At 69.9% G+C, this 56,656-nt stretch carries 50 protein-coding genes, 1 pseudogene and 1 riboswitch (2 of these 52 running past the window's edge); of the genes and pseudogenes, 26 read left to right on the forward strand and 25 right to left on the reverse strand.

The window, feature by feature from the left end; translation table 11 throughout:
- The 4 genes from ABEA87_RS15245 to ABEA87_RS15260 all read left to right on the forward strand — a co-directional run.
- Window positions 1–1,026 carry the 3' portion of a sulfatase-like hydrolase/transferase gene (locus tag ABEA87_RS15245; RefSeq protein ID WP_345630046.1) on the forward strand. 285 nt of this gene lie to the left of the window's left edge, so only the last 1,026 of its 1,311 coding nucleotides appear in the window; its start codon lies off the left edge, out of view; its stop codon occupies window positions 1,024–1,026.
- Between the two features lie 66 nt (window positions 1,027–1,092).
- Complete coding sequence (locus tag ABEA87_RS15250) at window positions 1,093–3,963, forward strand: glycoside hydrolase family 2 TIM barrel-domain containing protein (RefSeq protein WP_345630047.1); 2,871 nt, start codon at window positions 1,093–1,095, stop codon at window positions 3,961–3,963.
- A gap of 263 nt (window positions 3,964–4,226) precedes the next feature.
- Window positions 4,227–5,021 (forward strand): siderophore-interacting protein, encoded by a 795-nt coding sequence (locus tag ABEA87_RS15255; protein ID WP_345630049.1) that lies wholly within the window; start codon window positions 4,227–4,229, stop codon window positions 5,019–5,021.
- Between the two features lie 225 nt (window positions 5,022–5,246).
- Complete coding sequence (locus ABEA87_RS15260) at window positions 5,247–5,909, forward strand: DUF4097 family beta strand repeat-containing protein (RefSeq protein WP_345630051.1); 663 nt, start codon at window positions 5,247–5,249, stop codon at window positions 5,907–5,909.
- A gap of 485 nt (window positions 5,910–6,394) precedes the next feature.
- On the opposite strand, the gene ABEA87_RS15265 is transcribed toward ABEA87_RS15260, so the two are convergent.
- From ABEA87_RS15265 to ABEA87_RS15280, 4 genes are all read right to left on the reverse strand, one after another.
- Window positions 6,395–9,196: a DUF7948 domain-containing protein gene (locus ABEA87_RS15265; protein ID WP_345630053.1), complete on the reverse strand. Its 2,802-nt coding sequence runs from the start codon at window positions 9,194–9,196 to the stop codon at window positions 6,395–6,397.
- A 176-nt stretch (window positions 9,197–9,372) separates the two neighbouring features.
- Entirely contained in the window at window positions 9,373–9,849 is a 477-nt protein-coding gene (locus ABEA87_RS15270) for a thiol-disulfide oxidoreductase DCC family protein (protein ID WP_345630205.1), read from the reverse strand.
- A gap of 45 nt (window positions 9,850–9,894) precedes the next feature.
- Window positions 9,895–10,830, reverse strand: a complete 936-nt coding sequence (locus ABEA87_RS15275) for an MFS transporter permease (protein WP_345630055.1) — start codon at window positions 10,828–10,830, stop codon at window positions 9,895–9,897.
- A complete protein-coding gene (locus ABEA87_RS15280; RefSeq protein WP_345630057.1) occupies window positions 10,827–11,231 on the reverse strand; it encodes a hypothetical protein in 405 nt (134 codons plus the stop codon). The genes ABEA87_RS15275 and ABEA87_RS15280 overlap by 4 nt, the downstream gene beginning before the upstream one ends.
- 461 nt (window positions 11,232–11,692) lie before the next feature.
- On the opposite strand from ABEA87_RS15280, the gene ABEA87_RS15285 reads away from it, so the two are divergent.
- Window positions 11,693–12,049, forward strand: a complete 357-nt coding sequence (locus ABEA87_RS15285) for a hypothetical protein (RefSeq protein ID WP_345630059.1) — start codon at window positions 11,693–11,695, stop codon at window positions 12,047–12,049.
- 238 nt (window positions 12,050–12,287) lie between these two features.
- A complete protein-coding gene (locus ABEA87_RS15290) occupies window positions 12,288–14,252 on the forward strand; it encodes a S9 family peptidase (protein WP_345630061.1) in 1,965 nt (654 codons plus the stop codon).
- Window positions 14,253–14,266: 14 nt separating this feature from the next.
- Here ABEA87_RS15290 and ABEA87_RS15295 read toward each other — a convergent pair whose 3' ends face one another.
- The 6 genes from ABEA87_RS15295 to ABEA87_RS15320 all read right to left on the reverse strand — a co-directional run bounded on the left by ABEA87_RS15295 (window position 14,267) and on the right by ABEA87_RS15320 (window position 18,646).
- Entirely contained in the window at window positions 14,267–15,118 is an 852-nt protein-coding gene (locus ABEA87_RS15295; RefSeq protein WP_345630062.1) for an oxidoreductase, read from the reverse strand.
- 17 nt (window positions 15,119–15,135) lie between these two features.
- Window positions 15,136–15,738, reverse strand: coding sequence for a TetR/AcrR family transcriptional regulator (locus tag ABEA87_RS15300; RefSeq protein WP_345630063.1), 603 nt, complete (start codon window positions 15,736–15,738; stop codon window positions 15,136–15,138).
- 139 nt (window positions 15,739–15,877) lie between these two features.
- A complete protein-coding gene (locus ABEA87_RS15305; protein ID WP_345630065.1) occupies window positions 15,878–16,729 on the reverse strand; it encodes an alpha/beta fold hydrolase in 852 nt (283 codons plus the stop codon).
- Window positions 16,730–16,788: 59 nt separating this feature from the next.
- Window positions 16,789–17,580 carry a LuxR C-terminal-related transcriptional regulator gene (locus ABEA87_RS15310; RefSeq protein ID WP_345630067.1) on the reverse strand — a complete coding sequence of 264 codons (792 nt, stop codon included), beginning with the start codon at window positions 17,578–17,580 and terminating at the stop codon, window positions 16,789–16,791.
- A 28-nt stretch (window positions 17,581–17,608) separates the two neighbouring features.
- Window positions 17,609–18,103, reverse strand: a complete 495-nt coding sequence (locus tag ABEA87_RS15315) for a PaaI family thioesterase (RefSeq protein WP_345630069.1) — start codon at window positions 18,101–18,103, stop codon at window positions 17,609–17,611.
- 285 nt (window positions 18,104–18,388) lie between these two features.
- Complete coding sequence (locus ABEA87_RS15320) at window positions 18,389–18,646, reverse strand: hypothetical protein (protein ID WP_345630071.1); 258 nt, start codon at window positions 18,644–18,646, stop codon at window positions 18,389–18,391.
- Here ABEA87_RS15320 and ABEA87_RS42610 point away from each other — a divergent pair.
- The 5 genes from ABEA87_RS42610 (at window position 18,558) to ABEA87_RS15345 (ending at window position 25,419) form a co-directional block, all read left to right on the forward strand.
- Entirely contained in the window at window positions 18,558–19,367 is an 810-nt protein-coding gene (locus tag ABEA87_RS42610; RefSeq protein ID WP_425570893.1) for a DUF6086 family protein, read from the forward strand. The two genes, ABEA87_RS15320 and ABEA87_RS42610, sit on opposite strands and share 89 nt — an antisense overlap.
- 313 nt (window positions 19,368–19,680) lie before the next feature.
- The gene (locus ABEA87_RS15330; RefSeq protein ID WP_345630075.1) at window positions 19,681–22,299 is read left to right on the forward strand and encodes a beta strand repeat-containing protein; all 2,619 of its coding nucleotides are present in this window, start codon (window positions 19,681–19,683) and stop codon (window positions 22,297–22,299) included.
- A gap of 167 nt (window positions 22,300–22,466) precedes the next feature.
- Entirely contained in the window at window positions 22,467–22,922 is a 456-nt protein-coding gene (locus ABEA87_RS15335) for an ArsR/SmtB family transcription factor (RefSeq protein WP_345630077.1), read from the forward strand.
- 123 nt (window positions 22,923–23,045) lie between these two features.
- On the forward strand, window positions 23,046–24,104 hold the full coding sequence (locus ABEA87_RS15340; protein ID WP_345630079.1) for a cation diffusion facilitator family transporter: 1,059 nt from the start codon (window positions 23,046–23,048) through the stop codon (window positions 24,102–24,104).
- Between the two features lie 106 nt (window positions 24,105–24,210).
- Window positions 24,211–25,419, forward strand: coding sequence for a hypothetical protein (locus ABEA87_RS15345; protein WP_345630081.1), 1,209 nt, complete (start codon window positions 24,211–24,213; stop codon window positions 25,417–25,419).
- A 281-nt stretch (window positions 25,420–25,700) separates the two neighbouring features.
- Here the strand turns inward: ABEA87_RS15345 and ABEA87_RS15350 are convergent, their stop codons facing one another.
- Complete coding sequence (locus tag ABEA87_RS15350) at window positions 25,701–27,101, reverse strand: dihydrolipoyl dehydrogenase family protein (RefSeq protein ID WP_345630083.1); 1,401 nt, start codon at window positions 27,099–27,101, stop codon at window positions 25,701–25,703.
- Window positions 27,102–27,504: 403 nt separating this feature from the next.
- Between ABEA87_RS15350 and ABEA87_RS15355 the strand changes: the two genes are divergently transcribed.
- Genes ABEA87_RS15355 through ABEA87_RS15365 form a run of 3 tightly spaced genes read left to right on the forward strand, consistent with a single transcriptional unit; the run spans window position 27,505 to window position 29,145 of the window.
- Window positions 27,505–28,107 carry a sulfite oxidase-like oxidoreductase gene (locus tag ABEA87_RS15355; RefSeq protein WP_345630084.1) on the forward strand — a complete coding sequence of 201 codons (603 nt, stop codon included), beginning with the start codon at window positions 27,505–27,507 and terminating at the stop codon, window positions 28,105–28,107.
- A gap of 20 nt (window positions 28,108–28,127) precedes the next feature.
- Entirely contained in the window at window positions 28,128–28,853 is a 726-nt protein-coding gene (locus ABEA87_RS15360; protein WP_345630207.1) for a ferredoxin reductase, read from the forward strand.
- 1 nt (window position 28,854) lies between these two features.
- Window positions 28,855–29,145 (forward strand): DUF6510 family protein, encoded by a 291-nt coding sequence (locus tag ABEA87_RS15365; protein ID WP_345630086.1) that lies wholly within the window; start codon window positions 28,855–28,857, stop codon window positions 29,143–29,145.
- A gap of 15 nt (window positions 29,146–29,160) precedes the next feature.
- Here the strand turns inward: ABEA87_RS15365 and ABEA87_RS15370 are convergent, their stop codons facing one another.
- Window positions 29,161–29,385 (reverse strand): hypothetical protein, encoded by a 225-nt coding sequence (locus ABEA87_RS15370; RefSeq protein WP_345630088.1) that lies wholly within the window; start codon window positions 29,383–29,385, stop codon window positions 29,161–29,163.
- Entirely contained in the window at window positions 29,382–30,056 is a 675-nt protein-coding gene (locus ABEA87_RS15375; RefSeq protein WP_345630090.1) for a sigma-70 family RNA polymerase sigma factor, read from the reverse strand. Before ABEA87_RS15375 ends, ABEA87_RS15370 begins: the two co-directional genes overlap by 4 nt.
- Window positions 30,057–30,241: 185 nt before the next feature.
- On the opposite strand from ABEA87_RS15375, the gene ABEA87_RS15380 reads away from it, so the two are divergent.
- The gene (locus tag ABEA87_RS15380) at window positions 30,242–31,372 is read left to right on the forward strand and encodes a lactonase family protein (RefSeq protein WP_345630092.1); all 1,131 of its coding nucleotides are present in this window, start codon (window positions 30,242–30,244) and stop codon (window positions 31,370–31,372) included.
- A gap of 74 nt (window positions 31,373–31,446) precedes the next feature.
- Here the strand turns inward: ABEA87_RS15380 and ABEA87_RS15385 are convergent, their stop codons facing one another.
- The 6 genes and pseudogenes from ABEA87_RS15385 to ABEA87_RS15410 all read right to left on the reverse strand — a co-directional run bounded on the left by ABEA87_RS15385 (window position 31,447) and on the right by ABEA87_RS15410 (window position 35,327).
- Complete coding sequence (locus ABEA87_RS15385) at window positions 31,447–32,679, reverse strand: cation:proton antiporter (RefSeq protein ID WP_345630094.1); 1,233 nt, start codon at window positions 32,677–32,679, stop codon at window positions 31,447–31,449.
- The gene (locus ABEA87_RS15390; RefSeq protein WP_345630096.1) at window positions 32,676–33,173 is read right to left on the reverse strand and encodes a cation:proton antiporter regulatory subunit; all 498 of its coding nucleotides are present in this window, start codon (window positions 33,171–33,173) and stop codon (window positions 32,676–32,678) included. The genes ABEA87_RS15385 and ABEA87_RS15390 overlap by 4 nt, the downstream gene beginning before the upstream one ends.
- 114 nt (window positions 33,174–33,287) lie before the next feature.
- Entirely contained in the window at window positions 33,288–33,692 is a 405-nt protein-coding gene (locus ABEA87_RS15395) for an arsenate reductase ArsC (protein WP_345630097.1), read from the reverse strand.
- Window positions 33,693–33,703: 11 nt separating this feature from the next.
- Window positions 33,704–34,177, reverse strand: coding sequence for a GNAT family N-acetyltransferase (locus ABEA87_RS15400; RefSeq protein WP_345630209.1), 474 nt, complete (start codon window positions 34,175–34,177; stop codon window positions 33,704–33,706).
- A 77-nt stretch (window positions 34,178–34,254) separates the two neighbouring features.
- A pseudogene (locus ABEA87_RS15405) lies at window positions 34,255–34,962 on the reverse strand (aquaporin); the annotation flags it as partial.
- Window positions 34,959–35,327: an ArsR/SmtB family transcription factor gene (locus ABEA87_RS15410; protein ID WP_425570891.1), complete on the reverse strand. Its 369-nt coding sequence runs from the start codon at window positions 35,325–35,327 to the stop codon at window positions 34,959–34,961. The gene ABEA87_RS15410 and the pseudogene ABEA87_RS15405, both read right to left, overlap by 4 nt.
- Before the next feature lie 75 nt (window positions 35,328–35,402).
- Between ABEA87_RS15410 and ABEA87_RS15415 the strand changes: the two genes are divergently transcribed.
- Window positions 35,403–35,867 carry an ArsI/CadI family heavy metal resistance metalloenzyme gene (locus ABEA87_RS15415; RefSeq protein WP_345630099.1) on the forward strand — a complete coding sequence of 155 codons (465 nt, stop codon included), beginning with the start codon at window positions 35,403–35,405 and terminating at the stop codon, window positions 35,865–35,867.
- 27 nt (window positions 35,868–35,894) lie between these two features.
- On the opposite strand, the gene ABEA87_RS15420 is transcribed toward ABEA87_RS15415, so the two are convergent.
- The 3 genes from ABEA87_RS15420 to ABEA87_RS15430 form a co-directional block, all read right to left on the reverse strand.
- Window positions 35,895–36,023 (reverse strand): hypothetical protein, encoded by a 129-nt coding sequence (locus tag ABEA87_RS15420; protein WP_345630101.1) that lies wholly within the window; start codon window positions 36,021–36,023, stop codon window positions 35,895–35,897.
- Window positions 36,024–36,087: 64 nt separating this feature from the next.
- A complete protein-coding gene (locus ABEA87_RS15425; RefSeq protein ID WP_345630213.1) occupies window positions 36,088–37,020 on the reverse strand; it encodes a threonine ammonia-lyase in 933 nt (310 codons plus the stop codon).
- 79 nt (window positions 37,021–37,099) lie between these two features.
- The gene (locus ABEA87_RS15430) at window positions 37,100–40,441 is read right to left on the reverse strand and encodes a DUF4132 domain-containing protein (protein ID WP_345630103.1); all 3,342 of its coding nucleotides are present in this window, start codon (window positions 40,439–40,441) and stop codon (window positions 37,100–37,102) included.
- A 211-nt stretch (window positions 40,442–40,652) separates the two neighbouring features.
- Between ABEA87_RS15430 and ABEA87_RS15435 the strand changes: the two genes are divergently transcribed.
- The 4 genes from ABEA87_RS15435 to ABEA87_RS15450 all read left to right on the forward strand — a co-directional run bounded on the left by ABEA87_RS15435 (window position 40,653) and on the right by ABEA87_RS15450 (window position 44,502).
- Complete coding sequence (locus ABEA87_RS15435) at window positions 40,653–41,897, forward strand: sensor histidine kinase (protein ID WP_345630105.1); 1,245 nt, start codon at window positions 40,653–40,655, stop codon at window positions 41,895–41,897.
- Window positions 41,894–42,574: a response regulator transcription factor gene (locus ABEA87_RS15440; protein ID WP_345630107.1), complete on the forward strand. Its 681-nt coding sequence runs from the start codon at window positions 41,894–41,896 to the stop codon at window positions 42,572–42,574. Before ABEA87_RS15435 ends, ABEA87_RS15440 begins: the two co-directional genes overlap by 4 nt.
- 120 nt (window positions 42,575–42,694) lie before the next feature.
- Entirely contained in the window at window positions 42,695–43,627 is a 933-nt protein-coding gene (locus ABEA87_RS15445; RefSeq protein ID WP_345630109.1) for an ABC transporter ATP-binding protein, read from the forward strand.
- Window positions 43,627–44,502, forward strand: a complete 876-nt coding sequence (locus ABEA87_RS15450; RefSeq protein WP_345630111.1) for an ABC transporter permease — start codon at window positions 43,627–43,629, stop codon at window positions 44,500–44,502. The genes ABEA87_RS15445 and ABEA87_RS15450 overlap by 1 nt, the downstream gene beginning before the upstream one ends.
- A gap of 96 nt (window positions 44,503–44,598) precedes the next feature.
- Here ABEA87_RS15450 and ABEA87_RS15455 read toward each other — a convergent pair whose 3' ends face one another.
- Window positions 44,599–45,729 carry an LCP family protein gene (locus ABEA87_RS15455; RefSeq protein ID WP_345630112.1) on the reverse strand — a complete coding sequence of 377 codons (1,131 nt, stop codon included), beginning with the start codon at window positions 45,727–45,729 and terminating at the stop codon, window positions 44,599–44,601.
- A gap of 582 nt (window positions 45,730–46,311) precedes the next feature.
- Here ABEA87_RS15455 and ABEA87_RS15460 point away from each other — a divergent pair.
- The 5 genes from ABEA87_RS15460 (at window position 46,312) to ABEA87_RS15480 (ending at window position 52,092) form a co-directional block, all read left to right on the forward strand.
- A complete protein-coding gene (locus ABEA87_RS15460; RefSeq protein WP_345630215.1) occupies window positions 46,312–47,115 on the forward strand; it encodes a WecB/TagA/CpsF family glycosyltransferase in 804 nt (267 codons plus the stop codon).
- Between the two features lie 92 nt (window positions 47,116–47,207).
- Complete coding sequence (asnB, locus tag ABEA87_RS15465; protein WP_345630114.1) at window positions 47,208–49,091, forward strand: asparagine synthase (glutamine-hydrolyzing); 1,884 nt, start codon at window positions 47,208–47,210, stop codon at window positions 49,089–49,091.
- 16 nt (window positions 49,092–49,107) lie between these two features.
- Window positions 49,108–50,013, forward strand: a complete 906-nt coding sequence (locus tag ABEA87_RS15470) for a sugar transferase (protein ID WP_345630115.1) — start codon at window positions 49,108–49,110, stop codon at window positions 50,011–50,013.
- A gap of 27 nt (window positions 50,014–50,040) precedes the next feature.
- Complete coding sequence (locus ABEA87_RS15475; protein ID WP_345630117.1) at window positions 50,041–51,726, forward strand: hypothetical protein; 1,686 nt, start codon at window positions 50,041–50,043, stop codon at window positions 51,724–51,726.
- A gap of 222 nt (window positions 51,727–51,948) precedes the next feature.
- Window positions 51,949–52,092 (forward strand): hypothetical protein, encoded by a 144-nt coding sequence (locus ABEA87_RS15480; protein WP_345630118.1) that lies wholly within the window; start codon window positions 51,949–51,951, stop codon window positions 52,090–52,092.
- 72 nt (window positions 52,093–52,164) lie between these two features.
- On the opposite strand, the gene ABEA87_RS15485 is transcribed toward ABEA87_RS15480, so the two are convergent.
- On the reverse strand, window positions 52,165–53,217 hold the full coding sequence (locus ABEA87_RS15485; RefSeq protein WP_345630120.1) for a ribonucleotide-diphosphate reductase subunit beta: 1,053 nt from the start codon (window positions 53,215–53,217) through the stop codon (window positions 52,165–52,167).
- Window positions 53,214–55,577 (reverse strand): ribonucleoside-diphosphate reductase subunit alpha, encoded by a 2,364-nt coding sequence (locus ABEA87_RS15490; RefSeq protein ID WP_345630122.1) that lies wholly within the window; start codon window positions 55,575–55,577, stop codon window positions 53,214–53,216. The genes ABEA87_RS15485 and ABEA87_RS15490 overlap by 4 nt, the downstream gene beginning before the upstream one ends.
- 128 nt (window positions 55,578–55,705) lie before the next feature.
- A riboswitch (cobalamin riboswitch) is annotated at window positions 55,706–55,913 on the reverse strand.
- 729 nt (window positions 55,914–56,642) lie between these two features.
- Here ABEA87_RS15490 and ABEA87_RS15495 point away from each other — a divergent pair.
- A protein-coding gene (locus ABEA87_RS15495; protein ID WP_345630124.1) for a hypothetical protein crosses the window boundary here: on the forward strand, window positions 56,643–56,656 show its 5' end (the start). 328 nt of this gene lie beyond the right edge of the window; only the first 14 of its 342 coding nucleotides appear in the window; its start codon is at window positions 56,643–56,645; its stop codon lies off the right edge, out of view.

Below are 56,656 nucleotides of genomic sequence, written 5' to 3' on the forward strand. Positions count from 1 at the left end.
CTGGGCGAGGCGGGATTCGCGACGGGACTGTTCGGAAAGTGGCACCTCGGTACGGCGCCCGAGACCTCACCGAACGCGCACGGGTTCGACGAGTTCTTCGGGTTCCGGGCGGGCTGCGTCGACTACTTCTCGCACATCCACTACTGGGATCGCGGCACCGACCCGGTACACGACCTGTGGGCGGACGACACGGAGGTGTGGCGCAACGGTGAGTACGTCACCGAGGTGATCACGGAACGCGCCGTGGATTTCATCCGCCGCGCCGCCCGTGCCGATCGGCCGTTCCTCGCCTACGTGCCCTACAGCGCACCGCACTATCCGATGCACGCGCCGCAACGCTATCTCGACCGGTTCCCGCAGCTGCCTCCCGACCGTCGAATCATGGCGGCGATGGTGGCCGCCATGGACGACGGGATCGGTGAGATCCTCGCCGCGCTCGACGAGGGGGCGGTCCGGGAGGACACCGTCATCGTGTTCTCCTCGGACAACGGCCCGTCCAGCGAGTCACGTAACTGGCTGGACGGCACGCCGGACCCGTATTACGGCGGCTCCACCGGCGGCTTCCGCGGGCACAAGGGATCCCTGTTCGACGGCGGCATCCGCGAACCAACGATCATCGCGGCTCCCGGTGCCCTGCCGGCGGGCACGGCGTCGCACACGCCGGCGCAGATGATCGACGTCCTTCCCACGGTGCTCGACCTGCTCGGGATCGACCGGGGATCGGAGACCCTCGACGGGCGCAGCAGGCTGGCGCGACTGCGCGGCGCCGGCGGCGCCGACGAGACGCCGCTGTTCTGGCGCTACGGTGACCAGGCGGCGGTGCGTCGCGGCTCGTGGAAGCTCGTGACCCACGGCAGGGACGACCTGGACGGCTCCGTCGTGGAGGACCCGTTCCTCGCCGACCTGGCGAGCGACCCAGGCGAGCGGGTCAACCGGGCGGCGGAGCGCCCGGAGCTCGTCAAGGAACTCGTCCGGGAGCTTGAGGCGTGGCTGGCCGCGACGGCCGACGCCGCGCCGGGCGGCTGATCCGGCCGGTTCGACTATGATCCGGCCGTTCGACTACGACGAGAACGCTAGCTGGGAAAGGGAATCGTGCGTCCACACGACATCGAGGTCATCGCCGCGCCGCGGCTGCGTCCCGCACGTGCCCGCGTCGCCACCGACGCCGCGACCATCTCGCTCGACGGGGCCTGGCGATTCCGGTGGGCGCCCACGCCCGCGACCCCCGCCGCACCCGAGGACGAAGGGAGCGACTGGGCGACCATCGAGGTGCCCGGTCACTGGCAGCTGTACGGCTACGGCGCACCGGCGTACACCAACATCGTGTTTCCCTTCCCGGTCGATCCGCCGCGCGTGCCGGACGAGAACCCCACGGGTGAGTACCGCACGACCTTCGAACTGCCGGCCGACTGGCCGGACGGGCGGACCCTGCTGCGGTTCGACGGCGTCGACTCTTGGTTCCGCGTCTGGGTCAACGGCGTCGAAATCGGCACGTCGTCGGGTAGCCGGCTGACCAGCGAATTCGAGATCGGGCACGCGGTGGCGCCGGGCCAGAACCTGCTCGCGGTGCGGGTGCACCAGTGGAGCTTCGCCAGCTACATCGAGGACCAGGACCAGTGGTGGCTGTCGGGCATCTTCCGGTCCGTCGCCGTGCTGGCCCGGCCGGACGGCGGGATCGACGACGTGTTCGCCGCCACGGGCTACGACCATCGCACCGGCGAAGGCACCCTTCGGCTGGAGGTGCGGGCCGGGGCGGATGCCGTCGCACGGCTCGACGGCGTCGAGGTGACCATCGGCGGGGAGGTTCGCATCCCCGGCGCGCACCCGTGGTCGACGGAGTCCCCGGCGCTGTCCGAGCTCGTCATCACGACCGCCGCGGAGTCGGTGCGGATGCGGATCGGCTTCCGCACCATCGAGGTGGTGGACTCCGTGCTCACCATCAACGGTGCGCCACTGGTTCTGCGGGGCGTCAACCGGCATGACGTCGACACGCGACGAGGCCGCGCGGTGACCGCCGAGGGGATGCGTGCCGACCTCGAGACGATGAAGCGACACAACATCAACGCTGTGCGCACGAGCCACTACCCGCCGGACCCGTACCTGCTGGACCTGTGCGACGAGTACGGGCTGTACGTCATCGAGGAGTGCGACATCGAGACGCACGGCTTCGAGCGCGTGGGCTGGCGCGGCAACCCCTCCGACGACCCGCGATGGGGGCCGGTGTATCTCGACCGCGTCCGTCGCATGGTCGAGCGTGACAAGAACCACGCGAGCGTGGTGATGTGGTCGCTCGGCAACGAGGCGGGCTGGGGCCGCAACCTCGCCGCGAACGCGGACTGGGTGCACGCGCGCGACACCACGCGCCTCGTGCACTACGAGGGCGATGCCGAGTGCGAGCGCGTCGATGTCTACAGCCGCATGTACGCGACCCACGACGAACTGGAGGCCATCGGGGCGGGCCGGGAACCGCGGCTGGCCGACCCCGCACGCGACGCGCGGCGCCGGACGCTGCCGATGATGCAGTGCGAGTACGGGCACGCCATGGGCAACGGCCCGGGCGGCCTGGCCGACTACGAGCACATCATCGACCGGTACCCGCGGCTGGCCGGCGGCTTCATCTGGGAGTGGGTCGACCACGCCCTCGTCGGACCCGACGGCGGATACCGCTACGGCGGTGATTTCGGTGAGCGCGTGCACGACGGATCGTTCGTCGTCGACGGGCTGCTGTTCCCGGATCGCTCGCCCTCGCCGGGGCTCGCCGAGTTCGCGGCGGTCATCGCGCCCATCCGTTTCGAGCGGGTGCCCGACGGCGTGCGGATCGTCAACCGGACCGCGTTCACCGATTCGGACGCCTGGCGGTTGCGGTGGAGCCTCGAGCACGACGGCATCGAGACGGCCTCGGGCGAGTTCGCGGCGCCGGTGATCGGGCCCGGACGCGCGGCCACCGTCGCACTGCCCCCCGAGGCGCTTGCGGTGCCCGACGGCGATGGCGCGGGGGAGAGCTGGCTCACGCTGCGCGCGGAACTCGCCGCGGCCACGGGGTGGGCGCCGGCCGGCCACGTCGTCGCGACCTCGCAGCTGCCCTTGCGGGCCTCTCGCCCCAGGACGTTCGCCGCCCCGATCCGCGCACCCCGCACCTCGCGCGACGACGTCACGGTCGGCGGCGCCACGTTCACGGCCGATGGCGCGCTCCGCTCGCTCGGCGGCGTCTCGGTCGCACATGCCGGGCTCGTCGCCTGGCGCGCGCCGACCGAGAATGATCGCCGCCCGGGTCTCGACGAGAGCGCGGCGATGGAGCAGGTCTGGCGCGAGGAGGGGCTGGACCGGCTCGTCGAGCAGGTGGTGTCGGCGCAGGTCGACGGCGACGAATTCGTGGTGCGCACACGGGCGATGGCGATCGGCCTGGACTCCGGGTTCGACACCTGGGCACGGTGGGCCGACACGGCCGAGGGCGTGCGGCTGCGCTGGTACGTCGAGCGGCTCGGCGAGTGGCGCACGCCGCTCCCACGGCTCGGCCTCGTGATCGCACTGCGTGACGACGATGCGCCGGCGCGCGAGGTGCGCTGGTTCGGCCTCGGTCCGGGCGAGTCGTACCCCGACTCGCTCGCGGCGGTGCGGGTCGGGCGCTGGAGGACGACCGTCGCCGCGCTCCAGACGCCGTACGTCGTCCCTCAGGAGAACGGCAACCGCTCGGCGGTGCGCTCGGCGTCGATCGACACCCCCGCCGGGGCGCTCGCGATCGACCTGGCCAGCCCGGTGAACTTCGCCGTGCGTCCGTGGTCGACCGAGGCGCTGGAGCGTGCAACCCACTGCGACCAGCTCGTACCGGATGGTCTTCTGTGGGTGCACCTCGACCTCGGGCAGAACGGGCTCGGCTCCGCCGCCTGCGGCCCCGGCGTACGCCCGGACGACGCCTTCGTGACCGCCGGTGGCGAGATCGAGGTGTTGTTCCAACTCGGGTGAGCTACGGCTGGTCACGCCTCCACCTCAAGATCCGCGAATCCACCGCGGGCACGCGCACGGCGTCCGCCGCCATCCGCGGCCGGGCGAGCTGGCCGCTCGCCGGCTGGGCGGCGGCGTCCGGCGAGTAGTGTGGATGGGCGGGGATTGTCGTCCGGCCGGGTGCCGGCGATGGAGTGCGGGTCTCGATTGGGCTCTCGGCCGACAGCGACGGGCGGCATCCGCGTTCGAGCATTGACGGCGGGGACATCATCGGGAGATCGAGCATGGCGCATCGGGCACAGGTCGTTGGCACGCAGTGGCTCACGCCGCACATGATCCGGGTCGTGCTGGGCGGCGACGGGCTGAGCGAGTTCGATGCCGGCTCGTTTACCGACCACTACGTCAAGATCCACTTTCCGCCGCCCGGTGTGACGTACGAGGACCCGACCGACATCGCGGCGATCCGCGCCAGCGAACCGCGCGAGCGGTGGCCGCGGTCGCGGACCTATACGGTGCGCAGGTGGGACCCGGCGGCTCGGGAGCTGACGATCGACTTCGTGTACCACGGCGATGTCGGCCTGGCCGGCCCGTGGGCGGCGGGGGCCAAGCCCGGCGACGAGCTGATCTTCGCGGGGCCCGGTGGGGCGTACGCGCCCGACCCGGCGGCCGACTGGCACCTGCTCGCCGGTGACGAGAGCGCGCTACCGGCCATCGCCGCGGCGATCGAGGCGATGCCCTCGGGCGCGCGGGTCAAGGCGTTCGTCGAGGTGAGCGGCCCCGAGGAGGAGCTCGCGATCGATTCGGCAGCCGACGTGGAACTCGTCTGGCTGCACCGCGGCCCGCGCACGGTCGGTGACGCCCTGGTCGAAGCGGTGACGGCGGTGGAGTTCGGCGAGGGCGAGGTGCGCGTCTTCGTACACGGCGAGGCGCACTTCGTGCGGGCGCTTCGCCGGTACCTGCGTATCGATCGTGGGCTGCCGCCCGGGGTGCTGTCGGTCAGCGGGTACTGGCGGCTCGGCGCGAACGAGGATGTCTGGCAGGCGACCAAGCGCGAGTGGAACGCCGACCCCGTCTCGTAGCACTCAATCGCGCCGTGGCGTCGACGCCTTCCGCATAGCGTTCACTCCCATTCGAACGCAATGAACGGGACCAGGATCGTTGCGTTATTCTCAGGACGGTTGCAACGATTCTTCCATGTTCACCTGCGAGTATGTTGATTCTGTGCAACACGCTTGTTGCGTGCATATGGAAAGCAACGTAGCGTTTCCGGTGTCAGAAATAACAAGCGAGCACGGGAGACCACGATGAAGACGTTCGACACCCCCGCCCCGATCTCCGCCGTCCTGGACATCCCCGCCGGACGGGTCCAGTTCGTCGCCGCCGATCGCGCCGACACCGTCGTCGAGGTCCTGCCCGCCAACCCCGCCAAGAGCCGCGACGTCGAGACCGCCGAGCAGACCACCGTCGCCTACTCCGACGGCGTCCTGCGCGTGCACACCTCCGAGCCCAAGAACCAGCTCTTCGGCTCCGGGTCCGTGGAGGTCACCATCCAGTTGCCCGCCGGCTCCCGGATCGAGGCCAAGACCGCCAGCTGCGAGCTGCGCGGCGTCGGCCGCCTTGGCGAGGTCGCATTCGACGGCGCGTACCGCCAGATCAAGCTCGACGAGGCCGCCAGCCTCCGCCTCACCGCGGTCGACGGCGACGTCGAGGTCGGCCGGCTGGGCGGCCCGGCGGAGATCAGCACCGCACGAGGCGACATCCGGATCGCCGAGGCCATGGGTGGCACGGTCGTGCTGCGCACCCAGTCCGGCGATATCTCGGTCACCGCCGCCGCGGGCGTCTCGGCCGCCCTGGACGCCGGCACCGGGCACGGCCGCGTCAGCAACGCCCTGAAGAACAGTGGCGCCGCCGAACTCGACATCCACGCCACCACCTCCAAGGGCGACATCACCGCCCGCAGCCTCTGACGGATGACCGCCAAGGCCGGCCGTCGCGCTTCAGGGGGCGACGCGGAGAATCGCGCACCGGGTCAGGCCGAGCTCAGCGAGCTCGGCCTGACCCGTTGAGACGAAACGCCCGGCACCAACGCATTGCCGCGACTCGGGGATCTGCTCGGACTGTCGTCAGGCGTCAGGGACGTCCAGGGCCGTTCCGTAGAAGCGGGCCACTCGGATCCTGATCACCACGCGCCGATCCGACACCAGCTGCTCAAGGAAGGCCGCCTCGTCCCGGCCCCGCTCGTGTTCATGACCGGCCTCTCGGTTGTCGTCGTTGGGCTCAGGCGGGCCGCGGTGTGCGCGAGAGCCGCCAGCCTCACCGAGAAGACCGTGGCGGATGGTTCCGTTGCGGACAATATTGTTGTGGCCTAGTGCACTCGATCGGGACCGCGGACGGAGGGCGTGGGAGCCGGGTCGCCGCGACTCCCACGCCGGTACCTCTCGATGGGTCTACGTCAGTTGACGGAGACGGTGCGCACCGCGGAGTAGTCGCCGCCCACACCGTCGGAGTTGAAGGCGCGTACCCGCCAGAACAGGTTGCTGTCGTTGGGCAGCGAGTTGGTCGCCAGCTGCGACGGGGTGGTCGTCGCGGCCCAGACCAGCGATCCGAAGTTCGGATCGTCGGAGACGTCGATCCGGTACCAGGCGGCCCCCGTGACGTCGCTCCAGTCGAACGTGAACGGTTGGCTGACCCGCCCGCCGGCGGCCGGGCTCAGCAGTGACGCGGTGCCCGGCGCGGGTGCCGCCGGGGGCGGCGGCGCCGAGGGCACGATCACCGAGCGGACCTGCGACCACAGGCTGGGCGTACCGTCGGCGCTGAGTGCGCGCACCCGCCAGAAGGACATCCCGGCCGGGAGGTCGCCGGTGGTGAATTCGGTGCCGGTGACATCGGCGCTGAGCGTCAGCGGCGTGCCGAACGAGGGCGTGTCGTCGATCTGGATCGTGTACGACGCGGCGTCGGCGCGGCCACCCGTACCGGGCGCCCAGCGCAGCGTCACCGGAAGGGCGACGGTGGTCGCGTTGGCTGGGCCGACGATTGTCGGCGCGGCCGGGGCGGGCAACTGCACGGGCGGCGTGGGCGCGTCCGGGCCGACGGCGAGCTTCGCGATCCAGGCGTCGGCGCCGAGCAGGTTCGGGTCGGCGCTGAACACCCGGTCGAAGGCGCCCGCGGTGGTCGGGAAGTCCGCCGAACGGGTGCTACCGGTCAGGTAGACGTCCCCATTCGGGCCGAGCGCGAGGTCGGTGGCGCCGTCACTGTCCGCGCCGCCGAGGAAGGTGGCGTAGGTCAGCGCCGAGCCGGCCGGGTCCAGCTCGGCCACGTACGCGTCCGTCGTTCCTCCGTTGAATTGGCTGTCCCACGCGTCCGCCGTGACAAAGGAGTCGGGCGAGCTGGTGCTGCCGGCCAGCCAGACGCTGCCGTCCGGGTTGACCGCCCCGACGTCGGCACCGGCTCCGCCGAGGAAGGTCGAGTAGAGCAACGCCGAACCGGACGGGTTGAGCTTGGCCACGAACGATTCGAAGGGGCCGTTGAAGGTGGTGTCGAACGCGCCGGGGGTCGTCGGGAACTCCGGAGACATCGTGCTGCCGCCGAGGTAGACGTCGCCCTGCGGGTCGAGGGCGATGTGCCCGACGCTCTCCTGCTTCGTTCCGCCCAGGAACGTGGAGTACACCAGGGCCGAGCCTGCCGGGTTCAGCTTCGTGATGAAGCCCTCGAACAGGTTCTGGGAGTCCCCGCCGCTGTGCGTTCGCTGCAGGGCGCCGGCCGTGGTCGGGTAGTCGAGCGACCTGGTCGAACCGCCGACGACCACGTCGCCGGCCGCGTCCACAGCGATCCCGCCGGGCAGTTCGTTGTCGTTGCCACCGAGCAGGGTGGAGTAGGCGAGGCGGGAGCCCTGCGCGTTGAGCTTCGTGACAAACGCGTCGTAGCCTCCGTCGTTCGTGGTGTCGAACGCACCCGAGGTCGTCGGGAAGTCGTGCGACACCGTCTGCCCGGCTACGTAGGCCTGGCCTGAGCCGTCCACGGCGAGAGCGAGGATGTCGTCGATGTCGGTGCCGCCGAGGAAGGTGGAGTACACGAGCTTCGAGCCGCTGGGGTTCAACTTCGTCACGAAGGCGTCATACTGGTCGACGCCGCAGCGCGGGCAGTTGGCGACGTTGAAGGTGCGGTCGAACGCGCCGGAAGTGGTCGGAAAGTTCGACGACTTCGTCTGCCCGGCCACGTACACGTCGCCGGCGGCGTCGAGCGCGATGTCCCGGCCCCACTCGAAGTTGCTTCCGCCCAGGAACGTGGAGTAGACGAGTCCGGTGCCGGTCGGATTGAGCTTCGAGACGAACGCGTCCAGGTCGTCGTTCGCCGATCCGGTCCGGTCGAAGGCGCCTGGCGTCGTCGGGAAGGTCGACGACTGGGTGAAACCGGTGACGTACGCGTCGCCCGACGCGTCGACGGCGATCGCCGCGCCGTTCTGGTTGCCCGCGCCACCGAGGAGGGTCGAATACTCCACTCCCGGGTCGATGACCAGCTCGCGGGTCGGATCGTAGCGGCCCACCGAGAAGCCGTAGGACTGCGCGCTGCCGGCGCCGGTGAGCCGGTAGCCGCTGTTCACGGGCACGCGCCGTCCGCCGACCACCTGGTACGACACGGGTGCCGAGTCGTGCAGCGCGCCGATCGCGGTGTCGATCAGCAGGTCTCCGGAGGAGTCGGTCGCCAGGTCGCCATCCGTGCCGCGGTAGGCGAGTTTGATGTCGTCGACCCGCGCGCCGGGTGCCACCCGGAACTCGTACTTCAGGACGCCGTCGCGCCCGTTGATGGCCATCGTCACGCCCGGCCACAGCTGCCGGTAGACGACCTGGCCGAAGGTGGGAAGGCCGACCTGCGAGCCGGCCGACGCGTCGCCCCGCAGGTAGTTGACCGTCGCGGGAGTCTGCTCCGCCGCGCCGACCGAGGCGTCGGCGTTGCCGCCGACGAAGTTCAGGGCGAGGTTGACGCCCCGGTCACCGTCCGGGCCCAGCATCGACATGACCAGTGATGTGGAGGTGAAGTAGAACCCGTATCGGGGACCACTCGCCAGGTAGCGCACCTGCCCGTCGCTCTGCCCCTGATTTTCCACGAAGGACAGTGGCAGGTGCCCGTAGGCCTCGCCCACCTGCTGTTGCGCCGGCTTCGCCGGTCCGCCGGCCCGCGCCGCCGGTCCAGCACTCGAGAGGATTCCGACCTGCACCGCCACCGCGGCGCCGACGAGCGCGGCAACGGCGCCCACTGCTGCTACTAATCGACTTCGCTCCATGCTTGCGGGTACGCGACGCGCATCGTGGCGGTTCAGCCCCCCAACAAGATCCTCCGTTCAGCATGCGCGTGATCCGGCGCGCACGCGTGATGGCGCAAAAACCGGACGGTTCCGGCGCCGGCCCGTGGATCATCCGCGCCACGCCCCGGTCAGGCCGCGAGATGTTGCCGGTCCGGCCCGGAGGGGCGGTCCTGGATGGCACACGCCGCCGTGCCACCGGGCATCTGGTGGCGGTGCGCCGCGACCCAGCGGTAGACCACGGCAATCACCGATCGCACCGGCGGTGTATCGCAAAGGGCGCCCAGCATGCGCAGCGCCCGGTTCGGCTGGTACCGCAGCAGCTCCGATGCGACCCGTCCGCCCGAGCTGTGTACGCCATGGTCGACCCACTGGACCGCGTCCTGGACCTCTTGTTCGGTCAGTCCCAGCGCCGCCAGGTCCAGCTGCTGCCAGGGCTGCGCCTGAGGGAAGGCCGGCAGTCGCTTGCGCAACAGGTTCACGCTCCGGGTGCAGAACGCACAGTCTCCGTCATATACGAGAAGGGGAAAGCCACTGGAGTCCACGACATGTCCTCTCTGCGTCGCGCCGCGGGTGGTGCGTCGGTCGATCGGGTGGCAGTTGGGCATGGGTGGCCGCGGCGCGATGACCGCGGCCCCTCCCAGTCGCACCGATCACGAATCGTCCACGACCACACCCGATCGGCTTCCCACCTGATCAGGAATTCTAACGACGGCGGCCGAGGTGGTCGCCGCAACCTGACCCGCCGGCTCCGGTGAGGTCTCCGTGCCTCGCCGCCGGCGCAGCCGCCGTGCCAACTGCCTGGTGTTTTCCAGTGGCAGGAAGGCGCCCAGGGCAACCAGGTGCGGGGCGAAGGAGATTGAGATCAGCCAGAACGACATCGCGTGGAACGAGTAGAAGAAGCCGACAGCGGCGTAGCGCCATCGGCGTGGTAACAGGAACACCACCGGGCTGAGTAGCTCGAAGCACATGATCCCGATCTGTGAGCCGATCATAATCACGGGCACCGTGGCCAGCAGGTCCGCTATTCCGCCTCCCTTGCGGAGGAAGGCGCGGGCCAGCACCGAGCCGGTCGCCCAGCCCGGGCCGCCGTAGCGCAGCTTGGCCCAGGAGGACAGGAAATAGGTGGCGACGACGGCGAGTTGCACAACCCGCAGCGCCCAACCCGCGCGCTGGCTCGGTGTCCGGTCACCGTGTCGGGCGGCCCCAACCGTGGGCAGGACGGCGAGCAGCACCAGGAAGGCGAAGCGGTCGTGGTCGACCTTGCCGTAACTCATGCGGACCAGCAGCATTTCCAGGTACAGCACGAAGACGGGCCATGCGAATACCGGATGGCCGCGGGTGACCAGCGCACCCACCGCCGCGATGAGCAGCAGCCAGAACACCCAGTGCACAAGGGAATTCGACGGCTCCGGCAGGTGTAGCGTGCGGGCGATCAGCAGCGGTTGGTACAGCGTCGACGGCACGGCGCCGCGGTCACGGATCCAGGAGTCGTAGACAAACAGATCGAAGATTACGAAGGCGTAAGTCAGGGTCCGCAGCGCGGCGACCCTGGCCTTGGGCACGGGGGCGAACAGCCAGGTCATCATGATGGGCGCACCCACACAGCCAACGGCTCGTCACGCCAGTGCCCGGTCGCGGCGCTGTGCCGGATCTCATGCCAGCGCTGGATGAGAGTGACGCGGTCCAACAGGGGGGCCTTGGGGTTTCGCGCGTGGTACGCGTCGGCGATCAGGCTCAGCCGTTCGGGGTGCGCGACGTACGTGTTCTCGTTGTCCTCGACCTCGGCCCGGCGCAGCCCGGCGTTGTGCTCGTTGAGTACGACGGTCACGCCGGTCGCATCGACCGCTTCGACGCGGGGGTCCGGCGCCGGTTCGTTCGGCGCGTTCACTCCGGCGAACATCCGGAACGGTCCGAGCGGAAAGTCATCGTCGCTGCCCCACATCGTGCCTGCGAGCAGAGTCGCCGCGACGACCAACGTCACGGCCACCCGGATGACTCGACTGGCACGGCCCCACCGCCATTCGGACTTCGCCGAGGCGGTCGTCGTCGCCGACTCGTCGGTTGGCTGTTCACTGTCTAAACGAGTGCGATTGTTCAGTCGAACTGTCATTCGTCTCCTCCCGTGAACGTCGGTAACACTATATGTTTGATTTCATGATGCTCGTGGCCGCGGAGCTACCGCGGTGCGGAACGAGCGAGACGCGGAATGAGCGAGAAGCGGAACGAGCGCAATGCGGAGCTACCGCGATGTCGTCCTCGCTGGAGTTTCCTCGCTTCGCGAGTCGGGCGGAGGTGGTCGGGGCGAATCCGCGAGCGGGGCTTGTCCGCCGCGTATGTCATCCGGGCGCGTGAATCGGTGACGCGCGGTTCACGCCGACCAGCAACGGGGTGGCGAGGGCTGCCACGGTCAGGCCGCGTTGGACGAGTGGCCCCTGGGATCACTACGCCATGCGGTCAGCCCTGAGGCCGCTGACCCCGGACGACCTGCGAGCACCCAGCCACGCCGTCCCCGAGGTCTCCGGCAACCGGTCACTGGTGATGCTCATCGGCGTCGACCTACCGCCCCCGTTCGCACCGACCGACGCGATCAGCCGGTTGGCGGGCAACTCAAACCCACACTCCCGCAACCCCCGCACCCCGCGATACCGCTTCCTCACGGGCGACACGCGGCGCGCCGCGCACGGGCCGGAGTCGGGTCGCGGCCGGCGGTGGGTCGCGGACGGCGGTGGGTCGCGGACGGCGGTGGCTCGTAGACGGAGTCGGCGTCCGGGTGTCGTGCCGGGTGAGGACCAGGCCGCGGCGTGAGTGAGTCGGCTATCGCAAATGGTTGATCACCTCTCGTGTCCGCTCCATCACCCGAGCGAGGTGGATTGTTCCCCTTAAGTAGAACACCAGCTAATCAGTACGGCAAGGGGTGATCAACTCATGGCGGTGCGAGCGCGGGCCGAGCGAGTTGACGAGCGGACCCTCGACGGCTGAGTCGCGTCATATGATCAGCCGCTGCGAGGGACGCTCGCGATCCTGTTGAGCGGAGGGGCCACGAATGGGCCGAGCCACGCGGGAGCTGACCGCCGAATTAGTCGTTGACGGTCGAGCCCCGTCGTCTCCGGCGTTGTCCCCGGACGGCCGGTGGGTGGTGTACGTGTTGGCCGCCGTGGGACAGGCCGGCGAGCAGCCTTCGGACCAGTTGTGGATCGCCGAGGTCGACGGCAAGCTACCGCCACGGCGGTTGGACCTACCGCCGGCCCGCCTGTCATCCCCACAGTGGGCTCCCGACTCCGACTCGATCCTCTTCCTGTCGGACGGCCTCACCCCGGGCGCGGCGCAACTACACCGGGTTGGGCGAGGCGGTGGCCCCGCGCAGGTCCTGACCGAGTGGAGGGGCGGAATCCATCATCATCGCCCGTTGGCCGACCCCGCGCTGGTCGCGATCATCGCCCCGGACGAGCCGACCGCCCCGCACGGGCCGACCGCCGCGGACGGCCAACGAGACAACGACCGGGATGACGCGCAGCTGGGCGGCAGTGCGTCACCGGCCCGGCTGCGACTGCTGGATCTGAGGACACGACAGCTTCGCAGTCCGGCCGGGTTCGCTGATCGCCATGTCGTCGACGTGGTGCAGCGTCCCGACGGCGGGCCGCTGGCCGTGCTCACCTGGTCGAGCCCCGAGATCGATCCCGGCCTGCTCGAACCCGCGCTGCACCTGCTCGACCCGTACCTTGACCAAGCCCGCGACCTCGGCCCCGTCGCGGTCGACGCGCATTCGCCGGTCTGGTGGCGCACCGGGGCGGACTGGCACCTGACGTACCTGGCGCTGACCCCTCCCGGGCTACAGGCCGGGACCGCCGTTTTCGATCTCGTGGTACCCCCGGCGGGCCTGGCCGGGGCGCACCAGAATTTCACCGCCGGAATGCCGGCGTGCCCGGCGGAGCTGGTTCGGGTCGATCGGGGCGCGCCGCTGGTGGTGGTCGCCGACGGCCTGGATACCGCGATCTACCGGTTCGTCCCCGGGCAGCCGCGACCGGTGGAGGTCTCCCGGCACGCCGGCCTGGTCGATCAGCTCACCGCCAGCCGGGACGGCGACCTGGTCGCGGCGATCGGGAGCACCTCCTACGAACCCCGCGACGTGCGCGTGGGCCCGCCGCACGGCCCGCTTGTCCGGCTCACCGACACCCGCCCCGAACTTCGTGGGATCCCGTGGGGCGTCCAGCAGCGCCTGTCCTATCAGGCATCCGACGGACTGGCTCTGGACGGGCTGCTGGTCCTTCCCGTCGGCCGCTCCCGAGGCGACGGCCCGTTCCCGCTGGTGACACTGGTACACGGTGGTCCGTACGACCGGTACGCCGACCGCTTCATGCTGCACTGGGCGCCGTCCGCGCAGTGGCTGGCGCACGCCGGGTACGCGGTCTTCCTTCCGAACCCGCGCGGCGGGCAGGGCCACGGACACGACTTCGCCGCCAGCGTCGCCGGCGCGGTCGGTCAGGAGGAATGGGTCGACATCCTGACCGGGATCGACCTGCTGATCGCCCAGGGAGTCGGGGACCCCGATCGGCTGGGCATCGGGGGATGGAGCCACGGCGGCTTCATGGCCGCATGGGCGGTCGGGCACACCGACCGGTTCGCCGCCGCGATGGTGGGGGCGGGCGTCAGCGACTGGGGCATGCTGGCCGCGACCGGCGAGTGGGGGGTGTTCGAGGCCGCGCTCGGGGGGAGCATCGGGTGGGAGGGCGTCGGTCCGCACCGGCACGATGAACTCAGCCCCATCTCGTACGCCTCGGCGATCCGCACCCCGGTGCTGATCGTGCACGGGGCGGACGACACGAACGTGCCCCTGTCCCAGGCGGAGTACCTGCACCGCGCGTTGCGCCGGTTCGGGGTCGAACACGAATACGTCGTGTACCCCAGAGAGAACCATTCCTTCCGCGAGCGCGACCACCAGCTCGACCTGCTGCGCCGCACGCGCGGCTGGTTCGACAGGTGGCTGATGCCACCTACGGACTCGACATGACCCGTCGCAGCGTGTCAGCCGACAGCGGCGCCGTCGGGATAGCCCGTGGAGACGCTCACTTTCTCCCACGCCTCTATCTCGTCGTCGATGCTCTGCCGCGCGGCTCGTACCAGCCGCAGGGCGTCCTCGCCGAGGATGAGATGCCCTGGAGGCTCGGCGGCCTCGATCAGGGTGAGAATGGCCTTGGCCGCCTTCGCCGGGTCGCCGACCTGATAGCCGTCGCGATCGAAGCGCAGCTGCCGGATCGGATCGAAGGTGGTGTCGTAGTCGGTGATTCGGCGCGGTACGCGGGTCATCGACCGCCCGGCGAAGTCGGTGCGGAAGGAGCCCGGCTCGACGCTGGTGACGTGGATCCCGAATGGCTGGACTTCCATCCGCAGCGCGTCGGCGATGCCCTCGAGCGCGTACTTGGTGCCGTGGTACGCGGAGAGTCCGGGAAAGGCTCTGAGACCGCCCATCGACGTGATGAACAGGATGTGCCCCGCGCGGCGGGCGCGCATCCCGGCCAAAGCCGCCTGTGTCACGGCGATCGTGCCGAACACGTTGACCTCGAACTGGTGCCGGAAGGTGTCCAGTGGCGTCTCCTCGAACACGCCCTTGACCCCGTACCCGGCGTTGTTGATCAGCACGTCGATGCGGCCGAATGTCTCTTCGACCTCGGCCAGCACGGGCGCTATCCGGTCGAGATGAGTTACGTCGAGCACTCGGCCGAACGCTCGGCCGGCCGCGATGGCCTCGAACTCGGCGAGCTGGGCCGGGTCGCGCACCGTCCCGACAACCGTGTGACCGGCGTCCAAGGCCGCGGTGGCGAAGGCTCGGCCCAGACCGCCCGCGCTCACCCCGGTAATCATGAATACTTTGGACATCTGCCGTTCCCCTGTCCTCATCTGTGGAGACCCGCGAGACACGTCCGGGCGAGCCGCTCGGTGCTCTCGGCCGTCAACGGAGCGTGGCCGGACAGCAAGCGGAAGATCAGCGGACCGGCCAGCAGATCGATGAAGTCGTCGACCGCGACGCCCGGGTCAACGTCGCCCCGCGCGACCGCTCGCTGCCAGATCGCGGTGATCGCCTCTCGCCGTCCGGCAAGGAAGAACTCGCGGAAATACGGCGCCCCCGCGGGTTCGACCACGCACGCGGCCAGTAGTTGGGCGAACACCTGCCCCCGGGCGCTGGCGTAGAAGGCGGCCAGCCGGCGCAGGTGCTCCACGACGTCGCCCTCGGTCGAGCCGGTGTCGACCGGTGGCATCTCGTCGGCCATGACCCGTCCGAACGCGCTGGCCGCGACCGCGGCGCGGGTCGGCCAGTGTTTGTAGATCGTGGCCTTGCTGACGCCTGAGCGGCCGGCGATGGCGTCCACCGTGGCCGCGGGGTAGCCGCCCTCGTCGAGCAGCGCCGCGGTCGCGTCGAGCACCGCCTCGTGAACGCGGTCACTGCGCCGTCCGGCCGGCCTCGACATGATCCCCGGGTCGTTTGAGCGAAATGTCATCGTGTGCCCGATTCTCCTAACCGAACTGTACGTTCAGTTTAGATCGGTGCCGGCGGCGTCGCCACCTCCTGTCGCCTGGCTCACCACGCCGGACGCCACGACGAAGGGCCCGGCGCGCGCGAGCCACGCCCCGGCGTTGTCAGGCGGCGAACTCCACGATCAGCCGGGCGAGTTCGGACGGCTGGTCCTCCGACACGAAGGTGTACGAGTCGGTGACCGTGACCAGCCGGGCGTCGGGCAGCGTCGCCGCGAGTCGTTCGAAGAGCCGGGCGGAGAAGATCCGGTCATCCTCGGCGCGGACCAGCAGTACCGGCTTGCCGAATGCGCGCAGCGCCTCGGCCGCGGCCAGCGTGTACCTGTGGTGCACGCCGGCGATGAACCGCCTGGTGTCGCTGCGAATCCGTCGGCTGTGGTAGCTCGGTCGCAGGTAGGAGTCGATGACCTCGGCCGGGATCCCGCGCTTGGCCAGCCAGCCGAACGCGGACGGCTGGCGCCGCACCACCGGCAGCCGGAGCAGGCGGCTGCCCAGCCAGACCACACCGGGCAGCCGAACCAGCCGGGGCAGCGAGGCGAACGGCTTGGGAAAGAAGTCCTCGAAGGCGTCGCACGGGGTGAGCACCACGCGACCGAGCCGTTGCGGGTGGTTGGCCATCAGGATCTGGGTGAGCGCGCCGCCGGTGTCGTTGGCGACCACGGTGACGTCGGTCAGGTCGAGCGCGTCGAGGAACTCCGCGATCAGCCTGGCAACCCCGGCGGGAGTCAGGTCGGCACCGGCCGGCATGGGCACCCGGTGCGCGCCCAGCGGCCAGTCCGGCGCGATGCAGCGGAAGCCCGCGTCCGCGACGAGCGGCACGACCTTGCGCCAGAGGTTGGCGTTGACCAGCAACCCGTGCACGAACACGACGGCCGGGCCGGCGCCGCGCTCGGTGTAGGAGACCCGGCCGCTGGGCAGGGCCACGGTCGTGCCGGCGCCAAGAGCGGCGTCGAGCATGTCGAACTCCTCGGGGTCTGTCGTCTCGGGCACCGTCGGCGACGGGTTCAGGGGATCGGTCAGAGCAGGCCGCCGCGCCGCGCCTGGTGAGCCGCGGCCGTCCGGTTGCGGACGCCCAACTTGCGCATGGCCGAACGCAGGTACGCCTTGACTGTCTCCGGGCTCAGCCCGAGCTGGGCGGCGATCTCCAGGTTGCTGGCGCCCACGTCCACCAACCGCAACGTGTCGACCTCCCGGGGGGCGAGCGTCGGTTTCGCCTCGGCTCTCGGTGGCCGGCCGGACAGGTCCCGCTGGATCCGGGTCAACCGGGCGCGTAGCTCGGGGTCCGTGGTCTCGCGGATGACGGCGGCGAGTTCGGCGAGCGCACCGCGATGAGCGCTGCCCTGGCGTAGCCGGCTCTCGACGTCGCACCGCAACTGATCGGCCACGACGACGGCGGTGCGCACGGTCCGGTCGCCGATCGGACGGCCGTCGCGCACCGCGCCGTACACGACGCCGTAGACCTCACCGAAGATCACCAAGGGTACGGCGAAGACGGACGTCAGCCCTTCCTGCCGTACCGCTTCGTCGTAGTCGTGCGTGATCGCCATGGTGGTCTCGTAGTCCCGCACCCGCAGGGGTGCTCGGCGGTGCCAGGCGCTGCCGCCCAGGCCCTTGCCCGGGCGGACGACGAGTCCGCGCAGCGAGTCCCCGACCGCGCCCACGAGGCGGTCGAGGACCAGTCGCGTTCCCTCGGCGTGGCGGACGGTGCCGCCCAGGACGATCGGCATGCCGGTCACCTGTCGCAGCCGCTCCAACCGCTCGGGCAGCAGTTCGTCGATCGCCTGCCGCACGGCGAGGCCGTCGTCCATCCATCCTCCCTTAACCGGTGGGAACCGTTCACGCGTCGGCGGGGAACAACATGCAGGAACTGGTCGCGTGGGCGAGCAGCCGGTCGGCCGAGTCGTGCAGCTCGGCGTAGGCCAGCGCGGTGCGCCGGCCACGGTTGATGATGGTGCCGGTGGCCCGGACCGGGCCGGTGTCGGCGGTGATCGGCCGGAGGTAGTGCAACGACAGGTCGAGGGTGGTGTAGCCGGTGCCGGCGGGCAGGGTCGTGTGCACGGCGCTGCCCGCCGCGCTGTCCAGCAGCGTCGCGGCGGCACCGCCGTGCACGATGCCGATCGGGTTGTACAGGTACTCGCCGAGTTCGCCCACGAACACCACCCGGCCGTACTCGACCTCGGCGAGCCCGAACCCGACGGTGCTGGCGATCGGCATCCGCCCCGCCTCGCCGGCCAGCATCAGGTGGCGCGTGAACTCCAGCCCCGCCATACCGCGGCCGACCTTGTCCAGCTCCTGCGGGTCCGTCCAGGTGTAGGTCCGCGTTCGCGCCATGATGTGATCGCACTCCGATGTGAATGGACGTCACACTATTGGACGTCACGCCGGTGGGTTATGACCGGAGTCATAACGTTCCTCTTGGGTGATAGATCCCGCCGACAGCCGTGGCGATGTCGAAGTGGCGGGAATTGTGGGTTCTGCCGAACCGCTACGGCCGCGTTGACAACATTGTGGCGGCGGTCGCCGGAACGCAATGCGGTTACCCACTTTTGAGGGTAGCGCGGGCATGACCGTCGTCATAGCTCGGGTTCCGTTGACCGGGACGCTCGTAGACGGTGTCTACGGACTTCTGGTAGACACGTCTATGACTGACGGGAACCCGGGCCGGCAGGCCCGGCTGGCGTGCAGCGGTGCCGACCACCATCGATGGGTGACGCTGGCCTGCAGCGTGACCGGCGCGATGATCGTCTCCTTGGACGGCACCGTGTTGACCGTCGCCCAGCCGACGATGCGGCGAGGACCGCACGCCTCGTTGACGCAGGTCCAGTGGGCCAGCACGGGGTACCTCATCGCGGTGGCCAGCCTGCTGGTGTTCACCGGCCGGCTCGGGGACCGGTACGGGCACCGGCCGGTGTTCGCCGTGGGCGTGCCGGGCTTCGCCGCCGCCTGGGCCGGTACGGTGTGGCGCCGGGGGTCGGTTGGGTCGTCGGACTGCGGATCGCGCAGGGGATCTGCGCGCCGGCGTCTTCCTGATGTCCACCGTGGACGAAACGACGCCGCCGCGAGCGGTGGGAGGATGCTATTTCCTCGTGGGCCTGGGGTTTGCCGCCGTGATGGTGACGGCGGGGACCGTCATCGTGCGATACCCGCCGGCCGGCGCGACCGGTGTGGTGAGCGGATTACAGCAGACCGCGCTCCGGGCGGGTCGCCGTCCGCTCATCGGCTACTGTGGCACCTCATGGGGCAGATCTATGAGGTCGACGGTCGCGTCGTGTGGGACGTGGCGCTGCGGGCCTCGCGGCTGTTCATCGGAGCGCTGCACGGGATGAGCGAGGCGATCAGGCTGCCGTCTGGGATCGCACTCATCGAAGACGACACCTATGGCATCGACGCCGGACAGTTCAAGCCGTTTGTCGTCGAGGCGGTCGGGTCCCTCACCCGGACCGATCACGACGTGTGGCAACTGCTCGGCCGGGGCGTCCTCGTGAGCTGTCTGGCGCTGCTCTACCGCGTCGAAGGCGAGTGGCTGAGCCGGCCGCCCGTGAGTCCGGAACTACTGGCCGACGCCCTGCGGTTCGAGAGCCGGATGGCCCGCTGACGCCGCCCTTGAGTCTTCCGACGGCACCGTCAGGTCAGAGCGGGCTCACTAGCTCGGCGTAACGCGTCCAAGAACGGCGTGGCGACCTGGACGACGGTTCACAGCCGGGTGGTCCGATGGTGCCGCCGGCTATTCACGTATCGCGGATCCGATCCGTCAGTGTCGACTTCGTTACACTCGGTAACCCTAGGCGTCCATACCTTGGCACCACCAGCGGTGGCGTCGCTGCCGGCCGTTCGGCTAGGCACCCGCCATCCCGGCTCAACCGAGTTCTCCCATCCCGGACTGCGCACCAATGTCGAAGGGGAACCTCATGCTCAGGCGCCTCGCCCTGCTCGCCCTCGCCGTCCTGACGGCCGGCACCATCGCCACACCGGCCGCCATGGCCGGGCCACCCGTCGCCCGGCCCGCCGCCGACATCACCATCAAGGCCGGCGACTCGATCACCGCCTCGGTCTCGGTGCCGGGCCTCACCGCCACCTACTCCTTCGCCGGCACCAGCGGCCAGCACGTGACCTTCGATGTGTCGGCGAGTGCCTGGGGAGCGAGCGGCACCGCCACGCTCAGCCTGCTCAACCCCAACGGGGGCTTGCTGAATTACTTCACCATGGGCGGCAGCGGAGGATTCGGCGATTTCAACCTCAACGCCACCGGCAACTGGAAGGTGGTCGTCGACCCGGCGGGCACCGCGGTCGGCTCGGCCACCTTCAAATTCGCCTTCGACGTTCCCGGCGGCACGCTGGCCTCGGGTCAGTCGGTGAACAGCAGCATCGGTACCCGTGGCCAGAATGCCAACTACACGTTCTCGGGCACTGCCGGGCAGCATGTGACGGTGGATGTGTCGGCGACGGGTTGGGGGGTCAATGGTTCGGCGAGTATCAACCTGTTGAATCCGAGTGGTGGTCTGCTGAACTACTTCAATATCAGTGGCAGTGCGACGTTCGGTGACTTCGTGTTGAACGCTACTGGTACGTGGACGTTGAAGTTGGATCCGACGGGGGCGGCGACGGGTTCGGCGACGTTCAAGTATTCGTTGGATGTCAACGGCGGCACGCTGGCCTCGGGCCAGTCGGTGAACAGCAGCATCGGTACCCGTGGCCAGAATGCCAACTACACGTTCTCGGGTACCGTTGGGCAGCATGTGACGGTGGATGTGTCGGCGACGGGTTGGGGGGTCAATGGTTCGGCGAGTATCAACCTGTTGAATCCGAGTGGTGGTCTGCTGAACTACTTCAATATCAGTGGCAGTGCGACGTTCGGTGACTTCGTGTTGAACGCTACTGGTACGTGGACGTTGAAGTTGGATCCGACGGGGGCGGCGACGGGTTCGGCGACGTTCAAGTATTCGTTGGATGTCAACGGCGGCGGTCTGACGTCGGGTAGTGCGGTGACGACGAATATCGGTATTCGTGGCCAGAATGCCAACTACACGTTCTCGGGTACCGTTGGGCAGCATGTGACGGTGGATGTGTCGGCGACGGGTTGGGGGGTCAATGGTTCGGCGAGCATCAACCTCTACAACCCGACCGGCGGGTTGCTGAACTACTTCAACATCAGCGGCAGCGCGACGTACGGCGACTTCACCCTGAACGCCACCGGCACCTGGACCCTGCGGCTGGACCCGGCCGGTGCCGCCACGGGCGGAGCCACCTTCACCTACAGCACGGACATCGTGGGCGCCCAACTGGTACCCGGCGCCACGGTGTCGACCGCCATCGGCATCCGTGGCCAGCACGCCACCTACACCCTGGCCGGCACCGCGGGGCAGCACGTCACCTTCGACGTGTCACAGACGTCGTGGTCGGGTGGCCCGAACTACGCGACCGTCAACCTCTACCGCCCCGGCGGCGGATCGTTCAACTACTTCACCATCAGCGGCAGCGCGACGTACGGCGACTTCTACCTCGACACCCCGGGCACCTGGACCGTCGTCATCGTCCCGGGCGGAGCGTCCACCGGGTCGTTGACGTTCACCTACGCCCTCGACGTCGATGGCGGCAACCTGACCCCGGCCGTGCCCGTCTCCACCACCATCGGCATCCGTGGCCAGAACGCGAAATACACCTTCTCCGGCACCAGTGGCCAGCACGTCAGCGTTGACGTTTCGCAGACGTCGTGGCCGGCTTCGCCGGGCTACGCGTCGGTTGAACTGGTGAATCCGACCGGTGGGTTGTTGAACTACTTCACCATCAGCGGCAGCGCGGCGTACGGCGACTTCGTGCTCAACGCCACGGGCACCTGGACCGTTGTGCTCGACGGTGCCGGAGCGTCCACCGGATCGGCGACGCTGACCCTGGGTGTCGACATCAACGGCGGGAGCCTCGTCTCGGGCAACCCCGTTACGACGACCATCGGCATCCGTGGCCAGAACGCGGTCTACACGTTCTCGGGCACCAGCGGTCAGCATGTCAGCGTTGACGTTTCGCAGACGTCGTGGCCGGCTTCGCCGGGCTACGCGTCGGTTGAATTGGTGAATCCGACCGGTGGGTTGTTGAACTACTTCAACATCAGCGGCAGCGCGACGTACGGCGACTTCACCCTCAACGCCACTGGCACCTGGACGCTGGTGGTAGACGGGGCGGGGGCGTCCACGGGTGCGGCGACGTTCACCTTCGTCAACGATATCGACGGTGGCGCCATCGTCGCGGGGCAGGCGGTCACCAGCACGATCGGCTTCCGCGGCCAGAACGCGAGATACACCCTGTCCGGTACCAGTGGGCAGCAGGTGACGGTGACCGTCTCGTCGGCGTCCTGGGGGACCGGCTCGGCGAGCATCGGCCTCTACAACTCCAGCGGCGGGTTGTTGAACTACTTCTACATCTCCAACTCGCCCGCGACCGGAACCTTCACCCTCAACGCCACGGGCACCTGGACACTGGTGGTCGACGGGGCAGGGGCATCCACCGGATCGGCGACCTTCAGCTACGCGTGAGTGCACCGGCGGCGCCGCCGTCCATCGGTGATGGACGGTGGCGCCGCGGCTCCGGGCGCCGTCGCGATGGCTCCCCGAACGGGATTGGTCCAACCGTCAGTTGTGGAGGCCAGTATGCGCATACACGCAGATACGCAAGCAGGAGAGTGGTGAGGTATGTTATCCGGATGCACAAGACGTTGGCCGACTTCGAGATGCCCAACGACGAGCAGGTCCACCTGGCCGCCGAGACGTTCCGGCTGCTGGCCGATCCCACCCGCTTGAAGATCCTGTGGGCGCTACTGCAGGGCGAATCGAACGTCGCGTGCCTGGCCGAGCTCGCCGGAGCCGCCCCCGCCGCCGTCAGTCAGCACCTCGCGAAGCTACGCATGTCCCGGTTGGTCAGGGGCCGCCGCGAGGGCACCTTCGTGTACTACTCGGCCGAGGACACCCACGTGCGGGGTCTGCTCGCCCAGGCGCTGCATCACGCTGACCACCTCGAGCGGGACCTCCCCGACCCGCACGCCACGGACACGTCAGCACCGCACCTCGACGACGAGACCGAGCCGGCGACCGAGCCCGCGCCGGCGCGGCGTGTCAACAAGCCCGCGAAGGCACGCGGCACCTCGGCGCGGCGGGGCTGACCTCCCGGCCGCAGCCGTGCTCCTGGCGAGGTTCGTGCCGCCGCTGGCCTCGACTCGTCCACTGTGGCCGCAGCCGGCAGCGCCGTCACCACTGGGATTGCGTGGAGTTGAGAGGCTTGTCGCATGGGACACCGACACGAGGGCTCCAGCCACGAGCACGGGAACGACCACGAGCACGGGCACGACCACGAGCACGGCGGTTCCGGGCATGACGGGCACAGCCACGGCGTATCGGCCGATGCCGATCGCCGTTGGTTGAGTCTGGCGCTGGGGCTCATCGCCTGTTACATGGCCGGTGAGGTGGTCGTCGGTTTCGTCGCCGGGTCGCTGGCACTGCTGTCCGACGCGGCGCACATGCTGACCGATGCCGGTGCGATCGTGCTGGCACTGGTCGCGATGCGGCTGGCCGTCCGCCCGCCCAAGGGTGGTTACACCTACGGGCTCAAACGGGCCGAGATCCTCTCGGCTCAGGCCAACGGGGTCACCATGCTGGTGCTGTCGGTGTGGTTGGGGATCGAGGCGGTACGGCGGCTGCTGCACCCACCCGCGGTCACCGGCACGCTGGTGCTGGTGACCGCGTTGGTCGGTGTCGCGGTCAACCTCGCCGCGGCCTGGGCGATGAGCCGCGCCAACCGGGCGAGTCTGAACGTCGAGGGGGCGTTCCAGCACATCCTCACCGACCTGTTCGGTTTCATCGCCACCGCGCTCGCCGGACTGGTCATCGTGATCACCGGGTTCTCCCGGGCGGACGCGATCGCCACCCTCGTCGTGGTGGTGCTGATGGTCAAGGCCGGCATCGGCCTCGTCCGCGCGTCCGGCCGCATCTTCCTCGAGGCGGCCCCGACCGGTGTCGACCCGTCGGAAGTCGGTGGGCGGCTGGCCGCGCAGGCCGACGTGGTGGAGGTACACGACCTGCACGTCTGGCAGATAACCTCCGGGCAACCCGCCCTGTCCGCACACGTGCTCGTCGCCGAGGGCGCCAACTGCCACGCGGTGCGCGCGGGGATCGAGGACATGCTGCGCCGCGAGTACCACCTCACGCACAGCACTCTGCAGGTCGACCACGCGGACACCGACCCCACCGTGTCCACCGGCTACGAGGTGAACCTCGACGACCCGGACGGCCATTGCACCGACGCGCACGGCGCGTCCTACCGTCCGGGCCTCACCGGGCAGGCGTGACCCGGCGCCGGGCCAGCCGATCCACGCAGCGGGATCGCGGGGCGCTTACGGTTGCCGAGGGTGGCTACCGTGACGGATCGACAATGATCCGCGAGGAGAGAATCGGATGGCCGACCCCCTGCATCCCACGCTCATGACGAAGGTCCGCGCCACGCTGGCCGGCGAACGCGACACCCTGCTTCTGGAGGCCCTTCGCACGGCGGGGCGTGCCGCCTACGACGAGCTGCTGACCGCGGAGGAACTGCGCGATGAGCTGACCGCGGCCGGTACGCCCCTGTGGGACGCTCCCACGGCCACCGGGAGCCAGTTCCTCGCCGCCTGGAACGCCTTTGTCCTGCAGACCCTGGGCGAGGCGTTCCTCGACGCCGACTACACCGCCAACCCCGGCACGATCGGCTACGTTCCGCGGGTCACGTTCGATCAGACCGCGGCGTGGCTGTCGGCCGTGGAGGGATGGGTCTCCCGCGCCCGGCAGGCCCGGGCCAACCCGGACTACGACATCAGCGCCGAACTCGCTCTGCCGGCCGGGTTGCCCGCGTGGGCGCGGGTCGAACCATGCCCCGCCGAACATCTCGCCGCGCTGCTGGCCGCCATCCCACCGGTCCGCGAGCACATCGAGGTCGCCCTGCACACGCTGCGGCATGCCGGTGTGCCGAAGCAGCATCAGCCGGCCGTCAACCAGCTCAACCAGCTCGCCGTGCGGGCCGCCACCGCCGCCGACTACGCGGTGAGCCTGCGCACCGAGCGCCACCACCCGGGGCTGCACGAACTGATCGAGAACAACCTGAAGAACGCCCTGGAGTTGTGGTTCCACATTGGACAACTCGCCGCGATGCCGCGGCTGCTGGTCAGCTACCAGGAGCTGCGTCCGGTCCCGCGGCCGGACATCGCCACCATGCCCGGCGGATCTCGATTCGATCCGTGGTGCCTGACCGACCGTGCCACCGTTCGACGCTGGCAGGGTGACCGCAAGGCCAAGCAGGCGATCGCGGAGTTGTGGCAGTACGATCCCGACCCGGCCGCGACCCTCGCGCTCAAGGCGCAGATCGACGTCGCCGTTGCCGCCGGTGACGTGGTCTACTACCGCACTCGCGGAGGCAGCACCTGCTACTACGAATGCCCCTGGTCGCCGCTGTACGAGGTTCGCCGGCCCACCCGGATCGCCGGGCATTCCCTCAAGGTCCTGCAACAGTTCACCCTGCAGGCCGCGGCCGACAACGTCCTGCGCGGCGGCGCCTTCCAACGCGGGATCATCATCGGCCCCTTCCAGCCGACCAACGAAGTCGAGTACTGCGACCCCGACGGCCTGCACTGACCGGGGTTGCAGTCCCAGGCGTTGGGCAGCACCAGCGGCCGGTCGGGACGGTGCAGCGAGCGGAAGTGCAGGACGTGTTCGTGATGCGCGTTGGTCATGGGCCCATCAAAGCGCCGGGCGGGTAGCGGGTCTGGCGGTTATCGGACGTGAACGCTCGTGGTCGGGTCGGTGGCTCGCGGTGGAGCTTCGCGCACCGAAGCGGCTGCGGCGCGGTCGCCGCCCGGAACAGGCTGTTCGCCCGGACGACGTCCGGGCGAACAGCCTGGCGAAAATCAGCCGCTCTACGGTTCGTCGGTCCGCACGATGGTGGCGAGTACGTCGTTGAGCGCCTCGGTCGAACTGGGATGGGTGTAGACGGCGTCGCGCAGCTCGGTCGCCGTGATCCCGTGCCGGATCGCGAGCGCGACAGTGTTGATGATTTCCTGCGCGTCCACGCTGAGCAGTGCGGCGCCGAGGATCTCGTCGGTGCTGGCGTCGATCACGAATTTCATCATGCCCCGGGTCTCTTCGACCGCGTACGCCCGAGGCATCGCCAGGATCTCGGCGACGGGCTGACTGGCGATCGCGACGCGGTAACCCGCCGCGCGGGCCTCCTTCTCGGTCATTCCCACGGTTGCCAGCGGAGGAGTCATGAACAGGGTGTGCGGCACGGCCAGCCGGTCGGTCGTCGAGCGCCGTGCCTGACCGGTGAGTTGGTCGAGCACGACGCGGCTGTCGTCGAGCGACAGGTAGGTGAACTGCGGCCCGCCCCGGACATCGCCGAGGGCGTAGATGTGCGGCTGGCTCGTGCGCAGGTGCTCGTCGACCTCGATGGCACCGGCCGAGGTGGTCCTGATGCCGGCGGCGTCCAGTCCGAGGTCGTGCGTTGCCGGTATGCGACCGGCGGCGGAGAGGATGGCGTCGACGTCGATGCTGTGTTGCTGGCCGTCCTTGCCGTACAGGATCGTCGCACCCTGTTCGCCGTCGCGTACCTCGATCACCTGTGCGCCGGTGATGATGTGGATGCCCTCACCGGTCAGGATGCCTTCGGCCGTGGCGGCCACGTCATCGTCTTCGCGGGACAGGATCCGGTCCGCGTGTTCGAGGATGGTGACCTCGGAGCCGAACGCGCCATAGATCGAGGCGAACTCGATGCCGAGGTACCCGCCGCCCAGGACCGCCAGCCGCTTCGGCAGGGTGGTCGTCTCGATGAGGTCGGTGCTCGACAGAGTACGGCGACTGGCGGCCAGCCCCGGAATGTTCGGGACGACCGGCTCGGAACCAGTGTTGATCAACACAGTGTCGGCGGTGACGGTGAGGCGATCGTCGGAGGTGACGACGCTCACGGAGTGCGGGTCGAGGAAGGTGGCGCGACCCGTGATCACCGTCACCGTGTCCAGGCTGTCCAACGTGTCGAAGTTGCCCTGACGCATCATTTCCCGGATGGACTGGACCTCCCGGACCGACCGCTCGTACCAGTCCTGCGCCCGGTCCTCTGGCCGCCGCTTGTGGGAGCGGTGGACGAGTCCCTTCGTCGGTACGCAGCCCACATTGGGGCAGGTGCCGCCGTACATGCGCGCCGAGCGCTCCACCACCACGACGCGTTTGCCGAGCCGACCCAGCTTCGCGGCGACGGCCTTGCCCCCCTTGCCGAAGCCAATGACGAGAACGTCGGCGTGGACAGTCTGGTCTGCAGTACTCATGTCTCCGGTCTCTCGCGAGCCTAGTGTGATTGGTGATCAACGCGGGGAGTGGTCACCGCGCACCCGTTCGGGTTCATCCGCCTTCCCATCTGCCGGTCGCGACGGCATGCCGTCCGCGACCTGATCCAGATGGCGCCCTGCGAGCGTACTCAACGGCCGGCCGGCGTTTGATTCGAACGGCTTATGCCCGCGATAAGTGAAAACGATGGGGGAGGGGCCGCCGGTCGAGCGATCTTTGATCTCATCGTGCCGGACCGGCCCGCGAAGCGGAGCCGGGTTCGTTCGCCGTTTGGGTCCCACTTGAGTGGGTAGGCGGGTCCCGGACCGGCGCGCGCCGCCGCCGGTCATCGTCGTGGGCTTCCGGCGACCGCTCGGATCGCTCGGCGCCGATCGGAGGGTGTGCATGGCCGGTGTGGTGACCCGGGGATTCAAGGGCAGGCGTGACCCGTCCGCACCGAAGCTTCCGCCCGGGCAGTACCTGACGCGGGACTTCCCGGTGCTGTCCGCCGGCCCCACCCCCGAGATCCCGCTGGACCAGTGGCGGTTCACGATCACCGATGAGACGGGGGGGCGGCACGCCTGGCGCTGGCAGGAACTGCTTGACCTGCCCAGCGAGCAACCGACCCTCGACATCCACTGCGTGACCAAGTGGTCGAAACTGGGGACCCGGTGGGAAGGCGTCTCACTGGACACCTTGCTCTCATCCGTCGGCACCTCGGCGACCCACGCGCTGGTGCACTCCTATGGCGGCTACTCGACCAACCTGCCCCTGGCCGATCTGCGGGACGGAAAGGCCTGGATCGCCTACCGGTACGAGGGCGAGGACATCCCCGGCGAACACGGTGGGCCGGCCCGGCTGCTGGTACCGCACCTGTACTTCTGGAAGTCGGCGAAGTGGGTCTGCGGGATCGAACTGCGTGCCGAGGACACCCCGGGATTCTGGGAGACCATGGGGTACAACAACTACGGCGACCCGTGGCGCGAGCAGCGCTACACGGGAGACTGAGTCGCGTGGCCGCGCAGCCCATGCACTGGTTGCCCGCCAAGGCCGAGGATTTCCGCGAGGAGACCGCGACGACGCGCACGATTGTCTTCGACGCGTCCGGCTGGTCGGGCCACCTGGCCGGTCAGCACGTCGACGTGAGACTGACCGCCGAGGACGGGTACCAGGCCGAACGCAGCTACTCGATCGCGAGCCCGCCGGACGGACAACGGGTCGAGCTGACCGTCCAGCGGGTCCGAGACGGTGAGGTGTCGCCCTATCTGGTGGGAGAGATGCGGGCCGGCGACGAGGTGGAGCTGCGTGGACCGGTCGGTGGCTGGTTCGTCTGGCGCCCCGAGGAGTCCGGGCCGGTGCTGCTGATCGCGGGCGGATCGGGCATCGTGCCGCTGATGGCGATGGTACGGCAGCGGGCCCGGGTGGGCAGCCCGACCGCGTTCGCGCTGCTGTACTCGGTGCGCTCCCCGGACGAGGTGTTCTACGCCGAGGAGCTGTCCCGGCTGTCCGGGCAGGGCGATGGGCTCAACGTGTCGCTGCTGTACACGCGTTCGGCGCCGGAGGGAACCAGCCGGCCGGTGGGTCGGATCGGCCCGGACGATGTCATGGGCGTCAATCTGCCACCCCGATCGGACGTTCGGGCCTACGTCTGCGGCCCTACCGCGTTCGTGGAGGCGGTGGCCGGATTGCTGGTGGCTCAGGGGTATGACCAATCCGCGATCCGGACCGAACGATTCGGCCCGACGGGAGGCTGAGATGACCATCGACGATGACGGGAAGTCGGGATATGTCGACGGCAACGCCGTCGCCGGCGCACTTGCCGAGGCGTTCCGGGCCGAGGTCTCGACCATCGTGCTGACCTGCGTTTCGTGCGGTGGGGTGGGACGGTTCGCGGAGCGGCACGTCTACGATCACGGACCCGGCCTGGTTGTGCGGTGCCCGGACTGCGGTGAGGTCAACGCGCGTGTCGTGCGTACCCCGTCGGACATGTGGCTGGATCTACGGGGGTCCCTGTCCTGGCGGATCCCGATGCCGCCGGGATCCTGACCAGGGCGCGAGCGGTCACTCCGTCGGGTCGCGCACGGCGTGCAACAGCCCCTCGAAGTCCTGCTCGCAGGGGCCACACGCGCGCAGGTGAGCCGCGACGCCCGGGTACCGGCGAGCCGCCTCGACGGGGTCCGTGACCGCGAGGTCAACGTAGACGTGCAGGATGCCCATCGCCTCCTCGCACCCCACGTCGCGCGGATCGGTGTGCAGGAAACGATCGATTGCCGACCAGTCGCTCATGAACGCCCCGCAGTGTCCTGGTGCAGATACCCGCCAGCGACCAGCGCGGCCCGCAACTTGCGTCTGGCGTCGAACATGGTCTTGTAGATCGCGTTCCGGTTGGTGCCCAGCCGCGCGACCAGGGCGTCCAGCGGAACGGCGTTGAGCACGAGCGCGACGAACACCTGCCGCTGGTGGTCGGTGAGTTCCGTGTCCACCGCGTGACGCAGCGCGTCCATCAGCTCCCGCCACTCGGACTGCGTGGCCGGCGCCAGCCCGAAGCGGTCCGGCAGCCGGTCCCAGTCCTCGGCGTCCATCCGCACCTCGGGATCGCGCCAGAAGTGCCGGCCGACCTTGGTCGACACCTCGAAGACGACGAACCGGTATGCCCAGGTGGTGAACTGGCTCTCCGCACGGAACTGACCGAGCTTCCCGACGATCGCCAGCAGTGCGTCGTCGGCGGCCTGGTGAGCCAGGTCCTCGAACTCGGGACCCTCGACGCGCAGCTGCCCAGCGCGGCGCCGCAGTTCGCCGCGCGCCACCCGCAGCAGCAGACCGTGCAGCCGGGACAGAGCGGCCTCCCGCTCGGCTCCCACGCCGCCGAGCGACCGCACCCACGCGTCCGACTCCGGATCGAGCCGGCGCGGCGAAGCGTGACTCCCGTCCACGCCAGGGTTCACAGGCACCACCACGCAGCGATCCTACGAGTCGCCGCGTCGTCGACCGGGTCGCGGTCGACGCCCGCACCGTTACCGGCCCTGACCGCAAGAGGTTACGGACCACTTAACGGCCGGCATGGGAGCGCGCCCGGCGGTAAGACGCCGGGGGTGCCCGATGCCAACCATGCGTCCGACAGGTAGACCCCAGAGGAGAAGTCATGGGTAGCACCGCTCGAATCACCGGAATCGCCGGCCTGGCGCTGGCGGCCACCGCGCTGGTCGCCGCGCCCGCGGCGGCCTCGCCGTCGCATTCCACCGCCGGTGCGCTGTTCGTCCAGACCGACAACGTGAGCGGCAACGCGGTTGTCGCCTACGACCGTGGCGTGGACGGCAGCCTGCGCCGGGCCGGTACCTATCAGACCGGCGGTCGAGGCGGAGCGCTGAACGGCTCCGTCGTCGATCACCTCGCCTCGCAGGGCTCGCTGGCCTACGACCGCGCTCACGGCCTGCTCTACGCCGTCAACGCCGGCAGCAACACCATCAGCGTATTCGACGTGCACGGCGACAAGCTCACGCGCCGCCAGCAGATCTCGACCGGCGGTGACTTCCCGGTCAGCGTCGCCGTGCATGGCAACCTCGTCTACGTGCTCAACGCGCGCAGCGGCGGATCGGTGCAGGGTTTCCTGCGCGTGGGCGACCTTCTGGTACGCGTCCCCACCTGGCACCGTGCCCTCGGGCTGGAGCCCGTCACGGACGCCAACGAATTCACCCACACGCCGGGTCAGGTCGCGTTCACGCCCGACGGCGGCAAGCTGCTGGTGACGACCAAGGCCGACGGTAACGACATCGAGGTGTTCGGCGTTGACCGGTTCGGCGGGCTGGCCGCCAAGCCGGTGGTCAACTCCGACCCGGACGCGGTGCCGTTCGCGGTCGCCTTCGACTCGCGCGGTCGCGTGGTGGTCGCGGAGGCCGGCCCGAACGCCGCGGCCACCTTCGCGCTCGGCCGCGACGGCAAACTCACCTACCTCTCCCGTACGCCCACGGGGCAGGCGGCCACCTGCTGGATCGTGGTCACCGACGGGCACTTCTACCTGTCGAACGCGGGCAGCGGCACCCTGTCCGGCTACCAGGGCCGGCCGGACGGCAGCCTCACGCCGCTGGGCACCACCGGCACCGACCCGGGCACGGTGGACGCGACCGTGTCGTCCGACGGCCGGTACCTGTACGCCCAGACCGGTGCGGCCGGCGTCGTCGACGAGTACCGGGTGACCCGGGACGGCGCCCTGACCGAGATCGGATCGGTCACCGTACCCGGCGCGACCGGTGGCGAGGGGATCGTCGCCTCCTGACCCGGCGCCACGGGGTGACGCCGCCGGCCGGCAGCGGCGTCACCCCGGACGCGACAGCGGAGCGGCACCCGCGATCACCCGGCCTCGTTGCCGGTGCGGTTTCCGATGGATGCGTCGGGTGGCGGTGCGGACGCGGCCGGGTTGCGTGGCCGGCCCAGCTTCCGCTTGAACCAGGCGAGGTCGGGTACCCGGGCCAGCGGTGGACCGACCACCACGGTGATCAGCACGTACGCGGTGGCCAGCGGCGCGATGCGTGGGTTCGCCACCGTCGACGCGGCGGCCAGACCGGCGATCACGATGGAGAACTCGCCGCGCGGTACCAGCGTCAGGCCGGCCCGCCACCGGCCCGGCCGGCCGATGCCGGCGCGCCTGGCCGCCAGGTACCCGGTGAGCACTTTGGTGATCGTGGTGACCACCGCCAGGCCGGCCGCGGCCAGCAGCACCGGGGGAATCTGCCGGGCGTCGGTCGACAACCCGAACGAGACGAAGAAGATCGCCGCGAACAGGTCGCGGAGCGGCGCGATGAGGGCCGCCGCGTTGTGCGCGACCGAACCGGACAGGGCGATGCCGACCAGGAAGGCGCCCACCGCCGCGGAGACCTGCACCCGGTCGGCGAGCCCGGCGATCAGCAGGGTGAGCCCCAGCACCCCGAGCAGCAGGGCCTCGGGGTCGTCGGCGCCGACCGCCGCGCTGATCGCCCGGCCGTACCTGGTGGCGGCCGCCAGCACCCCGGTCACCACGGCCAGGGCGATGACCAGCGCGACCAGCCCACCCGAGAGCCCTCTGCCGGCCAGCAGCGCGGTCAGGATCGGCAGGTACAGGGCCATCGCCAGGTCCTCGATGACCAGTACCGACAAAATGGTGGGTGTCTCCCGGTTGCCCAGCCGCCCCAGGTCGCCGATCACCTTGGCGATCACTCCGGAGGAGGACACCCAGGTGACCCCGGCCAGCACCACGGCCCCGGTCGGCCCCCACCCCAGCAGCAGCGCCAGCCCGGCACCGGGCAGGGCGTTGAGCAGCCCGTCAACCACCCCGGCGGGGGCCGCGGCGCGCAGGTTGCCGAGCAGTTCGTCGGCGTTGTACTCCAGACCGAGCATGAGCAGCAGGAGGATCACGCCGATCTCGGCGACGATCGACAGGAACTGTTCGCTGGCGGACAGGGGCAGCAGGCCGCCGTGGCCGAAGGCCAGCCCGCCGAGCAGGTACAGCGGGATCGGCGAGATGTCCCAGCGGCGGGCGAACCGGCCCAGCAGACCCAGCCCGAGCAGGACCGCGCCGAGCTCGATCAGCAGGACCGGGTCGCTCACGCCTGCTGGCCGGACAGGATCGAGACGAGCCGATCCAACCCTTCCCGGGTACCCACCGCCACGACCACGTCGCCGTCGGCGAAGACGAATTCGGGCCCGGGCGACGGGTGTACGTCACGATCCCGGATGACCGCCACGATCGAGGCGCGGGTACGGGTGCGGGCCTGGGTGTCGGCGAGTCGCCGCCGCGCCCAGGGTGAGCCGCTGCCGAGCGCGATCTGTTCGGTGAACAGCCCCTCGACGTCGTCGGCCAGGCGGGACAGCCGGGACAGCACCACCGAGGAGCCGAGCAGCTCGGCCAGGGTGTCCGACTCGTCATCGGTGAGCGGTACCTGCGCCGTGCACGCGTCCGGGTCGTCATAGTCGGACACGACCAGGTCCCGCCGTCCACCGCCGCGCCGGGAGATCACGCCTATCCGGCGCCCGGACCCGGTGAGGATGTCGTGGCGTGTCCCGATTCCGGGAAGGGCCGTCTTTTCCACACGCACTGCCATCGGTCCACGCTACCGCCGGCCGGTACCGGAAGGTCGGATCCCGGCCCGTGCGGCCCCAGCATCCGCTTCGGGGTCGGTCCCGGTCCGGCGTGGCGGGCGGCGATCCCGTATCCGTCAGTCGGTCAGCAACTGCCCGGTCAGAACCTGGATCCGGTCGCGGATCTCGTCGCGGATGCGCCGTACGGTGTCGATGGGTTGCCCGGCGGGGTCGTCGAGCTTCCAGTCCTCGTAGCGCTTGCCGGGGAAGTGGGGGCAAGCGTCGCCGCAGCCCATGGTGATGATGACGTCGCTGCCGCGCGCGGCGGCGACGTCGAGCACCCTGGGTACCTGGTCGGTGATGTCGATGCCGACCTCGCGCATCACGGCCACCGCGACCGGGTTGACCTGCCCGGCCGGTGCGGTACCCGCCGAGCGGATCTCGATCCGGTCGCCGGCCAGCTGCCGTAGCCACCCGGCGGCCATCTGGGAACGGCCGGCGTTGTGGACGCAGACGAACAGCACGCTCGGTCTGTCGCTCATATTCGGTTCCTTCAGTCGATGGTGGGGCTGCGGCGTTCGATGGCGACCACGTCGCGCCAGCGGCCGTGGTGACGGCCGACCCGTTCCCGGGTGCCGACGACCCGGAAGCCGCAGGTCCCGTGCAGGGCCAGGCTCGCGGTGTTTTCCGGGAACACCCCCGATTGGATGGTCCAGATCCCGGCGCGTTCGGTGGAGTCGATGAGGGTTTGGAGCAGAGCCCGACCGACGCCACGGCCGCGCGCATCCGGATGGACGTACACGGAATGCTCCACCACGCCCGCGTACACGCAGCGGTCGCTGACCCGGCTACAGGCGACCCACCCCAGCACCTCGCCCCGGTCGCCAACGGCAACGTAGCGGTGCTCCGGTAGCCGGGTCGCGGTGAACGCGTCCCAGGTGGGAGTCTCGGTCTCGAAGGTGGCGTGTCCGGTGGCGATGCCCTGCCGGTAGATGTCGAGTACCGACGGGGCGTGCGGATCGGTCATCGCGGCGATCGAGACGGTGGGCAGCTCGGAGCCTGGCGCCGGGTCGATCATTGGGTTGAAACCTCCTGCTCGGTCTGCGGCACGACGACGGCCCGGGCGGCCCGGCCGGCGGACGGGTACCACCAGGCCAGTCCGGCGATGGCGGCCAGGCCGCCGAGCAGTTGCGCGGCGATGAAGGCCGGCGCCGAGGACGGGGCGATGCCGGCGAAGGAGTCGGTGAACATGCGGCCAGCGGTCACGGCAGGGTTGGCGAACGAGGTCGATGAGGTGAACCAGTACGCCGCGCCGATGTAGGCGCCGACCGCCGCCGGCGCCGCCGTGGCCCGTCCGGAGCGGGCCAGGGCGAAGATCAGCAGGGCGAGCCCGGCCGTGGCGACGAGTTCGGCCAGCCACAGGTGCGCGCCATCGCGACGGGTCTGCGACCAGGTGACCGCCGGCAGGCCGAACATGACATCCGCGAGGACGGCGCCGCCCACCGCGCCGGCAATCTGAGCCACCAGGTAGGCGCCGAGTTCGCCGCCGGTGAGCCCGGTGCGGGCACGTCGTCCCAACCACCAGTCGACGCCGGAGACCACCGGGTTGAAGTGAGCGCCGGACACCGGCCCGAAGATCAGGATCAGTGCACCCAGGGCCAGCGCGGTCGCCAGCGCGTTCTCCAGCAGTCGCAGGCCGGCATCGTGCGGTGAGAGGCGGGCCGCGGCGATCCCGGATCCGACCACGGCGGCGACCAGCAGGCCGGTACCGGCGAATTCGGCGGAGGCGCGCCGGGCCAGGCCGCGGTTCATACCGAGGCCGGGGCTGCCGCGCCCGAGACGTCGAGCAGCTGCGACAGCGCGGCCAGCTTGGCCGGGAGGATCCAGTAGTAGACCCAGGTGCCGCGCCGCTGGCAGTCGATCAGCCCCGCCTCGCGCAGCACCCGCAGGTGATGGGAGATCGTCGGCCCGGTCAGGGTGAACGCGTCGGTCAGCTCGCACACGCACACCTCGCCACCCTTGCGGGAGGCGATCAGCGACAGCAGCCGCAGCCGGACCGGGTCACCCAGCGCCTTGAAGCCCTTCGCCAATTCGGCGGCCGACTCGTCGGACAGCGCCTCGCCGGTCAGCGGTGCGCAGCAGGCGGCGTCGAGGACCGGAAGCTCTTGTCTAGACACTCATCTAGTTTGACAACCGTCTAGACAGCATGCAAGTCTCTGCCTAGACAGATGTCTAAACAAGGAGGTGCGGTCGTGTCCCGTGTCCAACTCGCCCTGCGGGTCCCGGACCTGGAAGGCTCCGTTGAGTTCTACTCGAAGCTGTTCGGCGTCGAGGCGACCAAGCGCCGCCCCGGGTACGCGAACTTCGCCATCGAGCAGCCACCGCTCAAGCTCGTCCTGCTCGAAGGCGAGTCCAACCAGCCCACCGTGATGGACCACCTCGGCATCGAGGTCTTCACCGAGGAGGAAGTCAACGATGCCGCCGGCCGGCTGACCGAATCCGGACTGGTCACCCTGGCCGAAGACAACACGACCTGCTGCTACGCGCTGCAGGACAAGGTCTGGGTCCACGGCCCGGGTAACGAGCCGTGGGAGGTCTACGTGGTCAAGGGGGACGCCGACAATTTGACGAAGGCCGCCGACAGCCCATGCTGCGGCGGCGAATCCACCGCCGGCGACGACACCGAACATCCACCGGCGGCGGCCTCCTGCTGCTGAACCCGGCATCCGCTTCGTTGGGGGTGCCTATAGCCAACTCGCCATCAGCTGCACGACGGTGGAGACGATCACGCCGGCGAGGAAGAAGGCGATCTGATCCACGCGGCTCGCGCGTAGCAGCCGTTGATGGGCCGCCCCGGTAACGGTGTCGACCAACTGGACGATGCTCGCGGCCTGCCCCTGATCGATCGAGGATACGGCTCGCGGCCGTGAGTGAACGTCAAGGCCTGCCGGTGGGGGCCGCGCCGATCCAGCGGTGATAGGCATCCAGGTCGACGTTGCTGCCGCAGACGATGGTGACCACGTGCCGGCCGGCGAAGCGGTCACGATTTTCGAGGATCGCTGCGATACCGAGCGCGGCCGACGGCTCGACGACGAGGCCGGCGTGGTCGAGAAGCATCCGAATACCGTTGATGATCGACGCCTCCTGGACCAGGACGGCGTCGTCGGCGACCACGAGGAGGTCGTCCAGGACGGCCGGAATGGGGCGTCGGCCGGCGACGCCGTCGGCGATGGTGTTGGTCGATTCGGTGGTGACGACGCGCCGTTGGTGCCAGGAGCGGGTCATCGCCGGTGCGCCGAGCGGCTGGACGCAGATCACCTCGACGTCGGGCGCCAACGCCTTCATCACATGGCCCACACCGGTGGCCATCGCCCCGCCGCCGAGAGCGATCAGCACGGTGTCGAAGGACGGCGCGGCGTCCACCAGTTCCAGGCCGATGGTCGCCGCACCCTCGCAAGTCTCGATGTCCAGGCTGTCTTCGACCAGCCGGATGCCGTCGTGCCGCGCGACGGCCGCCGCCCGCTCGCGAGCCAGGTCGAAGTCGCCGTCCACGAGCTCCAACCTGGCGTCCAACGCGCGGATGCGATGAAGCTTGGTGGCGGGCGCGAAGCGGGATGCCACGACGGTGACGTCGAGCCCGCGGCGGCGACCCGACCAGGCGAGGGCTTGGCCCAGGTTGCCCGCGCTGGCGCACACCGCGGCTCGTGCGCCATTGTCGACCAGCAGGCTGGCGACCAACTCGGTGCCGCGAGCCTTGAAGCTGCGGACCGGGTTGGCCGTCTCGAGTTTGATGCTCACCGAGCACCCGAGGTCGGGTTCCAGCGCCTCGCAGCGGTAGAGCGGAGTGTCCAGGAAGGTCGGGTCGATCATTCCGCGAGCCGCCCGGATCCGGGCCGTGTCAAGGCGGGTCTGTCGCACGGTTACACCTCTGTTCCTCGGCCGCGGGGACTCATCGCACCAGTACCTCCGTCAGGTCGCGCAGCGTCTCCGAGGCGGTGATCGGGTCCAGCTCGCCGAAGCGGTGGCTGGGGTTGCGCGGCAGCCAGTCACCCCGCGGCCTGCCGTTGACCCAGATCGAGTGGATCATCTGATCGGGCAGCATGTCCGGTGCGCCGATCGGGATGCCGGGGTCCAGATCGACCACGACGGCCCGGCCGGCCGGGGTGGGCCGCCACATCCAGGCCTGCACGCCGGCGTCCTGCGGCTCTCCGCGCAGCCAACCCCGCCGCTCCAGCCCGAGCAGCGTGGTGGTGGCCACCTTCAGCCCGGTGAACCGGCCCAGCCCGGTCGCGGCCCGTTCGTCGTCGGTCAGCTCGTACACTGGCCGGCCCAGTTGCGGGAACGGCTGCAGGATCGCGTAGTCGGCGAACACCTCCGACCAGGCCGCCACCCGCTCACCGAGGAGCACCGGATGGGCCAGCCCGACGGTGGCGTCCGCCGGTAGCTCGTACCCGTCGTCGGCCAGGTCGGCGAAGGTGCGGTCCTCGGCGACCCGGAACGCCACCGGCTCCCCGTCGCCGACCGTCGCCGTCCACAGCAGGCGGCGCACGATGTGCCACAGCAGCGGATGCGCCACGAAATAGTCGCGGAAATCGGCGGCCGCCCACCGTCGCTGGGCGACCATGGCGGCCTCCAACCGGCGGATCTGGTCGGCGGCGACGGCGCGCACGTCCTTCTTCAGGCCGCTGAACCGCTGGTACGCCGCGGGGGCCAGCTGTCGGTCGTCGTGGGCACCCGGCTTGGGCAGCGCCTTGCGGCGCGCGCCGGACTCGTCGGCCACGTAGGGCTTGAGCTGCTCGTCGAAGCCGACGATGAACCGGCGGGGACCGTAGTCCAGGGTCAACGACCCGTTCGCGTCGAGGCCGAAGTCGGGCACCAGCCGGTCGGCGAGCTGCTCGGCGGTCAGGCCGAGCCCGGCGGCGACCTCGGCCACCTTCTGCTCGGCCCGGTCCCTCAACGCCTTGAACTTCACCTTCCGCGCGATGCTGTGCAGGTGCATCAGCGCCAGGTCGGAGCCGATCTCGGTGAGAATGTCGAGGCCGACCAGGGCCTTCGCGTGGCCCCCCGTACCGGGCCAGGCCCGGATCACCGGCGACAGGCGCCGGACGGTCTCGTCGTCGCCGAGCCACCGCAGCGCCTGCAGCGGCCACCCCTCCTTCGCCGGTGCGCCGACCAGCTGCCACTGGTTGAACAGGGCCCATCCGAACTCGGCCAGCGAGTGCCGGTCACACAGGTCGCGGACCAGCGGCACGCCGGCGTAAACGTCGCCGGGCTTGGAGATGGCCAGCATGGTGCACAGGTGCCGGGTGGCCCGGTCGCCGAGCGCCGCCGAGCGGTCCTTGAGCAGGATCCGGGGCAGCAGGCCCGGCTCCGCCCACGAGGGCAGGGCCGGGACGCGGGCCGGTAGCAGCCGCAGCGGGTCGACGTTCAGCAGCGCCTCCACCCCCGCCCGGGCCGGCTGCCCGTACCCGTCGGCGGCCGCCAGCACCCCGTCACGGTGCCGTACCGCGACCAGCCGCAGCGCCTCCTCGGCCGCCCGCCGGGCGGGGCCGGCCTTGCCCAGTGCCGCGGGCACCAGCGCCCGGGCCGCGTACGCCCAGTGCCGCTCCAGCCAGCTCATGGCCAACCCGCGCAGCGACTTGAGCCGGCCCAGCAGGCTGGCCATGTGCGCGACGACCTCGACGCTGGCGTACGGCAGCAGCAGTTTGCTGTTGGCGGTCGGCACCTTCCCGGCCAGATCGAGGCTGACCGGCAGCGCGGCCAGCCCGTGCCGGGCGATGAGCGGAGCCAGCAACAGGTCGGCCCCCCAGAGCTGGCCGGGCCGCCAGTCCGGCAGCAGCGACGCGACGAGCTCGTCCGGCCCGGTGAACATGAGGCTCACCTGGCGGTCCTGCCGCAGCGTGCCGGCACGGTACTGCTCGAGCGCGGTCTCTATCGAATCGTTGAGCCGCCACCACCGGGGTGACAGGTCCGGCGTGGCCCAGCGCTCCTGTTCGCCCAGTGCCCACGCGATGACCGGTTCGCCGGTGAACTCGAGCCCGTCCACCACGATCGGCTTGGCCGCCTTGCGTTTGACCGTCCAGGGCGGCGTGACCAGCACGGGCGGCAGCGACCGCGCGGGCGCCTCGGGGACCGGCGCCGACTCGGTGAGGATGGCCTCCACCCGTGCCCGCTCGGTCGGTGCCAGGCCGGCGAGCTGGGCGGTGGCCAGTTCCCGATGGGCCAGCACGTGAGCGCGCAGCAGATCGGCGGCGGCACGCGTGCCGTCGGCGGCGAGCAGGCGCAGCGCGCGGCGGGGGAACCGCCGGGCGGCCTCCAGCGCGGCCGGGGTGACGTACTTGCGGTCGAGGCGGGCGATCAGGCTGGCGAACGCCTCGTCGGTGGGAAAGCGCGCGATCGCGGCGAGGATGCGCCGTTGCCGGTCGGCGTCCACGTGCGCGCTGTCCAGTGCCGGAAGCAGATGCGGCGCGACCGCCGGCCCGACGCCGTCGGTGGCGGTGGCCAGCCCCGTCGTGTCCCCCGCCATCCACCACGGGTTGACCGCCGGCCCGAGCAGACCGAGCTGCTCGCCGCTGCTCGCCGAGCACCACAGCACCTTCCACAGGTACTGATCGCCGATGCGGGTCAGCTCCGCGCAGTCGGCGTCCACCCAGGCCCGCTGGGTCGGCAGCAGGAACGAGGTGGCGACCCGGCACTCCGGCGACTGCGAACGCAGGCCCTCCAGGGCGGCGATCGCCGTGGCGTACTCATCCTCGGACGCCACGGCCAGCATCGCCCGCACCCGCCCGGCCACGGCCTCCCAGTGGGGAAAGTAGGTCCATCCGCCACCGGGGTGGCGCAGCACGCGCGGATCGATGCGGCGACCGCCGGTCCAGGTGCTGTCGAACTGCACTCCGGCCAGCTGGACGACGGCCTCGGCCGCGAAGACGACGCCCCGCGATGCCACCCAGGCGTCGGCCACCGTGGGCAGCCGCTCACGCTCGTTGCGGCCGATGTGCGCCGCGACCAGGCCGGCCACCACGCCCGCACCGGTCGCCGAGCCGGTCGTCGGGTCGGCGAGGTAGCCCGTCGCGGCGGCGATCAGCTCGGGGTCGTTGGCCGGGTGGGTATATGCCTCGATGCTGGCCTTGGCCGCCCGCATCAGCTCCTCCCCGCCGGCTGCGTCGGTGGCGAGCACCGGCCCGGGCGAGCCGCCCCGGCGCGGCAGGACGAACTTGCGCCACGCGGCGGGGAAGACGAACGTCTCCTCGTCGACGTCCATCGGGGTCTCGTCGCTCAGCGCGTCTGTCACTACCGCGTCCGTCCCAACCGCGTCCGTCCCAACCGCGTCCGTCACTACCGCCTCCTCGATCCTCGTGACGGGCGACACTGTAGCGACGCGTACCGACAAAAACCCGTTCCTGCCGCGACGTCACCGGCGTCCCGTTCGGCGTGCCTCAGCCACCGCCCGGCGGCCGCAGCGGAGCAGACCGGCCCCGCTTCCCGTGACGTAGCGTTGTGGTATGGGGACGGTGGCGCTGGTGCGGAAGGCATCGCGGCTGCACCCGTACCTGTTCGATGGCATTATCGCCGTCTGTCTGTTTGTCATCAGCGTGTCGCATCCGCTGCTGGCTCCGCTGAGCGGGCAGGCGCGGCTGGGACTGGGCCAGGCCGCGTTCAGCGCCGTGCTCTGCGGCGCGCTGGCCCTGCGCCGGCGCTACCCGTTGACGGTCCTGGCGGTCAGCACCGCGGCCACGGCCCTGTCGGTGGCGCTGAACACGGCCCAGGGGCTGGCCACGCTCGCCGTGGTCATCGCCGTCTACACCGTGGCGGTGAGCACGAACCGGCTCACCGCGGTGCTCGCCGGGTCGTTCACCGCGCTGGTCCTGGTCGGCGGCGCGCTGTACTCGACCAGAGGCACCGTGCTGGATCCGGACAAGGTGGTACTCGTTCTCTGGAGCGGCCTGGCCGCCGCGGTCGGCGACGCGATCCGCAGCAACCGCGACTACGTGCTCGCGGCGGAGGAGCGAGCCAGGCGCGCGGAGCAGAGTCGGGAGGAGGAGACCCGCAGGCGGTTGGCCGAGGACCGGCTGCGGATCGCCCGGGACCTGCATGACGTGATGGCGCACCACATAGCGGTCATCAACGTGCAGGCCGGGGTCGCCGGCCATGTGCTGCGCACCAATCCGGAAGGGGCGCAGGAGGCGCTGGGCCATGTCCGGCGCGCCAGCCAGACGGTACTGGACGAGATCGGCACCGTACTGGGAGTCCTGCGCGAGGACGAGGACGTGACCGCGCCGACCGAGCCGGTGCCGGGGTTGGGAAGGATGGAGGAGTTGATCGAATCGTTCCGTGGCGCCGGGTTGCGGGTGACCTGGCGGCGCGTCGGCCGGATGTACCCGCTGCCGGCCCCGGTGGATCTGGCCGCCTACCGGCTGCTGCAGGAGTCCCTGACCAACGCGCACAAGCACGGTGGCGAGGCGGTCTGGATCCGGCTGTCGTACCACCCACGGCAGCTCACCGTCGAAGTGGACAACGAGGCCCCTTCCACGCAGCGCGACGTCCCGTCGGTGTCCACGGGCTACGGCCTGCGCGGCATGCGGGAACGGGTCTCGGCCGCCGGTGGGCGGATGTCCGCCGGTCCCCGCCAGGGCGGTGGATTCCAGGTCCGGGCGGTGCTCCCCGCCACCCAGACGGGTCGGGCGACCGGTCTGGGTCGTCGCGCGGCGGCAGACGCGCCGAGCCAGACTGGTCGTGAGCGCGGATGACGGTACGAGTCGTGCTGGCCGACGACCAGAAGCTGATCCGGGCCGGGTTCCGGGTGTTGATCGACTCCGCCGACGATCTCGAGGTGGTGGGGGAGGCGACCACCGGCGCCGAAGCGGTCGAGCTGGCCAGGCAGGTCCATCCCGACCTGGTGCTGATGGACATCCGGATGCCGGAAATGGACGGCCTGGAGGCAACCCGGCGGATCGCCGGGGACGAGCGGCTGGCCGGCGTGCGGATCCTGATCCTGACCACCTTCGAGATCGACGAGTACGTGCTGGAGGCGCTGCGCGCCGGCGCCAGCGGGTTCCTCGGCAAGGGGGTGGACCCGGACGGGCTGCTCGACGCGATCCGGACCGTGGCCGCCGGCGAGGCCCTGCTCTCGCCCGCGGCCACCAAGAAGCTCATCGGCCGGTTCCTCGCCTCCCCCGAGAACCCCTGCTCGGCCGTGCCGTCCCAGCTCGAGGCGCTCACCGAGCGTGAGCGTGAGGTGCTCGCTCTGGTGGCGGGCGGGCTATCCAACGACGAGATCGCCCAGCGGCTGTTCGTGTCGCCGCTGACCGCCAAGACGCACGTCAACCGGGCGATGGCGAAGCTCAGCGCCCGAGACCGCGCCCAATTGGTGGTCATCGCCTACCAGACCGGCCTGGTCCGCCCCGGCGAGCCGCCGGCGGAGTAGGGCGCCGGCATACTGCCGATGCAGTATGCCCAGGTGTCTGCGGATGGACGACGCCAGCTCGGCGGAGCGGTTGCGATCCTGGGGGATGGTGCCAGTGGAGCACCGCGAGGAGCCCCCCTAATGATCCAAGTGAAGAACCTGAGCAAGCGGTACGGCGAGCGGATCGCCGTTGACGATCTGAGCTTCACCGTCCGTCCCGGCGTCGTCACCGGATTCCTTGGCCCCAACGGTGCCGGCAAGTCGACCACCATGCGGATGATCGTCGGCCTCGACGCGGCGACCTCCGGCACGGTCACCGTCAACGGCCGCCGGTACGCCGACCACCCCGCACCCCTGCGGGAACTCGGCGCGCTGCTCGAGGCCAAGTCGGTACACGCCAGCAGGTCCGCGTACAACCACCTGCGGGTGATCGCGGCGACCACGGGGATTCCGAAGCGCCGGGTGGACGAGGTGATCGAACTCGTCGGCCTGCACCAGGTCGCCCGCAAGCCGGCTGGCGCCTTCTCCCTGGGCATGGGGCAGCGGCTCGGCATCGCCACCGCCCTGCTCGGTGACCCGGAGACCGTGATCCTCGACGAGCCGGTCAATGGTCTGGACCCCGAGGGCGTGTTGTGGATCCGCAACCTGCTCAAGACGCTGGCGGCCGAGGGCCGTACCGTCTTCGTCTCCTCGCACCTGATGAGCGAGATGGCGCTGACCGCGGAGCACCTGGTCGTGATCGGCCGGGGTCGGCTCATCGCGGACGTACCGATCGCCGAATTCACCAGCCGTGCCTGCACCAGCAGCGTCCGGGTCCGCTCGCCCCACTCCGCGGCGCTGAGTGAACTGCTCGCCGGCCCGGACGTCTCGATCACCAGCAGCGAGCGCGGCGTCCTGCACGTCACCGGGCTGAGCATCGAGCAGATCGGTGAGCGCGCCGCGCAGGCCGGCATCTGCCTGTACGAACTGTCGCCCCAGCAGGCCTCGCTCGAAGAGGTCTTCATGGACCTGACCCGTGATTGCGTCGAATACCGGGCGGCCGGCGAGGCCGCGACGGCAGGAAAGGTCGCCTGATGACCATGACGAGCCTCGCGCCCCGCCCGCGTACCGCCGTGGGGGCGCCGGAGCTTTCCGCGCCGGCGTTCGTGCGCGCCCGCCGGCTGTCCAGGGGTCGGGTCACGCTCACCCGGGTCGTCAACTCGGAGTGGATCAAACTGCGCTCGGTCCGGTCCACGGTTCTCACCCTGCTGGCGGCCGCCGGGGCCGTGGTCGCTCTCGGACTGCTCTTCTCCGGCGTGCACTCCGGGGTCATCGGCGCGCAGAGCCTCGGGCTGCAGCCCGGCAGCGGCGCGAGTCCGGCCGACGTCAGCCTCGGCGGCGTCAACCTCGGTCAGATGATCATCGGGGTGCTGGGGGTCGTGCTGGTGACCGGCGAGTACGCCACGGGGATGATCCGTCCCACGCTGACCGTTGTGCCGCGCCGGCTTCCGGTGCTGTGGGGCAAGACCATCGTCTTCGGCGGGGTCGCCCTGGTGGCGATGCTGGTCGCCACGTTCACGGCGTTCCTCGGCGGCCAGGCCCTCATCGGTGCTTCGGGCGCGAGCCTCGCCGACTCCGGGGCGCTTCGCGCAGTCGTCGGCGCCGCCGTCTACCTCACCGGGGTGGGCCTTCTCGGCCTGGCGGCCGGTGCCATCCTGCGCCGGACGGCCGCCGCCATCGGCGTGCTGTTCACCGTGGTGTTCGTGGTACCCGGGCTGTTCCCGCTGCTGCCGCACAGCTGGAACGCCGCGGTCGGCCCGTACCTGCCGTCCAACGCGGGCACGTCGTTCATGACCGCCGCGCACGCGGCCGGTTCGCTGGCTCCCTGGACCGGCCTGGGGGTCTTCGCCGGCTATGTGGTCGCCGCGCTCGTCGGAGCGGCCATCCTGCTCAAGCGCCGCGACGCGTAACCGGCGCGCCCAGGCGCGGCGCCCGGCGTGTGGCCAGGTGGGTAACCCAAGCGCCGCAAGGGGTAGCGCTCCGGCCGGGGCAGCCGGGCTCCCGCCTCAGGAGCCGCCCTGATTCAGCGGGTTGACCATGTCCGGATGGGACTTGGCGAATGCCTGGAGCTTGTCGTCGCGCAGGGCCTGCCACAGGCCCTGCGCGTCGTCGTCGGCCATCACGTACGAGGTGTCGTCCACCATTTCGGGGTGCGACGGGGTACGCAGGCCGACCAGCGAGCTGGCCTTGATGCCGCGCATCATCAGCGCCAGGTTGGTGACGGGAACGCCGTTGGTGTCCGTGGTCATCGAGCGTCCGATGTCGTGCACCACCCGGTCGAGTTTGATCGGGTTGCTCATCGTGTGGGTGGACGCGGTCTGTTTGAGTACCGCCATCATGAACTGCTGCTGGTGGCGCTGCCGGTCGTAGTCGCCGCCGGGCAGCAGCTCACGCTGCCGCACGTAGTCCAGCGCCTGCCAGGCCGCCAGGTGCTGGCAGCCGGGATGGTAGACCTGCGGCGTGACGCCGGGCACCGGCTGTGGCGTCCCGGTCAGATTCGTGTACGGGGCGGCGAAATGCCCGCTGGCGTCGCGCCCGACGTGTACGGAGACCACCTTCTCGTCCACGCACATGTTCACGCCACCGAGCACGGTGACGGCCTTCTTGAACCCGTCGAACCGGGCCTCCACCGCACCGTTGAACTTCAACCCGGTCAGGTCGGCCACGGTCTGCGACATCAGCGGCATGCCACCGTAGTTGAGCGCGGCGTCAATCTTCTCCGTGCTGCCCTCGAAGCCGGTCGGCGAGTACGGCTTGATGGTGTAGTACAGGTCGCGCGGCACCGAGACGAGGTAGGCACTCTTCGTTCCGCGCGGGATGTGCACGATCATGATGGAGTCGGCCCGTTCGCCGTTGCCCGGATTGTCGTCGCGCCAGTTGGAGCCGATCAGTAGATAGTTCAACGGCCCGTGTTTGACCCCGCGCGGCGCTCTCGCGGTGCCGAGCAGATTCCCGGGCACCACCGTGCGGTTGAGCCGGTGGACGGTGAACAGCCCGCTGGCGAACAGGGCGGCCGCGAGCACGCCCAGCGCCAGCGTGGACACCAGTAGCGCGCGGCGCAGCCGGCGGCGAGTACGGCGAGGCCGCCGCACTCGGCGGGGTCGGCCACCGCTGGCCCCGACCGTCTCCACCGCCACCCCCTCGCCTCGCGGCTGGCGACGCGCCAGACCCCACGCGCACCGACCGGTCTGGCTCGGTGCGTCTGGCGCCGCGCGGCGAACCGGGCCAGTCGCCAAGCCCCACCCATACCCGCACCGCCCTGAGCCAACCCGTGCGCTCCACCCGCGTGATGAATGCGCGCGAGGTGGTTGGTGCGCCGGATGACCGGTTCGTGCCGCCTCGCGCGCACCGGGTCGACTGCTCCCACACCGCCGGTCCGCGACCTACCGGCGACGGTGCGCGCCATCGCCGACGGGGTCGGGCCTGAGCTTCCTGGTACCTCCATTTTTCGCGCCTACTCAACGCGGTTCATCGCTATGGTTATCAAGAGGGCCGAAGGGACATCTGACGTAAATCGGTCACCGCGCGCAGATATGTTGAGTGCGAAATTGTCGAGGAGAGCCTTGATCGGCGACGATCGGCACGGGCACGCGATGCCACGGCCGCAGCTTCTGGTGGCGGCGCGAGAGCACGCGCGGCCAGCATGGGCACGGCGGGCCGGGGCACCGGCCGGCCGCGAGGCGCGGGCCGACCACCGACCGCACGCTTCCCGCCGCCCGATCGACGAGGGCAAGCGCAGCGTCCTCGGGGTACTTGTCGACGCCGTCGACTACGACGCCGCAGTCGCGAAGGTGTTGCACGCCGCCCGGGCGCGGCAACCGCTCGGCCTGACCGCCCTTGCCGTGCACGGGGTCATGACCGGGGTGCACGATCCGCTGCACAACGCGCGCCTGAACTCGATGGATGTGGTGGTACCGGACGGGCAGCCGGTGCGCTGGGCGTTGAACCTGCTGTACGGGACCAGGTTGCGGGACTGGGTGAGCGGACCCGAACTCGTGCTACGGGTGCTGCGCCGGATGGCCGACCAGGGACTGCCGGTGTATCTGTACGGCACCACCCCCGAGATCCTGGATCGGTTGGTGGTATCGCTGAGTCGTCAGTTCCCACGGCTGCGGATCGCCGGCGCCGAACCGTCGAAGTTCCGCACCTCACTGCCGGGTGAGGAGTTGGCGTTGGCGGCCCGGATCCAGGATTCGGGTGCCCGGCTGGTTCTCGTGGGGCTGGGTTGCCCGCGGCAGGAGACCTTCGTGTACGGCATGCGCCAACACCTGAGCCTGCCGTTGATGGCGGTCGGCGCGGCCTTCGACTTCCACGCGGGCCGGCTGCGACCCGCGCCCGGCTGGATGCAGCACAGCGGCCTGGCCTGGCTGTGGCGATTAGGCCAGGAGCCCCGCCGGCTGTGGCGTCGCTATCTCATCACCAACGTCGACTACCTGATCCGGCTCCTCGCGCAGGCGGCGCACCTGCGACAGCCCGTCCCGCCGGAACCCACGAACCAGCGCCCGGAGTCCCTTCCCATGTGACGCCGTCGGCGCGGGGCGACCGGTCTGGGTCGTCGCGCGGCGCCGAACGCGCCGAGCCAGACCGGTCGAACGATCGGAGATAGGGAGCGGTCATGTGCGGCATCACCGGGATGGTGCGCGGTGCGGGGTCCGAGCCGGTCGACCCCGAGCGCCTGCGGGCCATGTGCCGCACGCTGTCGCACCGTGGCCCGGACGACGAGGGGATGTATGTCCGGGGCGACGTCGGCCTGGCCGCGCGACGGCTGGCGGTGGTCGACGTGGCCGGTGGCAGCCAACCGGTGCGCAATGAGGCCGGGACCGTGCACGCGGTACTCAACGGCGAAATCTACAACCACGCGCAGTTGCGCCGCCAGCTCATGCGCCAGGGCCATCGCTTCGAGGCATCCAGCGACTCGGAGGTCATCCCGCACCTGTACGAGGAGTACGGTTCCGAGTTCGCGGAACGGCTGGAGGGAATGTTCGCGATCGCGGTGTGGGACGAGTCGGCGCGACAGCTCGTGCTGTGCCGGGACCGGGCCGGCATCAAGCCGATGTATTACGCGGCAGGGGCCGGACTGGTGTTCGGTTCGGAGATCCGCGCCATCCTGGCCAGCGACCTGGCCACCACCCTCGACACCCAGGCGCTGAGCGACTACCTGTCGCTGATGTACATCCCCGGCCCGCGCACCATGTACCGCGAGATCCGCAAGCTGGAGCCGGCCGCCGTCCTGGTGTGGCGGGCGAACCATCACACCATCCGGCGGTACTGGTCGCTGGCCGGCACGCCTCGACGCGATGACCTGTCCGCCGCCAAGGCACAGGAAACCCTCGTCGCACTGCTGGCCGACAGCGTCGAGCGGCAGTTGATGTCCGATGTCCCGCTCGGCTTCTTTCTCAGCGGTGGACTGGACTCCAGCTCGGTGGTGGCCGCGGCCCGCCGGGCGCGACCCGACGCCGTGCTGCGGACCTTCACCGTCGGCTTCTCCGACCAGTCGTACGACGAACGCCGCGAGGCGGCGGAGGTGGCGCGTCACCTCCGCACGAGCCACACCGAGGCGGTGATCGAACCGCGGGCGAGCGATGTGGTGGATCGGATAGCACCGATCTTTGACGAGCCGTTCGCCGATCCGTCGATCGTCCCCACCTACTACCTGTGTGAGCAGGCGCGCCAACAGGTCACCGTCGCGCTCAGCGGCGACGGGGGAGACGAGCTTTTCGCCGGGTACCTGTCCTACTGGGCGGACAAGGTGGCCCGGCACTACCGGAAGCTGCCGCGCGGCCTCACCGGTCGGCTCGCCCCGGCGCTGCTGCGCTTCATTCCGACGTCGCACGCGCGCTCCCGTCTCGACTTCAAGGCGCGGCGGTTCATCGAGAACGCGCTGGACGACCCGCGCCGCAGCCACTACCTGTGGCGCGTGGTGTTCCGCGAGAACCACAAGGCCGAACTGCTCAACCCGGACCTGTTCGCCGAGCTCACCGACTCGTACGCGACCCACGAGCCGCACGACCTCGCCGGTGCCGACTTCGACACGCTCACCCGGTTCCAGTACACCGACGCCAACGTGTACCTGGTCGACGACGTGCTGACCAAGGCCGACCGGGTGAGCATGGCGCACTCCCTTGAGGTGCGGGTACCGCTGCTCGCGACCTCGATGATCGAGTTTGCCTTCTCGCTACCGGACCGGCTCAAGATGCCGGGTTACAAGACGAAATGGTTGTTCCGCCGCGCGATGGCGGACGCGCTCCCGGCCAGAACCTCGACGATGACCAAGAAGGGCTTCAACGCTCCGCTTCCACGCTGGTTGGCGGGACCGTTCCGGCCGCTCGTGCGCGAGTACCTGAGCAAGGAGGTGCTGCGGCGACAGGGTTTCCTGCAGTTCGAGCGGGTCAACGCGTTGGTCAATCGCCACATGGACGGCGTCGCGGAAAATGCCCGCGAGATCTGGACCCTGCTGATGCTCAGCCTGTGGGCCGAGTCGCATCCGGGTCACCGGTAGGAAGGGGGAGAGGTGCATGGCGGGCGTCTTCCTCGCGTCGCTGCTGTCGACCGTGGTCGTCTCCCATAGCCTGCGGCGAAGAGTCCCCTGGCCGCTTCCGGTCCGGACCTACCGCATCTCCGCCCTGGCCAGCGCGGGACTGACCTCGGTGGTTCTCCTGGTGTTGTACGTGGGCCGGCGGGAACCGATTCCCGGGATGTCGCTGGCCATCGTGGGGGCCTTCGTGGGCGGCGTGGTGACCACGAGCTCCGCGATCGGGCTGGTCGAAAACAACGCGCCGCCCTCGCCGGGAGTCCGGGACAAGGTGCTGACCCACCACAGCTTCGCCAACCTGCGTTATCCGGCCAGTCCGCGCCTGAAACGGGCGCTGGATGTCACCCTCGCCTCGCTCGGTCTGATCCTCACCCTGCCGTTCTGGATCGTCATCGCCGCCGCCATCTGGTTCGAGGAGCCGGGGCCCATCTTCTTGACGAAGAACTCGGTAGGACTGGGCGGGGTCACGTTTCGACAGCTCAAGTTCAGAAGCATGACCCACGACGCCGAGCGGGCCACCGGACCGGTCGCCGCGTGCGCCGACGACCCGCGCAATCTCAAATGCGGCAAACGACTGCGCCGATGGCACCTCGACGAACTGCCCGAACTGGTCAACGTGCTGACCGGCACGATGAGCATGGTCGGCCCGCGCCCGCTGCGTACTGTCATGGTCCAGCACTACCTGGAGGAACTGCCCGGACTGGCCGAGCGCCACACCGTGAAGCCGGGCATCGCGTGCATCGCGCAGATCGAGAAGTACCAGATGCCGGCGGACGAGCGACTGCGGCTGGACCTGGAGTACATCCGCAGGATGAGCGTCGCGTTGGACCTGAGGCTGCTCGGCCGGGCGGTGCTGACCACGGTGCGCGGCACGAGGCGTGAGACGTGACCGACGAACGGGACATCAGGAGTGGCCATGCCCAAGTCATCCACGGCGTCCTCGCCGCCGGGGTCACCTCCGCCGATCGCCCGGTCGTCGCTGCGGTGGGTTCGGGCCATCCTGCGCCCCGCCTGGGCCAGGCGATCGGCCGGACCGGTCCTCGACCCGCTGCGGTGGGGCCGCTGGCACCGGCAGCTGCTCTGGGCCGGCCTGCTGGTCGCCACGGCCGCTGGGGTCGTCGCGGCGATCCATCACCGTAGTGACCAGTCGGGCGGGTCCGAGACGGTCAGGGCGTTCCTCGCGGCGGCGCTGGGCATCGGGCTCATCGGGCTCGCGCTGTCGCTTCCCGGTGCGACCGTGCCCGGCTTCGTGGTCGGACTGTTCTACGTCGGCGCCGGCATTGTCAGCTGGACGTACAACGGCGCGACCACGTGGGCTCTGCTCGGCGTCGAAGGAATCCTCTTCGCGATCTGGACCTTTCCCTGGCTGCGCGATCTGGCCAGGCTGCCCCGTCTGGGCACGGCATGGCTCGGTCTGGCGTACTGGCTGCTCGGTGTCATCGGCGCCGGTCTCGTACTGCGGCCGGGGCTTGCCATGGAACGGGTCGCCTACGCAGGGCTGTTCACCCTCGGGGCGCTCGCGGTCGTCAGGGCCACCCGCAAGTCGGGGCGGGACCTGAGCATCGGCATCGTGGCCGCGTTTCTGGTCGCGCTCGCGGCCCTGTTCCTCGTCGGCTCCGGCAACGCGCTGGACGACGCGCACACCGTGCCCGCCAATGCCTGGGGGCGGCACATGCAGAATCGCTTCTGGGGCGGCCCGGGACTGCTCTACCACCCCAACTCCATCGCGGTGGTCGCGGTCGTCGTCGCCATCCGGATCGGCGCGGACCGCGCCTTCCGGCGCTGGCAACGGTACGCGGCGCTCGGCATGGTGGCCGTCATCCTCCTGTTGGTCAATTCGCGCACCGGTCTGGTCTACCTGGCCGCGGCGGCCGTGGTGCACGCCGTGCTGATCTGGTACGGACGCCGGGGGCCGGCGGCTCGGGAGCACGCGCGCGGATCCTTCTCCACGGCGCGGGCGGCCTGGGGCGCGGCGGTGCTACCGATCCTGCTCGCCGTGCTGATCGGGGTCGGCTCGGGCGGCGCCGGTTTTCTCGGCGCGCAGCGCTACGACAACGGCGACGACGACGTGACCAGCGGCCGGCGGGCGACCTGGGTTCAGGTGTGGAAGGACTTCACGAAGGACAACGTGGCGCAGCAGATCTTCGGGGACACCTCCAACGCCCGCGCCACCGTGCGGCGGCCCAGTTCGGGCGGCGCCCCGCCGGTGCAGGGTCTGACCACCGACAACGCCGCCGTGGGCGCGTTTCGCCGGGGCGGCGTGCTCGGCGAAATCGCCTTCCTGCTCGGGCTCGCCCTGATGCTGTGGCACGCGATTCGTGGGGTGCGCCTGCCCGGCCAGGGCCGGTACCCGCCGCCGGCCTGGTTCACCATCGCGGCGGTGGGTTCGGTACCCACCATCGTCTCGGCCGACTGGCTACTCGGCGGTACCGGCGGCACGCTGTGGATCTACCTGCTGGCCGGCGAGGCGTACCTGCTGTACTCCGCCGGCCGGTACTGGCGGCGCGACCGCCGGCAGACGGGGCTCCCGCCGAAGTCTTCGATCATGATGAGCACCGAACATTCGGGCGGTGCGAGCCCCTCCACCGCCCCGCCGCAATAGCGGAGGGGCGCCGCCGTTCCGGTACGGGGACTGTCGTTTCCGCACGGCGCCGGCGTCGGTCATGGTCAGCCGGCACGGCGTTCGGCCGATCCATCGAACGTGTCGGGTCGGGTGGGCTTCAAGCGCTCCAACCGGGGTAGGTAGGCCGCGAAACCTGACGTAGACGGGGAGTGGGTCGCGGTGAGCTGGGGGCACGGCTTGGCGTTTTGGCTAGGCGCCTGCGTGGCGGTGGTCCTGTTCTGCAATGTGATCGTCTTCGGTATCGTGCTGGTCCGCTTCCTGCTCCAGAGAGGCGAAGCGGACGGTTCCGCGCCCGTCGTCGAACGGGGCCTGCCCGCCGGTGAGGGCCCGAGCCCCGGCGTGTGAGCCGTCCCCGTACCGGGCTGTTGATCATGAGCGGTAGCCCCCGCGGACATCCGTGGGGGCTACCGCGATCGCTCAGAAGTCGTCGTCGAAGCTCACGCTGCCGGTCACGCCGACCTGATAGGACGAGACCCGCCGCTCGAAGAAGTTCGACAGCTCCTGCACGTCCTGCAACTCCATGAAGGCGAACGGGTTGCGGCTGCCGTACATCGGCTCGATGCCCAGTACGGCCAGCCGCCGATCGGCGACATGCTGAAGGTATTCGCGCATGTCACTGGCCGACATCCCGGAGACCCCCTGCCCCAGGAGGTCCTCGGCGAACTGCGTCTCGCACTCGACCGCCTCGGCGAGCATGTCCCTGACCTGCTGCCGCAGCTCGTCGTCGAACAGGTCGGGCTCCTCCTGCCGCACCGTGTCGACCACGTCGAACGCGAACGCCATGTGCATGGACTCATCGCGGAACACCCAGTTGGTGCCCGAGGCCAGACCGTGCAGCAAACCCCGGGAACGCAGGAAGTACACGTAGGCGAAGGCGCCGTAGAAGAACAGGCCCTCGATGCACGCGGCGAAGCAGATCAGGTTGAGCAGGAACGCCCGCCGGTCCGCGCGGGTCGCGAGCTCCCGCAGCTCGAAGATGGAGTCGATCCACTTGAAACAGAACTCCGCCTTGCGCGCGATGGAGGGAATGTTCTCCACCGCGGCGAAGGCCTCGAAGCGTTCGCGCTGATCGGGCACGTACGTGTCGAGCAGGTTCAGGTAGAACTGGACGTGCACGGCCTCCTCGAACAGCTGCCGGGACAGGTAGAGCCTGCCCTCGGGGGAGTTGACATGCTGGTAGAGGTTGAGGACCAGGTTGTTGGCGACGATGGTGTCGCCGGTGGCGAAGAACGCGACCAGGCGGCTGACCAGGTGCCGCTCGGCGGGGCTGAGCCGGTTGAGGTCGGCGAGGTCGGAGTGCAGGTCGACCTCCTCGACCGTCCAGGTGTTCTTGATGGCGTCCTTGAACCGGTCGAAGAACTGCGGGTACCGCATCGGCCGCAGGGTCAGGTCCAGGCCGGGATCGAGCAGCAGCTGCCGGCCGCCGCCCTCGGCGCTGGTGTCGGTGCGGGGTTTGGGAATGGCGGTCACTGGCAGGCCTCGCAGGCTTCGGGATTCTCCAGGGAGCAGGCCAGCGCCTCGGCGTCGGAGACGACCATGGGTGCGATGGCGACCGTCGCCTGCTGGATCCGGGTGGCCGGGCGCGAGCGCAGGTAGTAAGTGGTCTTCAAGCCGGACTTCCAGGCGTACAGGTACATCGACGAAAGCTTGCCGATGGTCGGCGCGGACAGGAACAGGTTCAGCGACTGCGACTGGTCGATGTAGGGTGCCCGGGCCGCGGCGAGGTCGATCAGCGCCCGCTGCGGCAGTTCCCACGCGGTGCGGAACAGCTCGCGGACGTCGTCGGGCAGCTCGGCGATGCCCTGCACGGAGCCCTCGGCCCGCTTGATCTGCTCCCGGATCGCCGCCGTCCAGAGACCGCGCGCCTTCAGTTCGCGTACCAGGAAGGTGTTGATCTGAAGGAACTCGCCGGACATCGTCTCGCGCTTGAACAGGTTCGACACCTGCGGCTCGATGCACTCGTAGCAGCCGGCGATCGACGCGATGGTGGCGGTCGGTGCGATCGCGACCAGCAGTGAGTTGCGCAGGCCGTGCGCCTCGATCTGCTTGCGCAGCGCGGCCCACCGGTCGGCCTGTGACACCTGCGCGCCCCACAGGTCGGGGTGCAGGTCGCCTTGCGCGGCGCGGGTTTCGGCGTACGCGGGATGGGGACCGAACCGCGCGGCCAGGCCGGCCGAGGTCTCCAGCGCGGTGAGGAAGATCTCCTCCTGTACCCGGGTGGACAGTTCCCGGGCCGGCTCGGAGTCGAACGGCAGGCGCAGCGCGAAGAACGCGTCCTGCAGACCCATCAGCCCCAGTCCGACCGGCCGCCAGCGTGGGTTCGACGCCGCCGCCTGGGACGATGGGTAGTAGTTGATGTCGATCACCCGGTCCAGGAAGACGACGGCGGTGCGCACGGTGGCCCGCAGCTTCTCCCAGTCGACGCCGTCGGAGTTCACGTGCTCACCGAGGTTGATCGAGCCGAGGTTGCATACGGCGGTCTCGTCGTCGCTGTTGACCTCGAGGATCTCCGTGCACAGGTTCGACAGGTGAATCGTGTTGCCCGCGGCGCCGGTCTGGTTGGACAGCCGGTTGGCGGCATCCTTGAACGTCATCCAGCCGTTGCCGGTCTGCGCCAGGGTGCGCATCATCCGCCCGTACAGGTCGCGGGCCTTGACGGTGCGGACCGCCTTCTTCTCGGCGGCACGGTAGGCATCGTCGAACGCCTCGCCGAATAGGTCGGGCAGTTCCGGGGCGTCGGACGGGTCGATCAGCGACCAGTCCCCGTCGGCCTCGACCCGGCGCATGAACTCGTCCGGGATCCAGTTGGCCAGGTTCAGGTTGTGCGTGCGGCGGGACTCCTCACCGGTGTTGTCCCGCAGCTCCAGGAACTCCTCGATGTCCGGGTGCCACGGCTCCAGGTACGCACAGGCCGCACCCTTGCGCCGGCCGCCCTGGTTGACCGCGGCCACGCCGGCATCCAGCGTCTTGAGGAACGGCACGATGCCGTTGGACTTGCCGTTCGTGCCACGGATCAGCGCGCCCCGGCCGCGTACCCGCGTCCACGAGATGCCGATGCCGCCGGAGAACTTCGACAGCCGCGCCACCTGGTGGTACCGCTCGTAGATCGAGTCCAGCTCGTCCTTTGGCGAGTCCACCAGGAAGCACGACGACATCTGGGTGTGCCGGGTGCCCGAGTTGAACAGCGTCGGCGAGCTGGGCAGGTAGGCCAGCGACGACATCAGCCGGTAGAAGCCGATGGCCTCGCTCGGCGTCTCGGACAGCCCGCACGCCACCCGCAGCAGCCAGTACTGCGGCGTCTCCACCACCAGCCTGGACCTCGGGTGGCGCAGCAGGTAACGGTCGGCGACCGTGCGTAGGCCGAAGTACTCGAATCGCAGGTCGCCGTCCGGGTCGACGGCGTCGTCGAGCTTGCGGGCGTTGCGGGCCACGAACTCCGCCGTCGGGTCGCCGACGAGGCCCTGCTCGTGCGCGTAACGGATGGACTGGCTGAAGCTCGCCACCCCCTGGCCGCGCACCTCCTTGTCCACGTACGCGGCCAGCAGCCGCGCCGCCAGGCGTGAATACTGCGGCTCCTCGCCGATCAGCTCGGCGGCGGTCTGGATCGACAGCTTGTCCAGCTCGGCGGTGGTCGCACCGTCGTAGAGCCCGCTGATCGTCTTCGTCGCGACCCGCAGCGGGTCGACCTCGTCCAGGTCGGCCACCCAGCGCTCGACCGCCCGGACAATCTTGTTGACGTCCACCGGCTCCAGGTCGCCGTTGCGCTTGCGCACCTGCATCACATGCCGGCGCTGCTCCGGCACCGGGAGCCGCTCCTGCGTGACCGTCATGGGTCCCCCTCCTCACGCACTTACCGAGGTCGTCGGGCGCGCAGGAGGACGCCACCAAGCAGCGGCCGTAACCGCTGCCGGTTCGTGGCGTCGGCCGTCCCGCGCGGCCTGGCGACCGCCGCACGCGGGTGCGTGCGGCGCGCTGGCAGGTCTTCGGACTCGCGGGCGTGACCACGGATGGTCGCCTACTGGCCGTCGCTTCCCAGGCCCGGAGGCCCAGTGCCGTATGACGGCGGTCGTTCCCACTCACCGCTGCGGGGCAGTCCCGGATTCGCACCGGGTTCCCTCTTGCCTCGACCCTCCGAGGAGGACCGAACCAGCTGCGGCACCACCATATATGGGAGGCCCGGCGAAATGAAAACACCAGATGATGTGTCGGCGTGTCGTCGCGCCGGCAACACTCCGCGTGACGGCGGGTTACCGCGCGTCAGGGCCGCGAGTAGACGGCGGGGTGGACGCACGGTGCCGCCGGTTGGTCGCGCGCCGGCGACGTTGATCAGGTATCCGGGCGCGTCCGTCGGAGTTCGATGGCGATTGTCCTATGTGGACTAATCGGATCTCGACGGGGAGTGGCCCGGCAGGGGAATCCGTGTCGCGTTGCGGGCCTTTCTTCCGGCCCTGGGCCGTTTTCCGGCCCTGGGCCGTGCCCCGAGTTCGTCGCGGTCGACTCGGATTGTCTAACGGTCTGTCAAATTGCTCGCCGGAACGCCGGTGCCACTCGATCGGCCGCGGGTCGATTGCGCGGCAAACGCGCTTCGCGGGTGCGGTGAACGCGCTTCGAGTGCGCGGTGAAAGCGGGTTGCCGGCGCGGTGGAATTGCCGGTCGCAAACGGCAATGGTTGTCGACTCGGTCACGGCCGCGCCCCGGTTGTCGGGCCCGCTCGGATACCTCCATGCGAACTGCCCCCCGGATCCGACACCGAGGCCGAGGTGATCGGCTGCGATGCCGATCTCATGGCAGGTCAGTGCGCAGGGGTTGATCGTCGCGCCACTCGATCGCCAAGGGATACGAGATCTTCTATGGTTTCGATCCGAATCAATATGTAAGTGATTCGCGTTAAGTAAATGAATCATCGACC

The sequence above is a fragment of the Rugosimonospora acidiphila genome (assembly GCF_039543385.1).
Lineage (GTDB): Bacteria > Actinomycetota > Actinomycetes > Mycobacteriales > Micromonosporaceae > Rugosimonospora > Rugosimonospora acidiphila.

Bases quoted from the DNA above. Each gene is read 5' to 3' on its own strand.
- ABEA87_RS15295 (WP_345630062.1), bottom strand. From the start codon at position 15,118: ATGTCCAAAGTATTCATGATTACCGGGGTGAGCGCGGGCGGTCTGGGC.
- ABEA87_RS15395 (WP_345630097.1), bottom strand. From the start codon at position 33,692: ATGAGCGACAGACCGAGCGTGCTGTTCGTCTGCGTCCACAACGCCGGC.
- ABEA87_RS15260 (WP_345630051.1), top strand. From the start codon at position 5,247: ATGAAGACGTTCGACACCCCCGCCCCGATCTCCGCCGTCCTGGACATC.
- ABEA87_RS15425 (WP_345630213.1), bottom strand. From the start codon at position 37,020: ATGATCGACCCGACCTTCCTGGACACTCCGCTCTACCGCTGCGAGGCG.
- ABEA87_RS15255 (WP_345630049.1), top strand. From the start codon at position 4,227: ATGGCGCATCGGGCACAGGTCGTTGGCACGCAGTGGCTCACGCCGCAC.
- ABEA87_RS15300 (WP_345630063.1), bottom strand. From the start codon at position 15,738: ATGACATTTCGCTCAAACGACCCGGGGATCATGTCGAGGCCGGCCGGA.
- ABEA87_RS15350 (WP_345630083.1), bottom strand. From the start codon at position 27,101: ATGAGTACTGCAGACCAGACTGTCCACGCCGACGTTCTCGTCATTGGC.
- ABEA87_RS15445 (WP_345630109.1), top strand. From the start codon at position 42,695: ATGATCCAAGTGAAGAACCTGAGCAAGCGGTACGGCGAGCGGATCGCC.
- ABEA87_RS15440 (WP_345630107.1), top strand. From the start codon at position 41,894: ATGACGGTACGAGTCGTGCTGGCCGACGACCAGAAGCTGATCCGGGCC.
- ABEA87_RS15360 (WP_345630207.1), top strand. From the start codon at position 28,128: ATGCACTGGTTGCCCGCCAAGGCCGAGGATTTCCGCGAGGAGACCGCG.
- ABEA87_RS15285 (WP_345630059.1), top strand. From the start codon at position 11,693: ATGCGGTCAGCCCTGAGGCCGCTGACCCCGGACGACCTGCGAGCACCC.
- ABEA87_RS15315 (WP_345630069.1), bottom strand. From the start codon at position 18,103: ATGGCGCGAACGCGGACCTACACCTGGACGGACCCGCAGGAGCTGGAC.
- ABEA87_RS15390 (WP_345630096.1), bottom strand. From the start codon at position 33,173: ATGGCAGTGCGTGTGGAAAAGACGGCCCTTCCCGGAATCGGGACACGC.
- ABEA87_RS42610 (WP_425570893.1), top strand. From the start codon at position 18,558: ATGCGGCGAGGACCGCACGCCTCGTTGACGCAGGTCCAGTGGGCCAGC.
- ABEA87_RS15435 (WP_345630105.1), top strand. From the start codon at position 40,653: ATGGGGACGGTGGCGCTGGTGCGGAAGGCATCGCGGCTGCACCCGTAC.
- ABEA87_RS15270 (WP_345630205.1), bottom strand. From the start codon at position 9,849: ATGCCCAACTGCCACCCGATCGACCGACGCACCACCCGCGGCGCGACG.
- ABEA87_RS15290 (WP_345630061.1), top strand. From the start codon at position 12,288: ATGGGCCGAGCCACGCGGGAGCTGACCGCCGAATTAGTCGTTGACGGT.
- ABEA87_RS15330 (WP_345630075.1), top strand. From the start codon at position 19,681: ATGCTCAGGCGCCTCGCCCTGCTCGCCCTCGCCGTCCTGACGGCCGGC.
- ABEA87_RS15380 (WP_345630092.1), top strand. From the start codon at position 30,242: ATGGGTAGCACCGCTCGAATCACCGGAATCGCCGGCCTGGCGCTGGCG.
- ABEA87_RS15450 (WP_345630111.1), top strand. From the start codon at position 43,627: ATGACCATGACGAGCCTCGCGCCCCGCCCGCGTACCGCCGTGGGGGCG.
- ABEA87_RS15365 (WP_345630086.1), top strand. From the start codon at position 28,855: ATGACCATCGACGATGACGGGAAGTCGGGATATGTCGACGGCAACGCC.
- asnB (WP_345630114.1), top strand. From the start codon at position 47,208: ATGTGCGGCATCACCGGGATGGTGCGCGGTGCGGGGTCCGAGCCGGTC.
- ABEA87_RS15370 (WP_345630088.1), bottom strand. From the start codon at position 29,385: ATGAGCGACTGGTCGGCAATCGATCGTTTCCTGCACACCGATCCGCGC.
- ABEA87_RS15400 (WP_345630209.1), bottom strand. From the start codon at position 34,177: ATGACCGATCCGCACGCCCCGTCGGTACTCGACATCTACCGGCAGGGC.
- ABEA87_RS15275 (WP_345630055.1), bottom strand. From the start codon at position 10,830: ATGATGACCTGGCTGTTCGCCCCCGTGCCCAAGGCCAGGGTCGCCGCG.
- ABEA87_RS15335 (WP_345630077.1), top strand. From the start codon at position 22,467: ATGCACAAGACGTTGGCCGACTTCGAGATGCCCAACGACGAGCAGGTC.
- ABEA87_RS15355 (WP_345630084.1), top strand. From the start codon at position 27,505: ATGGCCGGTGTGGTGACCCGGGGATTCAAGGGCAGGCGTGACCCGTCC.
- ABEA87_RS15490 (WP_345630122.1), bottom strand. From the start codon at position 55,577: ATGACGGTCACGCAGGAGCGGCTCCCGGTGCCGGAGCAGCGCCGGCAT.
- ABEA87_RS15470 (WP_345630115.1), top strand. From the start codon at position 49,108: ATGGCGGGCGTCTTCCTCGCGTCGCTGCTGTCGACCGTGGTCGTCTCC.
- ABEA87_RS15475 (WP_345630117.1), top strand. From the start codon at position 50,041: ATGCCCAAGTCATCCACGGCGTCCTCGCCGCCGGGGTCACCTCCGCCG.
- ABEA87_RS15305 (WP_345630065.1), bottom strand. From the start codon at position 16,729: ATGCTCGACGCCGCTCTTGGCGCCGGCACGACCGTGGCCCTGCCCAGC.
- ABEA87_RS15340 (WP_345630079.1), top strand. From the start codon at position 23,046: ATGGGACACCGACACGAGGGCTCCAGCCACGAGCACGGGAACGACCAC.
- ABEA87_RS15345 (WP_345630081.1), top strand. From the start codon at position 24,211: ATGGCCGACCCCCTGCATCCCACGCTCATGACGAAGGTCCGCGCCACG.
- ABEA87_RS15310 (WP_345630067.1), bottom strand. From the start codon at position 17,580: ATGGACGACGGCCTCGCCGTGCGGCAGGCGATCGACGAACTGCTGCCC.